This window comes from Flavobacterium cupreum (genome assembly GCF_003996965.1).
In the GTDB taxonomy this organism is placed as follows: domain Bacteria; phylum Bacteroidota; class Bacteroidia; order Flavobacteriales; family Flavobacteriaceae; genus Flavobacterium; species Flavobacterium cupreum.
Window position 1 is genome coordinate 403,701 of record NZ_QWDM01000001.1, and the last position, 57,671, is coordinate 461,371.

46 protein-coding genes (2 of these 46 cut by a window edge) are annotated in these 57,671 nt (G+C 37.4%); 27 read left to right on the forward strand and 19 right to left on the reverse strand.

Translation table 11 applies throughout. The features are described 5' to 3' along the window. Both D0817_RS01650 and D0817_RS01655 read right to left on the reverse strand, forming a co-directional pair. A protein-coding gene (locus D0817_RS01650; protein ID WP_127336644.1) for a SusC/RagA family TonB-linked outer membrane protein crosses the window boundary here: on the reverse strand, positions 1-415 show its start. Its footprint begins 2,690 nt before the window's first position; only the first 415 of its 3,105 coding nucleotides appear in the window; the start codon lies at positions 413-415; its stop codon lies beyond the left edge, outside the window. 36 nt (positions 416-451) lie between these two features. Continuing rightward, positions 452-1,891, reverse strand: coding sequence for a glycoside hydrolase family 28 protein (locus D0817_RS01655; protein WP_127336645.1), 1,440 nt, complete (start codon positions 1,889-1,891; stop codon positions 452-454). A 286-nt stretch (positions 1,892-2,177) separates the two neighbouring features. On the opposite strand from D0817_RS01655, the gene D0817_RS01660 reads away from it, so the two are divergent. Further along, entirely contained in the window at positions 2,178-3,206 is a 1,029-nt protein-coding gene (locus tag D0817_RS01660; protein ID WP_127336646.1) for a LacI family DNA-binding transcriptional regulator, read from the forward strand. An 808-nt stretch (positions 3,207-4,014) separates the two neighbouring features. Here D0817_RS01660 and D0817_RS01665 read toward each other — a convergent pair. The 9 genes from D0817_RS01665 to D0817_RS01705 all read right to left on the reverse strand — a co-directional run bounded on the left by D0817_RS01665 (position 4,015) and on the right by D0817_RS01705 (position 15,248). After that, on the reverse strand, positions 4,015-5,637 hold the full coding sequence (locus D0817_RS01665; RefSeq protein WP_127336647.1) for a UxaA family hydrolase: 1,623 nt from the start codon (positions 5,635-5,637) through the stop codon (positions 4,015-4,017). Positions 5,638-5,665: 28 nt separating this feature from the next. Beyond that, complete coding sequence (locus tag D0817_RS01670) at positions 5,666-7,105, reverse strand: tagaturonate reductase (protein WP_127336648.1); 1,440 nt, start codon at positions 7,103-7,105, stop codon at positions 5,666-5,668. A gap of 212 nt (positions 7,106-7,317) precedes the next feature. Continuing rightward, positions 7,318-7,989, reverse strand: a complete 672-nt coding sequence (locus tag D0817_RS01675; protein WP_127336649.1) for a bifunctional 4-hydroxy-2-oxoglutarate aldolase/2-dehydro-3-deoxy-phosphogluconate aldolase — start codon at positions 7,987-7,989, stop codon at positions 7,318-7,320. A 10-nt stretch (positions 7,990-7,999) separates the two neighbouring features. Next, positions 8,000-9,022 carry a sugar kinase gene (locus D0817_RS01680; protein WP_127336650.1) on the reverse strand — a complete coding sequence of 341 codons (1,023 nt, stop codon included), beginning with the start codon at positions 9,020-9,022 and terminating at the stop codon, positions 8,000-8,002. Positions 9,023-9,249: 227 nt separating this feature from the next. Then, a complete protein-coding gene (gene uxaC / locus D0817_RS01685) occupies positions 9,250-10,656 on the reverse strand; it encodes a glucuronate isomerase (RefSeq protein ID WP_127336651.1) in 1,407 nt (468 codons plus the stop codon). A 24-nt stretch (positions 10,657-10,680) separates the two neighbouring features. Further along, positions 10,681-11,475: a gluconate 5-dehydrogenase gene (locus D0817_RS01690; RefSeq protein ID WP_127336652.1), complete on the reverse strand. Its 795-nt coding sequence runs from the start codon at positions 11,473-11,475 to the stop codon at positions 10,681-10,683. 1 nt (position 11,476) lies between these two features. Further along, positions 11,477-12,316: a 5-dehydro-4-deoxy-D-glucuronate isomerase gene (gene kduI / locus D0817_RS01695; protein WP_127336653.1), complete on the reverse strand. Its 840-nt coding sequence runs from the start codon at positions 12,314-12,316 to the stop codon at positions 11,477-11,479. Positions 12,317-12,414: 98 nt separating this feature from the next. Continuing rightward, entirely contained in the window at positions 12,415-13,731 is a 1,317-nt protein-coding gene (locus D0817_RS01700; RefSeq protein ID WP_127336654.1) for an MFS transporter, read from the reverse strand. Between the two features lie 47 nt (positions 13,732-13,778). Further along, positions 13,779-15,248, reverse strand: coding sequence for an MFS transporter (locus D0817_RS01705; RefSeq protein ID WP_127336655.1), 1,470 nt, complete (start codon positions 15,246-15,248; stop codon positions 13,779-13,781). 427 nt (positions 15,249-15,675) lie between these two features. Here D0817_RS01705 and D0817_RS01710 point away from each other — a divergent pair, with 427 nt between their 5' ends. Further along, entirely contained in the window at positions 15,676-16,614 is a 939-nt protein-coding gene (locus D0817_RS01710) for an alpha/beta hydrolase (RefSeq protein ID WP_238160799.1), read from the forward strand. 91 nt (positions 16,615-16,705) lie between these two features. Here the strand turns inward: D0817_RS01710 and D0817_RS01715 are convergent, their stop codons facing one another. The 3 genes from D0817_RS01715 to D0817_RS01725 all read right to left on the reverse strand — a co-directional run bounded on the left by D0817_RS01715 (position 16,706) and on the right by D0817_RS01725 (position 21,842). Next, the gene (locus tag D0817_RS01715; RefSeq protein ID WP_127336656.1) at positions 16,706-18,073 is read right to left on the reverse strand and encodes a PepSY-associated TM helix domain-containing protein; all 1,368 of its coding nucleotides are present in this window, start codon (positions 18,071-18,073) and stop codon (positions 16,706-16,708) included. A 118-nt stretch (positions 18,074-18,191) separates the two neighbouring features. After that, a complete protein-coding gene (locus D0817_RS01720; protein ID WP_127336657.1) occupies positions 18,192-19,424 on the reverse strand; it encodes a DUF4374 domain-containing protein in 1,233 nt (410 codons plus the stop codon). A 24-nt stretch (positions 19,425-19,448) separates the two neighbouring features. After that, positions 19,449-21,842, reverse strand: a complete 2,394-nt coding sequence (locus D0817_RS01725; RefSeq protein WP_127336658.1) for a TonB-dependent receptor — start codon at positions 21,840-21,842, stop codon at positions 19,449-19,451. A gap of 107 nt (positions 21,843-21,949) precedes the next feature. Here D0817_RS01725 and D0817_RS01730 point away from each other — a divergent pair, with 107 nt between their 5' ends. The 6 genes from D0817_RS01730 (at position 21,950) to D0817_RS01760 (ending at position 27,826) form a co-directional block, all read left to right on the forward strand. Beyond that, positions 21,950-22,984, forward strand: a complete 1,035-nt coding sequence (locus tag D0817_RS01730) for a helix-turn-helix domain-containing protein (RefSeq protein ID WP_127336659.1) — start codon at positions 21,950-21,952, stop codon at positions 22,982-22,984. 588 nt (positions 22,985-23,572) lie between these two features. Next, positions 23,573-23,887, forward strand: coding sequence for a hypothetical protein (locus D0817_RS01735; protein ID WP_127336660.1), 315 nt, complete (start codon positions 23,573-23,575; stop codon positions 23,885-23,887). Positions 23,888-23,910: 23 nt separating this feature from the next. Then, positions 23,911-24,549, forward strand: a complete 639-nt coding sequence (locus D0817_RS01740; protein ID WP_127336661.1) for a 2'-5' RNA ligase family protein — start codon at positions 23,911-23,913, stop codon at positions 24,547-24,549. Positions 24,550-24,979: 430 nt separating this feature from the next. After that, complete coding sequence (locus D0817_RS01745; protein WP_127336662.1) at positions 24,980-25,903, forward strand: helix-turn-helix domain-containing protein; 924 nt, start codon at positions 24,980-24,982, stop codon at positions 25,901-25,903. Positions 25,904-26,134: 231 nt separating this feature from the next. After that, positions 26,135-26,860: an SDR family oxidoreductase gene (locus D0817_RS01755; protein WP_127336663.1), complete on the forward strand. Its 726-nt coding sequence runs from the start codon at positions 26,135-26,137 to the stop codon at positions 26,858-26,860. Positions 26,861-27,061: 201 nt separating this feature from the next. After that, positions 27,062-27,826, forward strand: coding sequence for an SDR family NAD(P)-dependent oxidoreductase (locus D0817_RS01760; RefSeq protein ID WP_127336664.1), 765 nt, complete (start codon positions 27,062-27,064; stop codon positions 27,824-27,826). Positions 27,827-28,095: 269 nt separating this feature from the next. Here the strand turns inward: D0817_RS01760 and D0817_RS01765 are convergent, their stop codons facing one another. The 3 genes from D0817_RS01765 to D0817_RS01775 form a co-directional block, all read right to left on the reverse strand. Continuing rightward, positions 28,096-28,569, reverse strand: coding sequence for a hypothetical protein (locus D0817_RS01765; RefSeq protein ID WP_127336665.1), 474 nt, complete (start codon positions 28,567-28,569; stop codon positions 28,096-28,098). A gap of 88 nt (positions 28,570-28,657) precedes the next feature. Then, a complete protein-coding gene (locus D0817_RS01770; protein ID WP_127336666.1) occupies positions 28,658-29,356 on the reverse strand; it encodes a LytR/AlgR family response regulator transcription factor in 699 nt (232 codons plus the stop codon). Next, positions 29,353-30,393: a sensor histidine kinase gene (locus D0817_RS01775; RefSeq protein ID WP_127336667.1), complete on the reverse strand. Its 1,041-nt coding sequence runs from the start codon at positions 30,391-30,393 to the stop codon at positions 29,353-29,355. Before D0817_RS01775 ends, D0817_RS01770 begins: the two co-directional genes overlap by 4 nt. Positions 30,394-30,558: 165 nt before the next feature. Here D0817_RS01775 and D0817_RS01780 point away from each other — a divergent pair, with 165 nt between their 5' ends. The 4 genes from D0817_RS01780 to D0817_RS01795 all read left to right on the forward strand — a co-directional run bounded on the left by D0817_RS01780 (position 30,559) and on the right by D0817_RS01795 (position 38,152). Then, complete coding sequence (locus D0817_RS01780) at positions 30,559-31,944, forward strand: TolC family protein (protein WP_127336668.1); 1,386 nt, start codon at positions 30,559-30,561, stop codon at positions 31,942-31,944. A 12-nt stretch (positions 31,945-31,956) separates the two neighbouring features. Continuing rightward, complete coding sequence (locus D0817_RS01785; RefSeq protein ID WP_127336669.1) at positions 31,957-35,253, forward strand: efflux RND transporter permease subunit; 3,297 nt, start codon at positions 31,957-31,959, stop codon at positions 35,251-35,253. 73 nt (positions 35,254-35,326) lie between these two features. Beyond that, positions 35,327-36,415 (forward strand): efflux RND transporter periplasmic adaptor subunit, encoded by a 1,089-nt coding sequence (locus tag D0817_RS01790; RefSeq protein WP_127336835.1) that lies wholly within the window; start codon positions 35,327-35,329, stop codon positions 36,413-36,415. A gap of 744 nt (positions 36,416-37,159) precedes the next feature. Beyond that, the gene (locus D0817_RS01795; protein ID WP_127336670.1) at positions 37,160-38,152 is read left to right on the forward strand and encodes a T9SS type A sorting domain-containing protein; all 993 of its coding nucleotides are present in this window, start codon (positions 37,160-37,162) and stop codon (positions 38,150-38,152) included. A gap of 909 nt (positions 38,153-39,061) precedes the next feature. Here the strand turns inward: D0817_RS01795 and D0817_RS01800 are convergent. Beyond that, entirely contained in the window at positions 39,062-39,286 is a 225-nt protein-coding gene (locus D0817_RS01800; protein WP_127336671.1) for a hypothetical protein, read from the reverse strand. A 464-nt stretch (positions 39,287-39,750) separates the two neighbouring features. Between D0817_RS01800 and D0817_RS01805 the strand changes: the two genes are divergently transcribed. From D0817_RS01805 to D0817_RS01850, 10 genes are all read left to right on the forward strand, one after another. Next, on the forward strand, positions 39,751-40,161 hold the full coding sequence (locus D0817_RS01805) for a hypothetical protein (protein ID WP_127336672.1): 411 nt from the start codon (positions 39,751-39,753) through the stop codon (positions 40,159-40,161). Positions 40,162-40,224: 63 nt separating this feature from the next. Further along, positions 40,225-40,650, forward strand: coding sequence for a response regulator (locus D0817_RS01810; protein ID WP_127336673.1), 426 nt, complete (start codon positions 40,225-40,227; stop codon positions 40,648-40,650). A gap of 262 nt (positions 40,651-40,912) precedes the next feature. Further along, the gene (locus tag D0817_RS01815) at positions 40,913-41,506 is read left to right on the forward strand and encodes a TetR/AcrR family transcriptional regulator (protein ID WP_127336674.1); all 594 of its coding nucleotides are present in this window, start codon (positions 40,913-40,915) and stop codon (positions 41,504-41,506) included. Between the two features lie 319 nt (positions 41,507-41,825). Further along, positions 41,826-42,968 (forward strand): efflux RND transporter periplasmic adaptor subunit, encoded by a 1,143-nt coding sequence (locus tag D0817_RS01820; protein ID WP_497756094.1) that lies wholly within the window; start codon positions 41,826-41,828, stop codon positions 42,966-42,968. 11 nt (positions 42,969-42,979) lie between these two features. Continuing rightward, complete coding sequence (locus D0817_RS01825; protein WP_127336676.1) at positions 42,980-46,144, forward strand: efflux RND transporter permease subunit; 3,165 nt, start codon at positions 42,980-42,982, stop codon at positions 46,142-46,144. Positions 46,145-46,275: 131 nt separating this feature from the next. Beyond that, entirely contained in the window at positions 46,276-47,694 is a 1,419-nt protein-coding gene (locus D0817_RS01830) for a TolC family protein (protein ID WP_127336677.1), read from the forward strand. Between the two features lie 548 nt (positions 47,695-48,242). Further along, the gene (locus D0817_RS01835) at positions 48,243-48,623 is read left to right on the forward strand and encodes a DoxX family protein (RefSeq protein WP_127336678.1); all 381 of its coding nucleotides are present in this window, start codon (positions 48,243-48,245) and stop codon (positions 48,621-48,623) included. 11 nt (positions 48,624-48,634) lie between these two features. Further along, the gene (locus tag D0817_RS01840; RefSeq protein WP_127336679.1) at positions 48,635-48,844 is read left to right on the forward strand and encodes a hypothetical protein; all 210 of its coding nucleotides are present in this window, start codon (positions 48,635-48,637) and stop codon (positions 48,842-48,844) included. 68 nt (positions 48,845-48,912) lie between these two features. Continuing rightward, the gene (locus D0817_RS01845) at positions 48,913-49,290 is read left to right on the forward strand and encodes a VOC family protein (protein ID WP_127336680.1); all 378 of its coding nucleotides are present in this window, start codon (positions 48,913-48,915) and stop codon (positions 49,288-49,290) included. Positions 49,291-49,307: 17 nt separating this feature from the next. After that, on the forward strand, positions 49,308-49,814 hold the full coding sequence (locus D0817_RS01850; RefSeq protein WP_127336681.1) for a DinB family protein: 507 nt from the start codon (positions 49,308-49,310) through the stop codon (positions 49,812-49,814). Between the two features lie 219 nt (positions 49,815-50,033). On the opposite strand, the gene D0817_RS01855 is transcribed toward D0817_RS01850, so the two are convergent. Next, positions 50,034-50,195, reverse strand: coding sequence for a DUF1328 family protein (locus D0817_RS01855; RefSeq protein ID WP_095954205.1), 162 nt, complete (start codon positions 50,193-50,195; stop codon positions 50,034-50,036). 398 nt (positions 50,196-50,593) lie between these two features. Between D0817_RS01855 and D0817_RS01860 the strand changes: the two genes are divergently transcribed. From D0817_RS01860 to D0817_RS01880, 5 genes are all read left to right on the forward strand, one after another. Further along, positions 50,594-52,864 carry a glycosyltransferase gene (locus tag D0817_RS01860; protein ID WP_127336682.1) on the forward strand — a complete coding sequence of 757 codons (2,271 nt, stop codon included), beginning with the start codon at positions 50,594-50,596 and terminating at the stop codon, positions 52,862-52,864. 279 nt (positions 52,865-53,143) lie between these two features. Beyond that, on the forward strand, positions 53,144-53,902 hold the full coding sequence (locus D0817_RS01865) for an MlaE family ABC transporter permease (RefSeq protein WP_127336683.1): 759 nt from the start codon (positions 53,144-53,146) through the stop codon (positions 53,900-53,902). A 2-nt stretch (positions 53,903-53,904) separates the two neighbouring features. Then, positions 53,905-54,684: an ABC transporter ATP-binding protein gene (locus tag D0817_RS01870; RefSeq protein WP_127336684.1), complete on the forward strand. Its 780-nt coding sequence runs from the start codon at positions 53,905-53,907 to the stop codon at positions 54,682-54,684. Between the two features lie 24 nt (positions 54,685-54,708). Further along, positions 54,709-55,536, forward strand: a complete 828-nt coding sequence (locus tag D0817_RS01875; RefSeq protein WP_127336685.1) for an MlaD family protein — start codon at positions 54,709-54,711, stop codon at positions 55,534-55,536. 130 nt (positions 55,537-55,666) lie between these two features. Further along, positions 55,667-57,671, forward strand: partial view of an AsmA family protein gene (locus D0817_RS01880; RefSeq protein WP_127336686.1) — the 5' portion only. Its footprint extends 809 nt past the window's final position; 2,005 of the gene's 2,814 nt are visible here — the first part of the coding sequence; its start codon is at positions 55,667-55,669; the stop codon falls past the right edge of the window.

Below are 57,671 nucleotides of genomic sequence, written 5' to 3' on the forward strand. Positions count from 1 at the left end.
TTGCCGCACTAATGGTGCTTACTGAACCTGTTAAGTCTGTCTTTTTTACGGTTCCGTATCCCACAACAACCACTTCATTTAAGGAATTCGACTGCTCTGCAAGGCTCACGTTTACCTTAGATTTCCCGGCTACACTTACTTCCTGTGTCTGAAAACCCAAATAGGTAATAACCAATATGGCTTTGTTATTGCTAACATTCAATTTAAAACTTCCTTCAAAATCTGTTGAAGTTCCGTTTTTAGTTCCTTTTTCCTGAATATTTACTCCCGGAAGTGATAATCCTGTCGCATCTGTAATTTTACCCTCAATCACTGTAGACTGAGCGCTTACGGTGTTACTTAACAGGAAATTCAGGAAAAATAAAAATACCACATTGTATTTTATTTTTTTCTTTGATAGTTCTTTAATGTTCATAGTTTGTTTAATAGTTTGGTTAATTGATAGTTTTTTTTAGTTTTTAATTGATTCTACTTTTTTTCCATTGATATAAGTATTTATAAAGGTTACATTTTTCACATTTTTAAGTGAATAGACTGAATCTGCTTTTTCAATTACGACATCTTTGAACGTAATATTTTCCACTGGGGATGATGCATAACCATCGGCCAGGATTCCATATTTTCCTGCGTTTTTCACTTTGATATTTTCAAGGCTGATATTTCTGATGGCCGGTATAAAATTCCCCTCCTGGCCTCCGTATACATTATAGGTCATGGTGGCTAATAAAACACACTCCTTTACGGTTCCCACTTTGAGATTTCTTACATAGATATCTTCTGTTGTTCCGCCACGTTTCGAATTGGTTTTGATTCGGATCGCCCGGTCAAGATTTGGACTGTCCATAATGCAATTTTCAACGAACACATTATTGACACCTGCAGATATTTCACTACCCATTACGACTCCGCCGTGGCCATCTATCATCTTGCAGTTCTGAACAATGATATTTTTACTTGGAATAGCGACTCTTCTTCCGTCTGCATCCCTTCCGGATTTAATGGCGATACAATCGTCTCCAGTATTAAAGGTGCAGTTCCGGATAATTATATTTTGGGAATATTCAGGATCACAACCGTCATTATTAGGTCCGTGGCTGTTTACGGTTACGCCGTCAATAATCATATTAGTTGATTTTAGGGGATGTATAACCCAAAAAGGCGCATTAATAATGGTAACATCTTTTATCAGGACTGTATTACATTCGAAGAACTGAATAAAACCAGGTCTCAAATAACGTCCTTCCCCAAAAATCCTTTCGGAAACCGGAACACCTTTTTCGGCCATATCAATCAAAACTTCACGGTTTGTCGGATCATTTTGCGACGGAATTCCTTTTTGCCAGCCATAGTTTTTACCTCCTGACCAAATCCACCAGTTCGTACTATTGGCCTGACCGTTAAGAGTACCTTTACCGGTTATCGCAACATTTGTTTTGTTTTTTGCATATATAAGAGGAGAATAATTCATCAGTTCTGTTCCTTCCCATGAAGTATGAACCAAAGGATATTCTTTTGCATCTGTACTGAAAAGAATTTCTGCCTGATCTTCTAAGTGCAGATTCACATTGCTTTCTAAATGTATCGGCCCTATCAGGTATTTCCCGTTTGGAACCAGTACTTTTCCTCCTCCGTTTTTGGTACATTCCTTAATTGCTTTTTCAAAAGCCAGCGTATTAGAAGTTTTGCCGTCTGCTACAGCACCAAAATCTTTTACATTATAAGTCTTATCAGAAAAATGCGTCAAAGGGATGCCTTTAATGACTAAATCCATTTTTTTCCAGGGATCAGCTTCAGAAATACCGGAAACCTGTTTCGCACAAGACAAAAAAAGCAGGGATATCAAACCGAAAACGGCTGTAATTTTTAATGTTATACACTTATTTGTAATCATTTAAAGAAAGTTTTATGATTGGAGGCCAGCAAATGCAACCTTTTATGTAATCGATTACACGAAAGTAAAAAAATAGTTTGATTGCACCAAATTTATTTCGAAAAAATTTATATATTTAATTTTTATTATGAATTATATTTACACTTAATGTAAAAAAAGACATAATTTATTATGATTGTTACATTGCAAACGTTTGAGATATAAATTATGGTAATCGATAACAATTTTTATTTGTTAGATAAAAAAAATGTATTTTTGTCCGGTAATTAACTTGAAAACCTTTTGAATGAGCGAAAAAATAACCATTTATGATATTGCCAAAAAACTGAATATCACTGCCGCTACAGTTTCCAGAGCGTTAAACAACAATCCGAAAATAAAAGAGAGCACGCGTGAGTTAGTGATCAAAACGGCAGCTTCAATGAATTACAAGCAGAACAAACTTGCCCTCGCATTAAAAAGTGGCCGCAGTAATAATATAGGTGTTATTGTTCCCCGTATTGACAGCAATTTCTTTGCGTCTGTAATCAGGGGTATTGAAGAAGAATTACATCCGCATGGCTACCAGGTTATTATTTGCCAGACGCACGAAGATCCGAAAAGAGAAAACGAAAACCTGTATACGCTAATTGACGCTCAGGTAGATGGTATACTAATGTCTGTTACGGACATAACCAACGAAAATACAGGCGCTTTTCATTATGTATTAGAAAAAAATGTACCTCTTATATTTTTTGACAGAAGCAAACATATTGATGGTGTAAGTTCTGTAACTATCAACGACTTTAAAGGCGGTTATATTACCACAAAACATCTTATTGACGAAGGCTGTAAAAGTATCGCTCATTTCTCCGGAGATCAGTCCCTTGAAATTTTTAAAAGCAGGTTTTTGGGTTACAAACAAGCGCTACTGGACAACGGAATAACTTTTAATGAAGAATATGTGATTCGCACCAAAAGTAGTGTAGAGTCCGGGAAAGAGGCTGTGAATGCTCTATTACAACTCAAAACTCCGCCTGATGCTATTTTTTCTTCGAGTGATTTTGCTGCTTTGGGAGCCATTCAGGAATTAAAGGATAAAAACATCAGCATCCCAAAAGAGTTTTGCGTGGCGGGTTTCAGTAACGAGCCGTTTACCAAATTTATGGAATTATCGATTACTTCTGTGGATCAGTCTCCTCTTGAAATGGGAAAAATGTCAGCGCGTGTTTTTCTGGAGCAGGTTGACAAAACGGATACTATTAAAATCGAAAAAAAGGTAGTGCTCGCACCGGAATTACACATTCGTAAATCGTCTTCGAGAAGTACCATTTAAATTGTCTTTTTACCATATAAGTTCATATTAGTTAAGCTGCTGTGATTTTTTTTTTGCCACAGATTAAACGATTGAACAGATTTTTTTTGCCACGACCCGAGCGATAGCGAACAGGCGAAGCAATTTCACGAATTTGCACGAATTTTTTACCATGTAATGATGTAAGTTCATATTAGTTAAGCTGTTGTGATTCTTTTTTTTTGCCACAGATTAAACGATTGAAAAGATTTTTTTGCCACGACCCGAGCGATAGCGAACAGGCGAAGCAATTACACGAATTTGTACGAATATTTTACCATGTAAGTGATGTAAGTTCATATTAGCATTTGTTATCGAGACGCACAGCTGTCGCCTTTTTTTGCCACTGATAGCACGAATTTGCACGAATCTTTACCATATAAGTTATATCAGTTCATATAAGTTTGTTATCGCTCAAGTTCTATTTCGCTTAGACAATATATATGACGTACTGCTGTACGTCTTTTTTTTGCCACGACCCGAGCGATAGCGAACAGGCGAAGCAATTACAGGAATTTGCACGAATATTTACCATGTAAGTGATGTAAGTTCATATTAGCATTTGTTATCGAGACGCACAGCTGTCGCCTTTTTTTGCCACGAATTACACGAATTTACACAAATTATTAGCGTAAAGATTCGTGCTAATTCGTGCAATTCGTGGCAACTCTTTTTTTAATCATTTAAACCATCACAATCTCTAGCTTATATTTTCTTAAATCACTTATATGGTAAAACAAAAAAAAGACGCACAATTGTGCGTCTCTACATTTATATTATGTTGAAAATCTTAAAGTGAAACCCCTCTTTTCCACGGAATAAAATCATTTTGGTTTAAGATTGCTGCTTTGGTTTTAATGGTACCGCTTGCAACCTCAATGATGAATTCCAGCATTTCATCAGCCATTTCGTCTATCGATTTTTCACCTGTGATAATTCCTCCGGTGTCGATATCAATAATATCAGACATCTTTCTGGCTAATTCAGTATTAGACGAAATTTTCACCACCGGTGCGATCGGGTTACCCGTCGGAGTTCCCAAGCCTGTTGTAAACAAAACCATATTGGCTCCCGAACCTACCATTGCGGTCGTACATTCAACATCGTTTCCTGGTGTACAAAGCAGTGTTAATCCTGGTCTTGTGATATATTCCCCATAATCAAAAACACCTGTAATCGGTGAAGTTCCACCTTTTTTAGCAGCTCCCGCAGATTTCATCGCATCCGTAATTAAACCGTCCTTAATGTTTCCCGGAGACGGATTCATATCAAATCCTGAACCGGCATCAACAACTGTTTTTTCGTACCATTGCATTAAATCCAGAAAACGTTTTCCGCCTTCTTCTTCAACACAACGATTGACCAGTTCCTGCTCTACTCCGCATAATTCAGGAAACTCAGAAAGGATTGTTGTTCCGCCCAAAGCGGCCAGTAAATCTGAAGTTACCCCTAATGTCGGGTTGGCTGAAATTCCGGAAAAACCGTCAGATCCGCCACATTCCAGTCCAATGGTTAATTTAGATAATGGTGCCGGTGTTCTCTTTATATCGTTTGCTTTTTTAATCGCTTCGAAGGTATCTTTTACCACACTGCTTAGCATCGTTTCAATAGTTCCTATTTGCTGCTGATCGTAAATCAACACCGGTTTTTTACTGTTTGGATTTATAGCATCTAAAGCATCTTTGAAAATCTGAATCTGAAGATTCTGACAACCTAAACTCAGAACTGTAGCTCCGGCTACATTTGGATTGTTTACGTATCCGGCCAGTAACTTAGCCAGACTGTGCGAATCCTGGCGAATTCCGCCACATCCACCCTGATGCGTGATAAATTTTACTTCGATATTATTGAATAAATTAGCATCATTTGAAGCCGCTTCATTACCTGCACCGCCCGTTTCCGTTTTCACCAAAGAACGAAGCAGTAATTGATAATCGTTTTCCTTTGGCTTCATTAATTCCTTTTCGAAGATATCTTTTAATATTTCGATGTTTCTGTTTTCACAGAAAACCAAAGGGAAAAACAACCATACATTTTCAGTTCCAACCTGTCCGTCTTCTCTGTGGTAGCCCAGAAAAGTCCTGTCTTTCCACTTATCGATATTCGGTTTTGTCCAGCCGATAGTTTCCGTTTTACCGGTCACTTTATCACTTTCGTGTTTTACGTTTACCGTAGAAAGCAATCCGCCTTTTTCGATTCTGGCACTTGATTTTCCAACCAAAACACCGTACATAATAATCCTGTCTCCGATGTCAAAAGGAACCAAAGCAATTTTATGCTTCATTTTTACATCAGTTTCAATTGTAATATCCTCACCTTCAAAGTTAATCACCTCTCCAGCCACCAGATTTACCAAAGCTACCGCTACATTATCAGTAGGGTTAACTTTTATTAATTTTTTTTGCGTTTCCATAACTATTGTATGTGAGTTCCTGAATTTATTATTTTTTAAAATTGGCAAAACCTTGTTCTACACCATTTTCATCAATTTCTTTTAATGCTTTTGCAATAGCTTCCGTCAAAGAAGGAACCGCAGTTAGATCCTCATCCCAGAAACTTTTATTCTGTAATGTAAGTGTCGCTATTTTGTTATAATCCTCTGATTTCCAAACTTCATTGAAAAAAGTAATGATATCATCGCTATCGTTTAAGGGAAGAGTTTCCCCTTTCCAAGTTCCTTTGTAAAAACGAATTAAACAGGCAAATGCAAAGGTCAGATGAACCGGCAATTTTTTATGAATGGCCACATATTCCGTTAAACTTGGCAAAACACGTACTTTGAATTTCGAAATTGAATTTAAAGCAATCGATGACAATAAATGCTTGATAAACGGATTTCTGAAACGGTCCAGAATTTCTTCAGCAAAACTGGTTAATTCAGCTTTGTCCATATTTAGCGTATCATTGATTTCCTCAAAAACAGCTTTGTTTACGAAATCTCCTGTAAAGGCATTATCAACGGTTTCTTTAACGGTTTCATTCCCGTACAGCAATGAAAACGGAACCATAGCCGTGTGTGCACCATTTAGAATCCTTACTTTTCGGGTACGGAACGGCTGCATATCAGCCACTATTTTCACATCTAAATCTGTCTTTTCAAACGGAAGTTTTGCTTTTAGATCATCATCACCTTCAATCACCCACAAAAAGAAGCTTTCGGCACTTACAATCAGATCATCTTTATACGACAACTGACTGTTGTATTCTTCAATCTGATCTTTTGGATAACCCGGAACAATTCTGTCTACTAAAGTATTGTGGAAAGAACAGCTGTTTAAAAGCCAGAAAATAAAATCCTGTCCCAGTTTCCATTCCGTTGCATATTTTAAAATAATTTCTTTTAAAGTATCTGAATTATAATTAATTAACTCACAAGGAATAATCGTTAGCCCCTTAGATACGTCTCCGCTAAAATGCTTAAATCTTTCGTGTAAAAGTACGGTTAATTTCGCTGGAAAAGAAACCGGAGGCTGCATCGTCGGAAGGTCTGACGGAATGTATTCAATACCCGCTTCCGTAGTATTTGATATAATGAAAGCCAGCTCTTCTTCTTTTGCCAAAGCCAGATATTCCTGAAAAGAGGCATAAGGATCAATTGCTTTTACAATATTGGTAATCAGTTCTTTCTCCTGAATTTCCTGTCCTTTCTTCACCCCTTTCATAAACAAAGTGTACAAACCATCCTGGGCATTGATCATATTGACAAGACCTTTATCAATAGGCTGTACTACTGCAATCCCTGCATTGAAACCAGCTTCCTGATTTAGTTTCTGAATGGCATATTCTACGAAAGCCCTTAAGAAATTACCTTCTCCAAATTGTACAATTTTTATTGGAAGTTTAGTCGAAAACTCCGAATTTGATCTGTTTATTTTTTCCATTATAAATTCTTTAAAGCATTATAAATAACCACAGTAAACACTTATTTGGCTTTTGTTTTTTAATTGTAAAAGAAGCATTACACCTGAGTGAGTAAAATAAATTTTGCTGTGAGGAGTGACAAAATATATTTTGCAAGCGCAATGCTCTGTTACAATATCTAAAAACTTTTAAAAAAATTGCAAGCCAAATAAGGAACAGGCATGATTATCCCTTATTTATTTTTAATATTTTTGATGATGTCAAGGACCTGACTGACTCTCATTTTTAAGCCGTCAAAATCATTGGTATCGAGTATTTCTTTTGAAATTAATTGTGACCCCAGACCCACACAAAATGCACCTGCACCAATCCAGGAAGTAAGGCTTTCTACAGTTGGCAAAACACCTCCTGTTGGCATGATACTCGTCCACGGACAAGGGCCTTTCACTGCCTTTATAAACTCCGGGCCATAAATATCCCCGGGAAATAATTTGACAATTTCACAGCCTAATTCTTCCGCTCTGGCAATCTCCGTCAGTGTTCCGCAACCCGGTGACCATAATACTTTACGGCGGTTACAGGCGATTGCAATATCTTCCCTGAAAACCGGAGTTACAATAAAATTGGCTCCCAGCTGCATGTATAAAGACGCAGCAGCAGCATCTGTAACAGAGCCTACTCCCAACATCATTCCCGGTAATTCGGCCAGGGCATATTTATTTAAAGCTCCGAATACTTCGAAAGCAAAATCACCACGGCTTGTAAATTCCATTAATCTTGAACCTCCGTCGTAACAGGCCTTTAGTACTTTTTTGCTCACTTCAATATCAGAATGAAAAAACAACGGAACCATTCCGTTTTCTTTCATTTGCGAAGCCACTTCAATTCTTGAATATTTTGCCATTTTCTATTAATTATCTTGATACCAATCCGGCAGAATCGCCATCAAGCATATTTTCAACTTCTTTTAAGGTCACCAGATTGTAATCTCCTGCAATAGTATGTTTTAAACAACAGGCTGCCACTGCAAAATCTAACGCTCTCTGGCTGTTATTCTGATATTCCAATAAACCATAAATCAATCCGCCCATAAAAGCATCTCCGCTTCCAACGCGATCCACAACTGGTGTAACTTCTTTAACAGCTGCACTATAAATTGCTTTTCCGTCAAACAAAATACCACCAATACGCTGATGTGAGGCACTTACCGAATAACGAAGTGTCGTTGCGGCAATTTTCAGATTTGGAATCAATTCAAACAATTTTGTATATAATGCCGGAAGCGATTTCTCGTCCTGATAATTTGGATTTACCTTCGGAATTCCGAGCATAAAATAAGCTGTATCGATATCACCTAAAATAACATTACTGTATTGCAGCATTTCCGGCATTACTTCACTTGGTGTTTTTCCATACTGCCAAAGTTTTGATCTGTAATTTAAGTCGCAGGAAATTTTAATTCCGAGTTTGTGCGCTGTTTTAATTGCCTCTAAGCAAGCTTCAGCCGCACTTTGAGAAATAGCAGGTGTAATACCGCTCCAGTGAAACCATTCTGCTCCTTCCAGTACTTTTTCCCAGTCAACCTGTCCTTTTTCGATTGTTGACATTGCGCTGTGAGCACGATCGTACACTACATTGCTTCCGCGGGTCCCAGCTCCGGTTTCCAGAAAATAAATCCCTAAACGTTCGCCACCGTAAACAATGTTTTTAGACTCGACATTCATTTTTCGGATTTCCCTTAATGCAGAAACACCGATTTCATTTTCTGGTAATCTGGTAACAAATTCAGCATTCACACCGTAATTGGCCAAAGAAACACAAACGTTAAATTCTCCGCCCCCATACGTAGCACCAAATGCCGTTGATTGCGCAAACCTTAAATGTCTTTCTGTCGATAAACGCAGCATGATTTCGCCAAATGCAACTACTCTACTCATATAGTTTGTTTTTTTACCATTACTAGATTACACCTGAATCTTAACGGTTATTTTACTTTGCCAAAAATTAAAAGGATAAAAGATTAAAAAAATCTGCCTAATCTGCAGGCTTCAAATTCTTCCTTCTATATTCTTCCTTCTATATTCTATATTCTTTATTCTATATTCTTTATTCTATATTCTTTATTCTATATTCTTTATTCTATATTCTTTATTCTATATTCTAATTAAAATTTAAAATATTCCTTCGCATTGTTATACGAAATATCCTGAACCAGTTTACCAATCCATTCCATATCATTCGGAAGCTCCCCTCTTTTAATTTCGTCTCCCAGAAGATTACAAAGAATTCGTCTGAAATATTCGTGTCTCGGGAACGATAAAAAGCTTCTTGAATCGGTCAGCATTCCAACAAAACAGCTGATTAATCCCATATTGGAAAGGGCATTCAATTGTTTGGTCATTCCGTCTTTCTGATCTAAAAACCACCATCCGGATCCGAACTGTACTTTTCCTCTGACACTTCCGTCATTGAAATTACCAATCATGGTAGCCATAACCTCATTGTCAGCCGGATTTAAGTTATAAATGATTGTTTTCGTCAATTTATCTTTACTGTCCAGCGCATTTAAAAATGATGATAATTTTTGCGCCTGCGGGTAATCTCCAATGGAATCCCAGCCGGTATCAGGTCCCAAAATTCGGTGCATACGCGCATTATTGTTGCGCAGTGCCCCTAAGTGAAATTGCTGTACCCAGCCTTTTTCATGATACGTTTCAGATAAAAACAACAATATTGAACTTTGGAATTTTAAAGCTTCTTCGGGAGTTATAATTCTGTTTTCTCTTTTCTTTTTGAAAATTATACTGACTTCAGCTTCCGTAAACTCTTCAAAATAAATCTGATCCAGTCCGTGGTCACTTAACTTACAGCCATTTTGAGCAAAGAATTCTATTCTGTTTTTCAGGGCGCTGCACAAATCCGAATAGGTATGAATCGCGATTCCGGAGACCTCTCCTAAGGTGTCCAGATACCCGTTATAGCCCTCATTTGAAATCAGAATGGCTTTATCAGGCCTGAAAGCAGTGCTCACTTTTGTTCCGAAAGGATTTTGAGCAATTTTCTGGTGATGCTCCAGATTATCGATCGGATCTTCAGTGGTACATACCAGTTCCGCATTTACTTTTCTAAGCAGGTTTTGGGTGCTGTAAGCTGCTGAGTTGATTTTCTCTGAAGTTTCGATATAGATTTTCTCTGCTGATTTTTCATTCAGTAAATCGTAGATATCAAAATAACGTGCCAGTTCCAGGTGCGTCCAGTGATATAACGGATTACGCATCGTGTACGGAACCGTTTTTCCCCAGTTTAGGAATTTGTCCTTATCGGAACCGTTTCCGGTAACAAACTGCTCGTTGATGCCCAAGGTACGCATCGCACGCCACTTGTAATGATCTCCGTTGATCCAGACCTGTGTACTATTGTCAAAGATTTTATCTTCGGCTATAAACTGTGGATTCAGGTGATTGTGGTAATCTATAATAGGCTGATTTTTAGAATAATTGTGATACAACTCTTCAGCATATTTATTTTCCAGTAAAAAGTTATCATTTATGAAGGTCTGATTCGTGCTCATGTCTTTTAAAATATAAGTTGAAAATTATTCTTCGTTTGAAGGTTTTCCAATGGTTGCAAGGATTCCGCCATCCACATATAAAATATGACCGTTGACAAAATCACTGGCTTTCGAAGATAAAAATATCGCTGCTCCGGCCAAATCACCGGGATCTCCCCATTTTGCCGCCGGCGTTCTGCTAATTATAAAATCATTAAACGGATGCCCGTCCACTCTGATAGGCTTGGTTTGTTCTGTCGCAAAATATCCGGGTCCAATTCCGTTGATCTGCACATTGTATTTCGCCCATTCCGTAGCCATGTTTTTCGTCAGCATTTTTAAACCGCCTTTTGCAGCAGCATAAGCTCCTACTGTATTTCGGCCTAATTCGCTCATCATCGAGCAAATGTTTATAATTTTTCCCTGTCTTCTTTCGATCATTCCTTTGGCCACATGCTTCGAAACAATAAAAGGACTCACGAGGTCGATATCGATCACTTCTTTAAAATCGGCTACTTCCATTTCAATCAGCGGAATTCTTTTGATAATTCCGGCGTTGTTAATTAAAATATCAATGGGTCCGACTTCGCTTTGAATTTTTTGAACCGCAGCAATCACTTCCTGCTCATCTGTTACATTAAATCTGTAACCAACCGCCTTGATTCCTTCGTTTTGAAGTTCTTTTACGGCATCATCTATTTTTTGCTGTGAGGAGTTGCCATTAACAACAATTGTTGCTCCTGCCTGCCCCAGCCCTTTTGCCATTGCCATACCCAGTCCGTGAGTACTTCCTGTGATAAGGGCAATTTTTCCGTTTATATCAAATAATGAATTTGTCATCTTATCTTAAATCTGTGATTTTACAAACATCCATATCGCCGTAATCTAAATTCTCCCCTGCCATTCCCCAGATAAAAGTATAATTACTGGTTCCGGAACCGGAATGAATAGACCATGGCGGGGAAATTACCGCCTGATGGTTGTTGATCCAGATATGCCTTGTTTCCTGAGGCTGTCCCATAAAATGGCAAACAGCCTGATTTTCCGGAATGTCCAGATAGAAATAAACTTCCATTCTGCGATCGTGTACGTGTGCCGGCATGGTATTCCAGACACTTCCAGTTCTCAATTCTGTCATTCCCATCTGCAATTGGCAGGTTGTTACGACACTTCCAATAATCATTTGGTTCACTGTACGGTGATTTGCCGTTTCCATCGTACCCAATTCTAATTTATTGGCTTCTGCCAAACTCACTTTTACCGTTGGGTAACTGGTATGTGCGGGTGCGGAATTGATATAAAACTTAGCCGGATTAGTATTGTCGTTACTTTTAAAAATTACTTCCTTGTTACCGCTTCCGATATACAAAGCATCTTTAAAACCAAGTTCAAAAGATTTTCCTTCAACAAGAACAGAACCGCTTCCTCCCACATTAATGATTCCGATTTCTCTTCTTTCTAAAAAATACGGCGCTTTAAGGGGATCTATTGTTTCTAATGTTAAGTCATTTTTTACAGGAACTGCTGAACCGGCAATATATCGGTCATAATGAGAGTAGACTAATACAATTTCATCTTCTTTCATTAAATCATCAATTAAGAACTCGTCTCTTAGTTGTTGTGTATCGTATTTTTTCACCGCTTCGGGGCTTGACGCGTATCTTGAACTATATTTTGTCATAATTTTTAATTTAATGTAATCGATTGCACAAAATTAGATTTTTATCTCTAAATATCAATAAACCTTCTTAAAATTTATTATTTTTTTTTGATTCTAAATTAAAATTCAACCTTTTTCATACGTGGAACTAAAAGATGCATGATACACCAGGCTAATAAGTAAGAAGCGCCACAAATACAAAACATGATAAAATATCCCGTTTCTATTTTTCCTAATTTAGTATAATAGACAAACATATTTTTCTGAACCACCAGAGTCAGCAGGATTCCGCCAAACGCTCCAAACATCCCTCCGATTCCGGTTACGGAAGCCGTAGCTTTTTTCGGGAACATATCGGATACTGTTGTAAAAATATTAGCGCTCCATGCCTGATGTGCCGAAACTGCAAAACCGATTACCAAAATGGCCAGCCACATATTGATTGCGCCTAAATACTGGGAAAATAATACCGGTAAAACTGCAAAGGCATACAACAGCATACTGGTTTTACGGGCTTTGTAAGCAGGCCAGTTGTTGTTGATTAATTGTAACGGAAGCCAGCCTCCGCCGATACTTCCAATACTTCCAATCATGTATACTAAAGCGCAGGGCCAGATGATTTCGGTAGCGGAAAGTTTATATTGTTTCATTAGGAAATCCGGCAACCAGAATAAATAAAACCACCACACCGGGTCTGTCAGTAATTTTCCAATAGCGAAAGCCCATGTCTGGCGAAAAGATAATAATTTCATCCAGGATACTTTTTCCGTATCTTCCAACTCCGTAACATCTGCTTTATCAGATGTGATGTATTCCAGTTCCGCCTGGGACAAACGTTTTTGCTTTTGAGGAACCTCATATAAAAGAAACCATAAACCCACCCAGACAAAACCCACAATTCCCGTTAAAATAAAAGCCCATTGCCAGCCGTAATGCTCTGCAATAAAAGGCACGGTCAACGGAACAATTATAGCTCCAATGTTGCTTCCTGAATTAAATATTCCTGTTGCTAATGCTCTTTCTTTCTGTGGAAACCATTCTGCCGTAGCTTTTATGGCTGCCGGAAAATTTCCGGCTTCGGTAATTCCTAAAAACACGCGCGCGATCAGAAAACCTCCTGTACCAGTTGCCAGCGCATGGCCAATGGCGGCCAGACTCCACAGGCCGGTCGCAATTGCATAGCCCAGTTTTGTACCCAATTTATCTATAATTCCTCCGGCAACGAGCATACCCAGTGCATACGCGATTTTAAAAGCCAGTTCAATATTCGAATAATCAATAACTTCCTGTTCTGGAGTCCAGTGAAAAGCTTCTGCCAGAAAAGGCCTTAAGTAACTAATTACATTTCGATCTAAATAATTTACAGTTGTAGCAAAAAATACTAAACCACATATTGTCCAGCGATATTTTCCGATTGCCGCATTAGCCTGATTCATATTTAAATTGGTTTGGTTGGTTGATTAGTTAGTGGGTCAGGTCTCTTTTAAAGATCTGTAATCGGTCTGTATTTAGGTACCAGTGATTTCATTACGATCCAGCCGGTTAAATAACATACTGCACAAATAGAAAAAATGATAAAATATCCCGATTCGATTCCGTGAAAACCCAGAAAGGACATATTGGTTTCTTTGGCGTGATCAAATAATAATCCGGAACCTTTATTGATTATTGTAGAACCTACACCGCCTGCCAAACCTCCTATTCCGGTAATCGTAGCAATTGCTTTTTTAGGAAACATATCACCAACCGTCGTAAAAATATTAGCCGACCAGGATTGATGTGCTGCCCCTGCAATACCGATGATGATGACCGGGATCCAGTAACTTATATATCCTAAAGGCTGGGCAATTAAGGCTAATAATGGAAAAAAGGCAAAGATCAGCATCGCTCTCATTCTTCCTTCGTACGGATTCATTCCTTTTTTCTCTACAAAATAAGTAGGCAGCCAGCCACCGATAATAGAAAGCAGCGTAATCATGTATAAAACGAATAAAGGTAAAGCCGCTTCAGTAGAATCCATTCCGTAAACAGAACTCAGGTAAGCCGGAGTCCAGAATAAAAAGAACCACCAGACACCGTCTGTCATAAATTTACCAAAGGCAAAAGCCCATGTTTGTTTGTATTTAAAGCAATCTATAAAAGAAACCTTCGTCGAAGTATCAGGTATGTAGCCCACTATTTTAGCGTCGGCAATATCATCCTGCTGAATATATTCTAATTCTTCAGCGCTAACTCTTTTGTGTCTTTCGGGTTTATCATACATAAAAACCCAGAATCCCATCCAGACAAAACCTAAAGCCCCAATAATAATAAAGGCCATTTCCCACCCGAAAGATTTTGCAATAAACGGAATTGAGATTGGAGCTGCCAAAGCACCAACAGTGGCACCGGCATTAAATATGCTCGTAGAAAAAGCCCTGTCTTTTTTGGGAAAATACTCAGCTGTAGTTTTGATGGCTGCCGGAAAATTTCCTGCTTCCCCCACCGCCAGTACAAAACGGGCAAATATGAATAAAGCCACACTTACATTGATTACTAAACCGGTATCTTTTACTAAATGAATCAAATTTTTAGCACCTTCAAAACCTACAAACCAGTTTCCGGTAATAATTCCCGCGGTTGCAATACCACAAAAGGCATGCAGGCAGGCTCCGATGGACCAGATTCCGATGGCCCAGAGAAATCCTTTTTTTGTATCCAGCCAGTCTACAAATCTTCCGGCGAACAACAGCGATACGGCATAGAAAATCGAAAACAATGCGGTAATATTTCCGTAATCATTATTCGTCCAGTGAAACTCAGGTGCAATAAAGTCACTCCAGGTCAGGGAAAGCACTTGTCTGTCGAGGTAATTGATTGTAGTGGCAAAAAACAACAAGGCACAAATACTCCAACGATATTTTCCGACGGAAGCATTTTTCTGGCTGACAGTAACTGAATTGGTCTGGTTCATAGTAAAGGTTTTTGGTGTAATTTTTAATTTTCGGTAAACAGAAATAGCTTCTTGTGGTATTCAGTTCTTTAACACTAAATGCAACAAAAATCAAATAATGTAATCGATTGCACAAATATAGTTTTAAATCTTTATAATCCAAATAAATTGCATAAAAAATTATTTTATTATCATAAATAAACACATCACACAAAAAACAGATTGCTAAATTACATATTAAACAATATATTTGTTAAATGCCAATAGGCAAAAAATATCCGTTTGAGGTAGCAAAATTGTCCAAAAATTTACGATTTTGCATCATTTTCAGCTATTTATTAGTGTAAAAAACACAATTATTAATTTATCGGAATAAAATCAAACAATAAACCTTAAATTTGAATTTTACCATTACAATCAAATTAGATCATACTAAACTTTTATAAAATTGAAAAAATTAAAAACCCTTATCTTAAAAAATGTACTCCTAAATCTCTTTTTATTCGCGGGAATGCTACAGCAGCTTCAGGCGCAAAATCAGGTACTACCTCTTTGGAATAAAATACCGGGAGAAATTAAAGCTGCAGACTATACCGAAAAAGAAACCCTAAAAGACGGGAAAGTACAGAGTACCACTTTAGTGACCACGCCTACCTTAACGGTGTTTTTACCTAAGGATAGCAAGCCCAATCAAACGGCTGTAGTTATATTTCCAGGTGGCGGTTATATGCATCTGGCCATTGACAAGGAAGGGACAAAAGTGGCGGAGTGGTTCAATAGTATCGGAATTGTGGCTTTCGTGCTGAAATACAGATTGCCAAGTGATTTGATTATGAAAGACAAAACCATCGGGCCATTGCAGGACGCGCAGGAATCGGTACGTTACGTAAGACAAAATGCCTCAAAATGGAATATTGATCCGAATAAGGTCGGTGTACTGGGCTTTTCCGCAGGCGGGCACCTGGCAGCTACCTTGTCTACCCATTATGATGATAAAGTATATGAAACGGCCTCAAAGTTAAGTGCTCGTCCCGATTTTTCCCTTTTGATTTATCCCGTTATTTCGATGCAAAATTACATCACGCATAAGGGCTCACAAATTAACTTATTAGGGCAAAATCCTTCTGCTGCATTACTAGATTCTTTTTCGAATGAAAAAAGGGTAACTGCCCAAACTCCTCCGGCATTTCTGATTCATGCTACCGATGATGGAGCTGTTTTACCCGAAAATAGCATTAATTACTACCTGGCCCTTAAAAAAAATAAAGTTACAGCCGAGTTACATTTATATGAAAATGGCGGGCACGGTTTCGGATTGGGCATTGGAGATACCAATAAATACTGGACCAGACAATGTGAAGACTGGCTCAAAAGCAACAAATTCTAAACTTAAATTTTTCGAAATAAAAAAAGGCAAAACCTTACCGGTTTTGCCTTTTTCATTATCAAAAAAAAATCAAAGTAAAACAATCTTACTTTTAAGCTGACAATTCTTTTGCCGCTCTGTTTTTTAGTTTAGAAACAACAACTGCTTTTTCTGTTACTTTAGGTTTATTGTTTGATTTTTTACCAAATTTCTGTTTTCCCCACCAGATTAAAAATCCTGTTATGGGCAAGCTGGCCGAAATTAAACTGGCAAAAAATGCTATAAATTTTCCTGTGAGTCCAAGGACACTTCCGACATGGATATCGTAATTCATCCTGCGGATTTTATCAGGAATATTGGCTTCTGTATACTTTCCTGAGAAAGGCGTTTTTATAGAAATTTCTTTAAGGGTATACTGATCGAAGCTATAACGGTCCATATTATAGAACGTGTTTTTCTGTTTGTATACAAAAGCTCCAATCGCGTCGGAAGGTTTTTCCGGAATGGTTACCAGAATTCCCGAGGCGTCCGGATTTTCTTTTGAAATGTTCTTTAAAACGCGGTCCACTGTTGTGATATGAAATGTTGCCAGATTTGTCGTATCCGATTTTGGCGACTCCCGGCTGTCCGATAAAGTTGCCCCGCCTGATGTCACCCAGTACAGCGATTTACTCCACCAGCCAAAACTCCAGACCAAACCGGTGACGGATATGAAGAGCAGAAAAATCATGCTGTAAAATCCAAGCACGTTGTGCATATCATAGTTGACACGCTTAAAAGTGGCGGACCATTTAATCTTAAAACTTTTATCCCGAATGGACTTAATCCATTTGGTTGGCCACCATAAAACGATACCTGAGATCAGCAGAAATACAAAAATTAAAACTGCTATTCCGACAATGGGTCTTCCGATATCGTACGGAAGCCATAAAGCGCGGTGTCCGTTTAATATAAATCTGAAAAAATCAAGTGAATCACCTCTGGAAAACGATTTCACATTCAATACTTCCCCGGTATACGGATTCATATAAACGCTGGTAAAAATACCGCCTCTTCTTTTTTTGGATTTCTCTTCTTTGCCTTTTCCTTTTCCCCTTTCTCTGCCTTCCTGTTTTTTGGGCTCCGTTTTGGTGACTTCACTTTTATTCCGGTTTTTCTTTTCTTTCGGGCCTTCACCGGCTTTATCTTTTCCTCCTTTTTTCTCCGTAAAATAGCCCACAATTGCAGCTTCGTCTTTGGCTCCAAAGGTTACACTGTTGGCATGTTTGCCTTTCATTTCCCGGTCTGCAATTGCAACGAGTTGTGAAGGCAGCAAAAATGACTGTTTCTGAGGTTTTACAAAACGCCAGTCTTCGATAAAATCTTTAATTTCATTTTCAAAAACATAGATACACCCCGTCAGGCTGACAATAACGACGATAATTCCGGAAGCCAGTCCGAGCCATAAATGCAGCCAGCCATAACCCGTTTGAAGAGTGATTTTTTACTTTTTTTCTTATTTGGGTTTGACGAAGAAGAAAACATATTTAAAAGAGTATAAAAAGATAAACAAAAAAACCGCAGACCCCGAAGCGCCTACGGTTTCAAAAAAAACTAATTTAGTATTTTAATTTCGCGATAGCAGTAATCTGACCGCCTTCTACCTTCATACCTCTTGTGGCAACAGCAGTTGTTCCGTTGATGGTATAAATCCAGTTTCCGTCCGGTGTATTGATTCCAAGTACAGCAGAATTTCCGTCTTCGGTAACAATATTATAACGGCTTGTAGCAGAAGTCAGTGTTGCAGGAACATTCGTAACCCATGTAAAAGTCTGGTTGTACACATCGGCAATAGCCAGTTTTACAGCTCCGCTATTTTTACCCGGATTTCCGTACATTAACAGTAAAACTTTCCCTTTTGAAATATAAGTTGAAGAAGCAATTTTGTAACCTCCTGATTTTTCCTGTACATTAAAGAAATAAGACTGATCGAATTCAGTAGTTCCTTTTTTGATTTTCACTACTGCAGATGGTTTTGTAGAGGTCAACACAGCATTGCTCGTTGCAATAGCCCCTGAGAATCCGTAAGCATCACCATTTTCGTCCTGAATTAATCCGTTTGTAAAATAGGCTCCCAAATAACTCGTACGGTTGTCTTTGATTACTTTTTCTAATTTAAGTTCCGGATAATTGTAAACGGCAACCCACGTACTGTCCGGATTTGCAGTTCCAAAATTATCAACTCCGTCTCCTTTGATACTCATGTAAGGCATGAATACTTTTTCGCCCACCTGAGTGGCCCAGGTAAAGAAAGCTCTTTCTCCGTTTCCTGCTAATTTTTTTGTGTCCTGTTGTGCTTCACCTACGATAAGTGATTTTTCAGTATCAATTTTGTACATCGAAGCAATAGAAGCTGCCCCGCTTCTTGGTACTTTTATAGTAAGGATATCTTTGTTTACTGCTGCAAAAACATGTACTGTTTCGGCCTGAAAGTTCGATGTTTTCACTAATTTACCTTCTTCAGACAAAGCATATGAAGTAACGGCTCCGGGATTTCCCTGTCCGTAAAGCAAACTAAAGAACTTGTTTTGATTGGTAATGTAATAACGGTAAGAACCATCCTGTTCCAATCCGTTACCTGCAGTGGTGATTGAACCCGTAGTAATATCGTCTGCCGTTAGTAAATAATCCGCGATTCCTACTGCTCCGGTTGTTGCCGTGATAATGTATTTAGTTTTTCCGGTTCCTGTGCTGGGTGTCCCGCTGTCCGGTGAGTCTGAATTACTTTCACAAGAGAATGATGTAAACGCTATTAAAGCTGAGAATACGGCTATTTTGCTGATTCTTTTCATAATGATTATTTGTTATATTAAAATTTATTTGTTTGATTTATTGAAATAGTATCTGAATTTTATATTGAAAGCCCTGCTCGGTTTTTGTAAAGAAAAATTATCATAAAGCCTGTTATCCAATGCATTTTTGCATTCCAGAGCGATATTATATTTACCATTTGCCAGCGTGTAGACCACATTAAAGTCATGATTAAACTGCTGCGGAATATCCAGCTTACCATCTTTGATACCGCGGCTTGGCCATGACAAATAGTAGGTATGCACGTATAAAAAGTTGTATCCGACTGTTAGATTATTGCCTTTTTTCAGGAAATCATTAAAAAACACACTGGCATCGGCATTACCAAACAGGAAGGGAATATTGGGAATCCTGTCCTTATAATAAGCTGACACGTAGTTTTGATTTGGCTCATACATCGTCATATTACGAAGATTCTGATACGTCATATTTACGCCGGCAGTAAACCTGTTGCTGTACGAATAACGAACTTCCCCATCTATACCGTAATTGGTTACCCTGCCCTGATTTACACTTCTGGTCTGGATCTGATTGACATCCAGCTCAGGACGAATAAAATCGGTTGCATCCCTGTACAAAAGACTTACATCGAATGTCATTGCATTGACCTTTCTGAAATTAGTCTGATAGCTCAGTCCCAAATTGAAATTATTACTGGTTTCTGGTCTCAGATCGAGGTTCCCTGCGGTATTATTGTTTGGATTTCCGAATACTTCTTCCGGAACCGGTAATCTGTAGCTTTTTTCAAAAGAGCCTTTCACCTGTAAATTTTGTTTGATATAATAACTCGTTGCTGCTCCATAACCCCAAAGGGAGTTTGTATCGACATATTCCTGATAGGCCACATCACCTGTATTTCCCGACGGATTATAACTTCTGGAGTAGGTATTTTTTAAAGAGTATTGTTTGGTGAATAATGAGGTGCTCCATTTTTCATTATAATCAAATTTGTAGCCTGCACCCAAAATGTTCTTTTGTGATTTTTTCGGCTGTTTGTAAACCATTGATTCCGGAACAAGCTCATCGCTTTCCTTACGGTCAAAAGTATTAAAGGTATTATTCAGCATAAACGAATGTCTCGTTCCCAGGCTGTAAGTAGCATTGGCAGTAGCGATTCCGTTATTGTTTTTGAATTTACGTAACGTACGGCTCCGTTCTCCGCCTAAACCGGGAAGTTCTTTATAATCCCCGTACCAGTCGTACCTTCTGAAAACAGTATCTATATTCTGTTCTTCACCAAAATTAAAGTTACCAGTAGCACTAAAATCCAGCCCTTTTGTAAAGAAATTTTTTACCTGATATTTTACGCTTGGCATTAAAATATTGCCTTTGCTGTATATTTTTCCGAACACGCTGGTCATTCTGGCCCCGGTCTGCATGTCTGCTTTGTTCTGGCCTGCCGTAAAACCGAATAACAATTTGTCCGCATATTTTTTACCCGTCACACCAATATTCAGGATTACGGTTTCATTGCGGTATTTATCATGAAATCTTCTCAAACGCGCTTCCGGATAATATTGTCCGGTAAGTTTATCGGATGCCTCCACATTTACCCAGTAATCATTGTCTGAATAATTCTGAAAAGCATTAATTTCCGTTGTAAAACCACTCTTGGCCGTATAACCTGCATTTACTGTTGAACGATGCGTGTTAAAAGACCCAAAAGAATAAGAAGCATCGACATAGGTTCTTGGCTTACTGTTCGTTACAATATTTACTGCACCTCCTAGGGCATCTCCTCCAAGCCAGATGGGTACTACTCCTTTGTACACTTCAACACGTTCTGCAAGATTTACCGGAATATTATTCAGCTGAAAGGAAGATCCGAAATTATCCATTGGAATTCCATCGATAAAAATTTTAATCTGATTTCCCGAGAATCCGTTAATGGAAAGCTCTGATTTCGAACCTACTCCGCCTGCCTCACGAACACGCACTCCCGAAACCCTGTCCAGGGCATGAGAAAGGTCTAATGTCGAATTGTGCAGTTTTTTGGCATCAATTGCGGTGACATGGTAAGCCTGTTTGTTTACTTTTTCCGTTTGCGAACGTCCCAGTACTGTTATGTTTTCCAATTCATTCAATTCGTTCGCTAACTGAACTGAAATATTCGTATCCTGATCGGCAACTTCCATATTTTTTTTCCAGTCAGAAAAACCGACAGCCGTAATTTTAAAAGTATATTTTCCGTGCTTTACATTTTTGAAAATAAACTTCCCATTTTCGTCTGCCATCATGATAAAGTCAGTTTTTTCTATGGCAATTGTGGCGAAAGGAATATTTTGTCCTGAATTTTCAGTTACCTGTCCACTAACCGAAACACCTTGATTTTGCTGGGAAAATGATAAGAACGGGAAGAGAAATAAAATACTTAAAAATAAAAATTTGTGAGTTGTCATATCTTTAATTAGACTAATTATAAATAACTTTGCCGCAAAAGTACCATCAACTTCTCCAAAAAAGTTAGGGAAAAACGGATTATTATTTTGTAAAAACGGATTATATTTTGAAAATAACATCACAACTATCAGCACACGAAAAACCAATTATCAGCATTCAGATTAGCGATTATTATGACCCTAAAAGTTCTTTGACAGAAGAAAATATTCTCATTCAAAAGAAAGGTTCAGAAGAAATTAAAAGCCATATTTTAACTACAGACGGAATGGTTTTAATTGATACCCAGATGTATTTTTCGAAACCTCAGACTGAAGTTTTCGAAATTAACGATGAATGTGTCGTAATGGATTTTATAAGCTGCAACAATGTAGAAACACAAATTGATCAGCTGGAAAGTGAAAAATTCACGAAAGAAAACACCCATAATATTTTCTATGCTACAAAGTACAAGGCTACTTTTAAGATTCCTGCTTTTGAGCAAATCAATTATTTGTCTATTATTTTATCAAAAGCATTTTATTATAATATTATCAATGAAGACTGGGAACTTCATGAAAAATTTTCAAAAAACATTCTCTTAAAAAAATCAGGTTACCTGACTTCCAGATACATTCCGTTTTCGCCTGCCATTCAATGGATCATCTCTGAGATAAAAAACTGCAGGCGCCAGGGAGCTTTAAAAAAGATGTATATCGAAACAAAAATCCGCGAACTCCTGATACATCAGCTCGAAACGCTTATTAATCAGCAGCCTCACCAAAAAGATCTTATTATCGAAGACGATTATTGCAAGCTGCTGGAAGCGAAAGAGATTCTGGAAAAAGATTGTGCCCACGCCCCGACTCTGCCGGAACTTTCAAGAATAATTTCACTAAATGAATTCAAACTTAAAAAAGGTTTCAAGGCTTGTTTCGGAACTACGGTGAAGAGTTATATTATCAAACTGCGAATGGAACGCGCCAAGGAATTATTCCAGAATAAAGCCATAACGGTAAGCGAAGCGGCCTATAAATGCGGCTATAAAGATGTATCTCATTTTTCGGCAGCCTTTAAAAATTTCTACGGCTGTTCTCCGCAAAAATTTAAAATCAACTGGGATGTTATACAATTCTGGATTACCGGACTGCTCTTATTAGCATAAAAAAAGTCTATAGATCCGGCTAACAAATAACCAAATCTACAGACCATAGAAAAATAGACTTTCTTGTATTTTTGCAAATTTAAACAAAGCTACCCACGATCAAATGATGTGTCAATTTTCCTCAACTAAATTGTTTTTCTCCAAAAAAACATTCACACAGAAGCCTCAGTACTGACTGAAAAGGCAAAAAACATAGATCAGCTTCAGCTCCTGTGACGCAAATTTACAAGGTCTTTTATTGAAATAATTACGGCTTTCCACATTCTAACAAAATCTTTTCAATACTTTATAATTTTACAATTGTAGTTTCCTCTAAAAGATCAGGTTAGCACTTTTGCAAAGACAAAAATTTCTCAAATAATTATTAAAAAGACTGAGACCGATACAAAAACCGAAGACCTGAAATTCCAAACCTGAAGCTCCAAACTCCAAACCTGAAACCTGAAACTTCAAACCTGAAACATGAAACGTGAAACATGAAACTCCAAACATGAAACTTTAAACATGAAATTTTAAAAAAACTTTCTTAATCCAGGTTAAATCCAAATCACGTTTAAACCAGTAAATTTGTAAACAAACTACTTGATTATGAAAACACTCGAATTCTTAATACTCGGAAAAAACGAAGCGATTTTAACCATACTGCTAAGACTTGTCAATGCCAATGAAAACTGGAATGCTGTTGGTTTTAGTGACGAAAATGCAGCTCAGGACTATTTCCTGAAAAATAAAATTGACATGGTTTTGCTGAGTTCCGCGATCGAAGATCATGTCGAAAAAGAGTTCACTTCATTTTGTATAGAACATCAGCCCGATGTAGAAGTAATTGAACATTTTGGCGGAGGAAGCGGATTACTGAAATCAGAAATAGAACACCGATTGTATTTAAAAGAAAAAAAATAAATTTGAATAAAAAACAGTTCTAAATGGAAAATAAATATTCAGTTGTAATTCAGCCACGAGAAATAATCGATCCTGTCAGAACCATGAAAGAAGATTTGGGTGAAAAGATTGGTTGGTTTAACAGCAAAAATTCTTTGGCTCACATTACCATTTTTGAATTTACGAGTGAAAAATCTCAGTTAGATAAAACTATACAAAAGCTCTTCAAAGTTTGCGATACATTTACTCCTTTCTATGTTAATCTGGATCATTTTGATTCGTATGATAATGGTGCCTTTTTCATTGGCGTAAATGAAAATCCTAAAATTCCTGCAAAGTCAATAATAAAAAGAACTCCCAAGACATCGACAATTTCAAACATTAAAAAAAGAAAGACAAACGAAGAGTTGAATTTAAAAATTATTATGAAAAAGACTCAGGATTCGGTTGGAATTAAAAACATAAAAAAAAGCACCCAGCCACACGTTTCGATAGCAAGAAAATTGACTCCTGAAAACCTAAAAATAGCTTCAGAGCTTTTTACGATAATTGATATTACCTTTTTATGTAAAGAAATTATTTTAAGAGAATTTGATCCAATAAAAAAGCAGTTTTTTGCAATTGAAACGTTTCCCTTTGGCAGTAATCCGCAACCGGAATTAATTCAGGGGAGTTTGTTTTGAAATTGGATAATTGGATAATTTGAAAATGAGATAATTAGATAATTAGATAATTTGAAACTTCAAACCTCAAACTTGAAACCTGAAACCAGAAACCAGAAACTTGAAACTTGAAACCTGAAACTTGAAACTTGAAACCTAAAAATAGAAGATGGGCGATTTTATTTGCGAAGCTTCAAGTGTGATTTCTTGTACCGCGAAATGACACAAAATTAAGAATACAAAGTTTTACCCCAGACCTCAGGATCGCATATTTACAAAAAATAACAAAAACTTTTGCGAACCTTGCGAAAAACCTTGCGCTCCTTGCGGTTCAATCCACGCAAAGTTTTAAACCTGAAACTTCAAACCTGAAACCTCAAACCTGAAACCTGAAACTTCAAACTTCAAACCCAAAACAAATTTTCGTATATTTGAATTTTACAATTCAGTTATGAAATCACTAGATTCATTTTACCAGGACATTACCGAAGGTTCAGCAGTTGAGCCGAGTTCTTTATTACCCAACGACATTAAAAAGGAAATTGGTCATTTTAATGTGTTTAATATCAAAGAATTATTAGACAGGCTTCAGGGAAAATCCATTATGCCGTATGACCGAAGGGCTTATTATAAAATAAGTCTTATAAAAGGAAAGAACAGGGCTGAATATGCCGACAAAATCATTGAAATAGAGCAACATGCGCTCTTGTTTGCCACTCCAAAAATCCCTTATAATTATCTTCCGCAGGACACCAATCAATCGGGACAGTTTTGCGTGTTTACCGGTGAATTCCTTTCTAAAAACAAAAGCGGAATTGACCTTGATGAACTTCCTATTTTTGCCACAGACGGTTATCCTGTTTTTCAGCTTTCCGATGAGGAAGTTATAGAAGTTGAACTGATATTCAATAAAATACAAAAAGAAATCAATTCAGATTACGTCTACAAATACGATTTGATCCGGAATTATGTTGCCGAATTAATTCACTTCGGACAAAAACTGCAACCCTTAACAGCCTTATATTCGAAACACAATTCTGCGGCAAGGGTTTCTTCTTTATTTGCTGAATTATTAGAACGACAATTTCCAATAGAATCACCGCATCAGCGACTTGTGCTAAGGACAGCCAAGGATTTTGCCGACCGGTTGTCTGTACATGTCAATCATTTAAATAAGGTTTTAAAAGAAAATACGGGAAAAACCACCACGGAACTAATCAGCAGCCGACTGACCAACGAAGCCAAAATCCTTTTAAGACAAACCGACTGGAACATCTCTGAAATTGCGTATTCTTTAGGATTTGAAGAACTCGCACATTTCTCTAATTTCTTTAAAAAGCAAACTTCCTTTACGCCTTTAGCTTTCAGAAGCTAATTTTAATTTGGAGTTTGGAGTTTGGAGTTTGGAGTTTGGAGTTTGGAGTTTGGAGTTTGGAGTTTGGAATTTGGAGTTTGGAATTTGGAATTTGGAATTTGGAATTTGACACTTGAAGTTTGACATTGAAAACTTCCTGATTTGAATTTCGCAAACTTCGGTTTGATATTTACAATTCCGGCATGCTACTTCGCCCCTACCTTTGTCTTATCAATTTAAAAGATCGAAAAGATGAATTTATCAAACAACAAAATTTTAATCACCGGTGGAGCAAGCGGCATCGGGCTTGGGCTTACACAACGATTTATTGAAGAAAACAATACAGTCATTATTTGTGGCAGGAGAGAATCGGTTTTGAATGAAGTTAAGGCTCAGTTTCCATCTGTACTAACTAAAGTATGTGATTTGTCTGTTGAAGCAGAGCGTGTGGCCCTTTACGAATGGATTAAGGAAAACCACAGCGACTTAAATGTGCTCATCAATAATGCGGGAATTCAAAAATGGGTTTCAGTTACGGATCCCGGTTTTTACGAAAGTATGAAGGCTGAAATCAGCACCAATATTGAAGCGCCCCTGCATTTGACTTCCTTATTTGCGAATTTAGAATCACTTACCACAGTGATGAATGTAACTTCAGGGCTGGCCTTTTCACCTTTTGCAAAAATTCCGGTATACTCAGCCACAAAAGCTTTTTTCCGTTCATTTACCCTTTCCCTTCGTCATATCCTGAAATCAAAGAATATTGAAGTGATCGAAATCATTCCGCCTGCACTTAACACGGATCTTGGCGGAGCTGGACTGCACGACGCACATCCGAGCGTAAGCAGTTTTATCGAATCTATTTTTGAGCAATTGAAGGAAGGAAAAGAAGAACTGACCTTCGGAACCAGCGAAACACGACTGAATGCCAGCGCCGAAGATTTGAGAAATCACTTTAACGCCATGCATTCCAATTAAGATAACAATGAGAGGTTTGTTTCTCTCGCAGATTTGGCAGATTCAGGGGATTTTTTAAGATATAATTCTATACTCTATACTCTATATTCTACATTCTATATTCTATACTCTATATTCTTGACTCTATACTCTATATTCTTAACTCTATAATATACCACACTACATTCCAATAAATAATCAAAATTTAAAAACAAATACAAAATGGCAGTAAATACAAAAATCGCACTGGTAACAGGCGGAAGCAGAGGTTTGGGAAAAAATATGGCTTTGGCTATAGCAAAAAAAGGAATCAACGTGATTCTGACGTACAACAGTAAAAAAGAAGAAGCGGAAGATACAGTAAAAGAAATCGAAAGTTTGGGACAAAAAGCCGTTGCCATTCAGTTGAATGTGGCTGAAGCAGGCAGTTTTGATTCTTTCTTTGAAGAAGTGAAAACGGCTTTAAAAAACACTTTTTCTACTGACAAGTTTGATTTTCTGGTAAACAATGCCGGAATTGGAATTCATAAACCTTACATCGAAACTACGGAAGCAGATTTTGATGAATTGAGTAATATTCAGTTGAAAGGACCGTTTTTCCTAACCCAAAAAGCATTAGCCATCATGAATGATGGTGGTGGAATCGTAAACATTTCTACCGGTCTGGCAAGATTTTCATTCCCGGGCTATTCGGCTTATGCTTCTATGAAAGGCGGAATCGAAACGCTGACTAAATATCAGGCAAAAGAATTGGGCGAACGAAAAATAAAAGTCAATGTAGTAGCTCCGGGCGCGATTGAAACTGATTTTGGACACGGAGCCGTGAGAGACAACGAGCAACTCAACCAGCACATCGCTTCTCTAACCGCCTTAGGAAGAGTTGGGCTACCGGATGATATTGGCGGCGTCGTTGCCTTTTTATGCACCGAAGATGCGCGTTGGGTAAATGCACAGCGTATTGAGGTTTCCGGAGGAATAAATTTATAATTTTTAGATGTTAGATGTTAGATGTTAGATGTTAGATGTTAGATATTAGATGTTAGATGTTAGATGTTAGATGTTAGATGTTTAAACCCGACAGGTTTTTCAACCTGTCGGGTTTGATAATCTAAATGTATTTCTGAGTGTTTTAAAACACCAACGTTTAAACCTAAATCTATTATTTCGTATCCTAATTACAAAACAAAACCCGCCAGGTTTTAAAACCTGACGGGTTTGTCATTTTGAATATATTGAGTTAGTAAGAATTCTTATTTTTAATCTTTTTGAATGATGACATCGAAACCTCCGTTTTTATCGAAGACCACATCATAAAATTTGTTTTCCTTTTCTACTCCGACTTCGTAGGTTGTTTTGCTTTTATAGTCGACTACTACTGCGATTTCACGAATGGCCTGTGCTGGATAATTATTTTTCAGGTATTTCTGTGCTTTTAGCGGAAGCTGGCTCAGCGGAATTTGTAATTCATATGCTTTTAAAACGGCCAGATTATCGTAAACGGCCAGTGCTTTTGCAGTACTGGTGGCATTAAACTTCGCTTCATACCTGATTTCATCATTGTCGTCTCCCACATATTCTATCGACCAGACCGGAACTTTGCCCGGATATTCTTTTTCAAAAGTAAACCTGACTTTTTCAGGTGGAGTAATTACCCCTGTTGGCATGATTCCGTTTTGCGCCATCCCGAAACTGCTGCAAAAAAGGCTAAAAGCAAAAATTAAGTTTTTCATGATTTCAAATTTTAAATTAAATCCCTTTTTAAATGCGTACTAAAACTACTACTTTTAAATGAATTTAAAATGAATTTTGTAAAACTTTTTATTTTTTTAACCGCTCCGATAATTCTCGTTTATAGGTAATTCCGATCGGTAATTTCTCTTTTTTTATAATAACAAAATCCTTTTCGGTAGCTTCGATTTTATCCAGGGCTACGATATAGGATTTGTGAATTCGCATAAAGGTTTTCTCGGGCAGGCATTTCTCCAGTTCACTTGTTGTAATTGAAGCCAGATAGGTTCTTTTGGTCGTGTACAATTTCACATAATTTCCAAAACTCTGTGCAAACAACAGCTGGTCTAATTCTAAATCTACCAAATAGCCATCCACTTTTACACTGACCGAATTGACCACCACTTCGTCTTCCTTTGCTTTTACATTTTCAGTGGCAAAAAACCGATCAATAGCCTTTAGGAATCTGGGAAAGTAAATAGGTTTCAACAAATAGTCAATCACACCGTAATCATAACTTTCGAGTGCAAATTCAGAATAGGCAGTCGTTAATATCGTTTTAGGATGCACGGGAAGAATCTTTAGCAGTTCCATACCCGAAATCTCCGGCATGTTGATATCCAGAAACATCAGATCGACTTTGTTTTCGCGAAGGTAATTCATGGCTTCAATGCCATTATACCCCTGAAAGACAAGCTCCAAATTTGGATTTTGCTTGATATAATTGGCCAGCACATAATGCGCTGCCGGTTCATCATCCACAATAATACATTTTTTGGATTCTATCATTCTACAAACTTTTTCAGTTGTAATTTCAGGTCAACGATATACGTATTTTTATTGTCCTGAATATTCAGTTTATAGTCCTTTCCATAAATCAGGTTCAGACGCTCGATTGTATTTTTCAAACCTATTTTCGTTGAAACGACATCGGTTTTTTTCGTTGGAATAGAATTGACTACATGCAGGTGCAACAAGCCGTTTTCGACCGTAACAATAATGCGCACAAAACATTTTTCGATGGCGCAGGTTCCGTGTTTAAAGGCATTTTCAATAAAGGCAATCAACAGCATTGGTGATACTTTATAGGCGTTTTCGTTGTCAATTTTACAGTCATAGGTGATATCACAACGGTATCCTACCCTTTCTTTTTCAAGCTGTACATAACTGTTTATAAATTCCAGTTCGTCTTCTAAAGATACGCATTGTTTATTATTACTTTCGAGCTGATAGCGCATTAGCTGTGAAACTTTCATAATCAGGTCCGGCGTTCTGTCCGGAAATTCAAGACTGATTCCGTATAAGGTATTGAAGGTATTGAATAGAAAATGCGGATTCAGCTGCCCTTTCAGTGAATTGAGCTGCATCTGGTTGAACAACAACGTTTCATCGGTTTGTTTTCTGTGAATCCTGTAGAACTTGAAAACAATAATCGGGCTCAGTATACAAACCAGTGTTCCTAAAACGCTGGCGAGCTGGTAGACATAACTTCTCTGATGTGAATTCTGGTACAAACGGCAATTGCTGAACATATCCAGCATGGTTATTTCGTATAAGACAATTGAAAACACAAACACCCCAAAAAGCGTCAGTAAGATGTAGCTTACGGGTCTTCTGGTTTTGAAAAGTATGGGCAATAGTAAAAAACGGTTGAACTGGGCATGCATGTATAAAATAAAATAGAAAAACACACCCATTGAAATGGAAGTAAAAGAACTAAATAACATCCAGTCATTTTTTAACGTATAGATCGTAAATGAAAAGGCAACAACGGCAATTTCCTGCCACCATTTGTTATCCAATATGTTATCAAATTTTTTATTCATTTTTTAAACTTAAAATAGTTTACAAATTAACCACAAATTTTTATTTTATTTTTTTAATAAATGACCAATTCAATTGGTCATTTATAATCGCAGTACATCATTTAAGATGACAAAAATCATTTCAAGTAAAATAATTTTGTTTCATAATTTGATACCACGAATTTTATGTACTTCAAAAAAATTACTTTATTATTTTTCTTGATTTTTGCCGCTCTTGGTTATTCACAAACCCTGTCTTTAAAAGAAGCTATAAAAACGGGACTTGAAAACTACGGTTCAATCAAAGCAAAAAACAACTACACCAATGCTTCGCGGGAGACGCTCAAACAATCGAAACGCGATTATTTACCCAACCTGAACCTCTCTGCCCAACAGGATTACGGAACCATCAACGGACAAAACGGTGCTTTGTATGGTTTCAACGGATTAGGAACGGCTTCTTCAGGACCGGCTTTACCGGATCAAAACTGGAATTCGGCTTTTGGGGCACTTTACTTAGTCAATATGAACTGGGATTTTTTCACTTTCGGAAAAGCAAAAGAAAAAATCAATCTGGCTAAAATAGACGTCCGAACCAAAGAAACGGATCTAAAGCAGGAAATGTTTCAACAGGAAATCAGGATTTCTGCTGCTTACCTTAATTTACTCGCAAGTCAGCGTTTATTAATTTCACAGCAAAAGAATTTAAGCCGTGCTGAAGTTTTCAAAAGAACCGCTGCTGCAAGGGTAAAAAACGGATTATTAGCCGGAGTCGATTCTACTTTAGCGACAGCCGAAGTTTCGAAAGCCAAAATTGCGCTGAACCTGGCAAGGAATTTCGTAAAGGAACAGAACAATAAATTAGTCGATCTGATGGGTGTTGCCCCTCAGGATTTTGCTGCCGATACGCTTTTTGTCAACAATATTCCGAAAGCATTATTACTGGCTGAAAAAACGACTGATAGCCTTCATCCGTTACTGCAATTATACAAAACCCGAATTGATTACAGCAATCAGCAGGCAAAATTATACAAACGCTTTTATTACCCGACCATGACGGCTTTTGGTGTTCTGCAGACAAGAGCTTCAGGATTTCAGTCTGATTATATTACCGATCAGACGGCTTTTACCAGAAATTACTGGGATGGTGTAAATCCGGACCGCACCAATTATCTGGTTGGAATCGGAATCAGCTGGAACCTGACGACCCCGTTCCGAATGAGTAAACAGGTAAGCGCCCAGAAATTTGTTTCGCAGGCGTTACAGGAAGAATACAACCAGGCCGACCGTGAACTGAAATCGCAAATGAATTTTGCCGATGATAAGATCAAAATTACGCTGGACAATTATGCCGAAGCACCAATTCAGGTGGATGCGGCGAAAAAAGCCTACCTGCAAAAATCGACTTTATACAAAAACGGATTAACGGATCTTACCGATTTAACACAAATCATGTATACGCTAAACCGTGCCGAAATTGATCGTGATATTACGAACAACAATGTGTGGCAATCGTATTTGCTGAAAGTGGCCGCCACAGGCAATTTTGACTTATTTATAAATGAATTTTAATTATAGATCGTAATGAATTTAATACGTTTCGCACTCCGCAAACCCATCTCCATCCTGGTAATGGTTGCTGGTTTATTTTTCTTCGGAATTGGCGCCATCCAGGACATTAAGGTAGATATTCTTCCTAAAATGAACCTGCCGGTAATTTATATTGCGCATCCTTTCGGAGGGTATACCCCGGACCAGATGGAAGCTTATTTTGCTAAAACATATGTCAATATTTTACCTTTTGCCAATGGTGTAAAATCGGTAGAGACCAAAAATATTCAGGGGTTAATGATCATGAAATTAACCTACTATGAAAACACCAACATGGCGCAGGCAGCAGCCGAGCTGAGTTCCCTTTCAAACAGGATTCAGGCGGCATTTCCTCCGGGAACACAGCCTCCGTTTATCATTCGTTTTGATGCTTCTTCCTTACCGATCGGACAATTGGTTCTGAGCAGTAAGATCAGATCGAATAATGAATTACAGGATTTAGCCAACGTTTACGTTCGTGCTTCGTTTACTTCGATTCCCGGTTTATTATCGCCGGCACCTTTCGGAGGAAGCCCGAGAACTATTGAGGTTAACGTAGATCCCGATTTATTGCGTTCGCACAATATGACTCCGGATCAGATAGTTGAGGCAATCCGTATCAACAACCAGACAGCTCCTTCGGGGAATGTGAGAATGGGCGATGTCAATTATATTACGCCAACCAACAATACGATTAAAGAAGTTAAGGATTTCGAACAGATTCCATTGTTTAAAGGCGGCGTTCAAAACCTGAAATTAGGCGATGTTGCGACTGTGAAAGATGGTGCCGATATTACGGCCGGTTATGCTTTGGTAAATGGAAAACGTTCGGTGTATATCAGTATCGCGAAAGCGGGAGATGCTTCGACCTGGGATGTGGTTCAGAAATTGAAAGCGGAATTGCCTAAAATTCAGAGTACATTACCGGAAGACGTAAAACTATCTTACGAATTTGACCAGTCGGTTTATGTAATCAATTCGGTTAAAAGTTTGATTACAGAAGGAATCATCGGAGCCGTTTTAACCGGTTTAATGGTATTACTTTTCCTTGGCGACAGACGTGCGGCTTTGATTGTAATCTTAACCATTCCGATTTCGATTATTTCGGGAGTTTTATTCCTGAAATTATTCGGACAAACGATCAACTTAATGTCTTTAAGCGGACTGGCGCTGGCCATTGGTATTTTGGTGGATGAAAGTACGGTTACTATTGAAAACATTCACCAGCATCTCGACATGGGCAAACCCAAGGCACTCGCTATTTGGGACGCCTGTCAGGAAATTGCTTTGCCTAAATTACTGATCCTGCTTTGTATCCTGGCCGTTTTTGCCCCTGCCTTTACCATGGTGGGTATTCCCGGAGCGTTGTTTTTGCCTTTGGCGATGGCAATTGGATTCTCGATGGTCATTTCGTTTTTATTGTCGCAGACTTTTGTTCCTGTAATGGCGAACTGGCTGATGAAAGCGCATCCGAAACACGAACATGCACCGAATATTACAGATGATGAAGCCGAATTTAACGATAGCGGAATTACCCCGCAATCGGAGAAAGATCTGATCACACAGAAAAAAGGATATGTAGAAAGAGATGACAGTAATAACAACGGAAAAATTGGCGCTTTCGAACGCTTCAAAATTCGTTTCATGAGAACGTTGGATCGTTTGTTCCCTTATAAAAAAATAACCGCTCTGGTCTATCTTATCGGAATTACGGTACTGGCCGTGGTCTTTATTTCTTTTATCGGAAAAGATGTTTTTCCGAAAGTAAATTCAAGCCAGTTTCAGTTAAGAATGCGTGCTCCCGACGGAACCCGTCTGGAACGCACCGAAGAGAAAGCCATTATTGTACTGAAGGAATTGCAAAAAATGGTGGGCAAGGAACATATCGGTATCTCTTCTGTTTATGTGGGGCAACACCCGTCTTTATTCTCGATCAACCCGATTTATTTGTTCATGGCAGGTTCGCATGAAGCTGTATTTCAGGTAAGCTTAAAAGAATACCACACCGATATGGATGACTTTAAGGATGACTTCAGAGCCCGAATTAAAAAAGTCCTTCCGGATGTAAAACTTTCTTTTGAGCCTATCGAACTGACCGATAAAGTGTTGAGCCAGGGTTCCCCTACTCCAATCGAAGTCCGTATTGCCGGAAAAGACAAAAAACGTAATGAATTGTACGCCAATCAGATTGTAGAAAAGCTGAAAAAATTCGCTTATTTCAGAGATGTGCAAATTGGTCAGCCAATTCACTATCCGGCCATGAATATTGATATTGACAGAACCCGTGCTGCTGAATTGGGGGTGGATATGAATGACATTTCAAGATCACTGGTCGCTTCAACGTCATCCTCCAGATATACCGAGAAAAATACCTGGGTCGACGAAAGAGCCGGATTATCGTACAACGTTCAGGTGCAGGTACCTTTGAACAAAATGAAAAGCAAAACCGATATCGGAGAAATTCCGGTATTGAAAAACTCGCTTCGTCCTGTTTTAAGTGACGTTGCCAAAATTACACCCGGATTTGTAAGTGGTGAAAATGACAATTTAGGGGCCATGCCATACATTACCGTTACAGCCAACATTAGCCAGACCGATTTAGGGACGGCAGTAAAAGATGTGGATGCAACAATAAACTCATTGGGGGAATTACCGAGGGGGTTATTCATCACTCCAATTGGAATGAGTAAGGTATTGGTAGAAACATTAAGCAGTTTACAGGTAGGATTATTGGTTGCCATATTTGTAATCTTCTTAATGCTGGCCGCTAATTTTCAATCGTTCAAAGTGTCGCTGGTAATCTTAACCACAGTTCCGGCGGTTGTTTTAGGAGCGTTATTGATGCTGACGCTGACAGGTTCAACCTTAAACTTACAATCGTATATGGGTATCATTATGTCGGTTGGGGTTTCTATTGCCAATGCCGTTTTACTGGTCACCAATGCAGAACAATTGCGAAAACGAAACGGAAATGCCTTAGAATCGGCTCGTGAAGCAGCAGCATTGCGTCTTCGTCCGATTATCATGACCTCTGTAGCGATGATTGCAGGGATGTTGCCAATGGCTATCGGACACGGAGAAGGTGGCGATCAGGTTTCACCATTGGGTAGAGCCGTTATTGGCGGATTATTATTCTCTACCTTTGCGGTATTATTAATCCTCCCGCTTATCTTTGCCTGGGCACAGGAACACACCACAACACAGTCGGTTTCCCTGGATCCGGAAGACGAAGAAAGCATCCATTATATCTCATCCTTAAAATCAGAAAATGAAATCACCACTAAAAAATAATTTGTTGAAAACAAATACCAATAAATTAAAAGGTGATCACATTAATGACCTTTCTAAAATAACTTTTCCATTTATGAAAAATAAAATTATACAATCGACCGCATTATTTTTTACAGCTGTATTTTTTCTGGCCAGTTGTAATTCAAAGAAAGAAGAAACGGTTACTCCGGAACTGGAGCCTAAAACAGAAACTTTCCTTTTACTAAAAGAAAAGCTAACAACAGAATTGCGTTTACCGGCCGAATTAACCGGTTTTCAACAAGTAGATTTATATGCCAAAGTAAGCAGTTTCGTAAAACTTTTGAAAGTAGACATTGGTACCCAAGTAAAAAAAGGACAGCTTCTGATTGTTCTGGAAGCGCCTGAAATCAGTTCACAACTGGCAGCAGCCGAATCGAGATTAAAATCGATGGAAGCCATTTACACGACCAGCAAAAGTACCTACAACCGTTTGTACGAAACAAGCAAAGTGGAAGGAACGATTTCTAAAAACGATTTAGAAATGGCCAGTGGAAAGAAAAACTCCGATTACGCCCAATATCAGGCAGCAGTAGCAGCACACAAGGAAGTATCGATCATGAGAGGTTATCTTGAAATCCGTGCGCCTTTTGATGGTGTTGTGGCAGCAAGAAACGTGAATTTAGGAACCTATGTCGGTCCTTCAGGAAAAGGCTCTGATCTACCTTTACTGACCATTCAGCAACAAGACAAATTACGTCTGGCCGTTTCGGTTCCGGAATTGTACACGGGTTATTTGCATAATGGTGACGAAATGAGTTTTAATGTGAAATCGCTACCGGAAACATTTAAAGCAACGATCACCAGAATGTCCGGCGCTTTAGATTTGAAACTGCGTTCGGAGCGTGTAGAAATGGACGTTCACAATACTACTAAAAACTTATTACCGGGAATGGTAGCCGAAGTGCTTTTACCCCTGAACGCGAAAGACAGCACTTTTGTAATCCCGAAAACAGCATTGGTAAATTCTGCCGAAGGTATTTTTGTAATCAAAGTGGTGAATCATAAAGCCACACGTATTGATGTAAAAAGAGGAAGGGAAATTGACGATAAAATTGAAATATTCGGCGATCTGAATCCGCAGGATAAACTGGTAAAAATTGCCAGCGAAGAAACTAAGGAAGGCGACATTATAAACGAATAACCTGCGTTTAAGTCTTCATTTTAGTGATTACCAAAAACTGTACGCAATCAAATGCGGCATTTTAGGTCAGTGATGATTTAAAATGTAAATTTAAATTTACCTAAGGGACAGCATCAACCAAAAGTGCTGTCCTTTTTTTTTGGGGGAGCGGGTTTCGCAGAGATTCACAAAGTTACACGGAGATTCGCAAAGTTTTAATCCTACATTGTCACCCTAAGCGAAGTCGAAAGACTATGAAAATGAGTTTGGAAAAATCACGCAAAGACGCAAAGGCGCAAAGTTTAAAGTTATTTCTCGATCCCTAATCGCTACCCTGAGCGAAGTCGAAGGCCTATGAAAATGAGTTTGGAAAAATCACGCAAAGACGCAAAGGCGCAAAGTTTAAAGTTATTTCTCAATCCCTAATTGTCACCCTGAGCGAAGTCGAAGGCTTATGAAAATCTTAGCTTTATTAAATCACTTCAATAGTCACCTGCTTTAGCTGGAGGAATTTAAAAATGTTGAGGCTTTTGGATTTATTTTGAAAATTTCTTTAGTGGTTATTTCCTGCAATAGAATCTTGTTTTTTAATGCTTTTCCTATAAATTATATTTTATTCTGAGAATGAAAAAAAAATCTAAATGGGTATCTTTTAAAAGACATCGCATTGTAAGGGAACTTTGTATAAATTGTCTAATTAACATTTTTTTATAATGTTAAAATTTCTAAATTGCGGTACAAAATTTAATCCTAAAAAACATTTCTATGAAAATGAAAATTACTCTTTCTACATTTCTATTACTGGCAATTTCAGCAGTACAATCGCAGAACATTACAATTCCGGATGCAAAATTCAAAGCCTTTTTAGTTGGAAAAACTGAGATTAACACAGATGGTGATACTGAAATAAGTAAAACCGAAGCAGAAGCTTTTACAGGTTACATGGATTGCAGCTGGTTATCGATCAAAAATTTATCAGGAATTGAAGCTTTTGTAAACCTTACTGGTTTAAATGCGAATTATAACGATTTAATTACATTAGATCTAAGCAGTAATACCAAACTTGATGGATTATATGTTGTTGGAAATGATTTGACAGCGTTGAATACATCAGCACTGGTAGATCTAGAAACGTTGGAGTGCGGTACTAATAAGATCCCATCATTAAACCTGGCTAACAATACGAAACTGGAAAGATTAAGAACAGGATCAAACCTGCTTACTGCATTAGACTTAACTAAAAATCTGGTGCTATACGACCTTGGTTGCGAGAATAATAAAATTGTGGATATCGACATTAGTTTAAATGTGAAGCTAACTTCTATTGATTGCAGAGCTAATAAACTTAGGTCTTTGAACTTGGACAACGGAAAAACACTTTTCTTTAATTTAATGAAATCAAGTGGAAACCCGGATTTAAGCTGTATACAAGTTGATGATCTTAATAGTGTTCGAACTACAACATGGGTTTATGACAAAACAGTAAATTTCAGTATTGATTGTAAATATAATTTGGGTCTGAATGATGTTGTTTTAAATAATACCATTAAAGTTTATCCAAATCCTGCAAGTCATACGGTTTCTATTAGTTCTCCGGATCCTATTGATGCCGTAAAAATTTATTCTTCTACGGGTGCTTTGGTAAAAACTATAGCAAATCCTACTCAGGTAGAAGTATCCAACTGGTCAAAAGGGGTTTACTTTTTTGTTTTCCAGGTAGGAGATCAATATTTAAACAAAGAAATTATTGTAAAATAATTCATAGTGCCTATAGCTGCATTTTAAAGTAATCTTAAAATGCAGATTACAATTTACCTGAAAGGGCGATACTTTAGATGTATCGCCCTTTTTTTATGAAAGGCATCGAGGAGATTCCCGAAGTCCTTTAGAGCTTACACATAGATTCGCAAAATAGCGCGGAGATTCACGAAGTTTCTGTGCCTTTTTTTAATGGCTGTGACTAAATCATGCCAAGGCAAAAAGTCGCAAAGCTTTAGGTTATTTCTCAACCTCGGATTGTCACCCTGAGCGAAGTTGAAGGCTTATGGAAACAAAAAATAAACAAACATGTGGAAAAATTTTAGAAAATCACGCAAAGGCGCAAAGCCGCAAAGTGTTAAGCTTATTCCTCAAATCACAATTGTCACCCTGAGCGAAGTCGAAGGCTTATGGCAACAAAATAATCCCGCAAAAAACACAAAGTTTTTATTGTCAATGTTTGTCATTTCGACGAAGGAGAAATTTTCGCAAGTGGCTCGAAAAAGATTGGATTCTCATTGCGGAGTTACTAGTACAGTTTTTTCTAACATATAAATGATAAAAGAAAATTAAGTTTTATCCCTTTTTAAGTTTCAAGAGGTTGAATAGCCTCCAGCTTTAGCTGGATGGATTTTGTATAGTGGTAATAGGCTTTAGCCAAATGCGCGTATTTTGGCTAAAGCCTTTTATTAATTCGTTATAAACCTCCAGCTAAAGCTGGAGGCTATTAAAAAAATGATACTGTTTAAAATGATTTTCTAAAACATTTATTTAATAGATATTTCCTCCGCTGTGCATTCTATAATAAAAAACAAATATATCATTTGCCAAAAAACATCGACCATATTAAAGATCGACCATATTAAAGATCGAGGTTTCTATTTTTAAAAATAATACCAACGAAAAACTTTATTCCGCCTCCAAATAGGGATTTAGAATTTCGGCTAATTCGTTCAGCCAGTAAAAGTTATTTTCTACACCGTTTTGGGGAGTTTCCTTTTCCCGCATCACTCCTAAGGCCAGTGTATAATTTACCTGTCTAATTACCTTAGCCATATCCTCCGGGGCTATGGTGTGGTTAAAAAAATCAATTAGCCTTGCTTCGGCTTCTTTTGAAAAAGTGTTTGTACTCATATCTTCCATTTTTAGTGAATATAAAACCTGTTACAGGTAATTTTAATACGTTCTTAATGTGAAGATTTAAGAGCTGCAAACATAAGAATAAACTTTTATACTTTAAAGATTTTTCTTACTTTTTTTTTCTGTCGCAATGTTACAAAAAAGAAACTATAAAAAAGGAACATAAATCAATTTGAATTTTAATCAGATGATAGAAATCGTGACAAAATTATTTTTATTTTGACTTTGTCACAAAAACCGTTTCAAAATTTTTGTTTCTTTTTTTTGAAACAGAAATTTTGAAACGAAAATGGTTGCAAATTTATTATTTATATTAGTTTGTCACAGCTTCAAAAGTTCGGTTTTGGAATAAATTGATAATCGTTAACGACGCAAAAACACTCCTTATTTTTTCAATCTTTTTCATAACTTCGCTTTAACTCTAGTAATGTACTACCTTACTTAAAAATCAAAACCAAATGATCAGAATTGAATTTGAAGAGCCTAATGTAGAAGTTTGCAATTGCTGCAATAATGAAATTATTAGACTCACTCGATTTGTTTTTAAAGATGAAGATGCATTTGCAGTTTATTATTTAAAATTTACGAAAGGGCATGACGATAAATTTGTAACCGGAATAATTAGTATTGGTGACTGGGGAACAGATTATCCTAAAAATAGATTTGCATTTCCATTTAGAATCTGGACCAATGAAAATAATTATCAGGTAGGTTTAATGGATAAAGATGAATCAGAGTGGCAGCAAGATTTACTTGGAACTATTTTAGACAGGAAAGATGCATTAAATCATCCTTGGATTAAGGAAGTATTCCACATTACAGATCATATTGTAGATGAAGATAAAGTGTTGATTGAGTATTTTAATTAATAAAGCCCAAATTATAAAAATTGCGCACTCAATTAAATAAACTACCTTCACCAAAAACACCAAATGAACAAAGGCGGGCCGATTATTATTATAGAAGACGATTTAGATGATCAGGAAATTTTAACTGATATTTTTAAAGATCTTAATTATAGGAATGAAATCATCTTTTTTGCTGAAGGCGAAAAGGCTTTAGAATACTTAACCTCTACAGATATTGAGCCTTTTATTATTTTCTCTGATATCAATATGCCCAAGTTAAGCGGTATGGAATTAAGGGCAAAAATTCATGAAAATGAAGATTTAAGGCTAAAATCCATTCCGTATTTATTCTTTTCTACTAGTGCAGAACAAAAACATGTTATAGATGCTTACTCAAAGTCTATTCAGGGCTTTTTTGTTAAACCTTCGGACTATAAAGAAATAAAGGAAACAATAAAAACAATTGTAAGCTACTGGGAAACGTGTGTTTCTCCCAACTATGTTAAGTAGATAAACTTCTTTTGTAACTTTTTAATCAATTAAGATGCCTTAAAGATCACATTCAGGACATGAATTTGTGCTGAAATTTACATTTCAATTGCTTTTCCATAAAACATTATTTTTGAGACAAACTCCTATTTATAAGGATTTCCCAACTTTTTTGCCTTAATCTATACCACAATAAGAAAATATTATAATGAAATTATATGATTATCAGAAAAACTGCCATACATTTGCCTAACGGTGTTAAACAATTTAATACTTAATCAAAATGGCAAGTAAAGATCGAATTTTAAGACAAAAAGAAGAAACAAGAAGTAACATTCTTGATGCTGCTTATGCTATCGTTAAAGAAGAAGGATGGCAAGGTCTGAGTATGCGAAAGATCGCTGATAAGATTGAATACACTGCTCCTATCATCTACGAATACTTTTCTAACAAGGATGCTATTTTACGGGAATTAACCGGCAAAGGTTTTATGAAATTGGGCAGGGAACTTGAAAGTGCCAAAGCTAAATTTGAAAAACCCGAAGAGCAGATAGAAGCTATGTGGATGGCTTACTGGGATTTTGCGTTTACAGATACCGAAATGTATCAGGTCATGTTTGGGGTTCAAATGAACTGTTGTTCGGAACAATGTGATGCCTCTAAAACACCTTACAAATTATTTACTTCTGTAATTGCTGAAATTATGAAAAGCAGTAGTCCAACGGAAGAGGTTATCAAACAAAAATATTTTACTTTCTTTTCTGTGATTCATGGTTTGATTGCCATTAACATCATTAATAAAAGTGATATCATGGCAACCATAAATGCCCAAATCTTAAAAGATGCGATTGGTGGCATTATAAAATCAATACAATAAAAAAAATTTCATTTTTACTTAACAGTGATAAATGATTTAATAGGTAATTTAGCAGAAGCTATTTTTTTACTACTTTACTTAACAGTGTTAGAAAATTTAATAAAGTAATATAGGGCCTTTTTTTTCTGCATTACTTAACAGTGATAAATAATTTAATACCAATTATGAGATAGATTTGGCAAACAGGAATATATGAAATTTTACACCTATTTACTTAACGATGTTAGAAAATTTAATACCCTTAAAAATGAATTCAGATAATACCCAAAATAAATTTTTAAAAAACGAGAATGTCCAACAAATTAAAACCAATATTAAAATGAAAAATGTAATTATAACCAGCTTTATACTGGCACTGGTACTGAGTAGTTGTGCTGATAAATCCCAGGCACCAGCTGCTGCACCGGCACCGCTTTTACCGGTTTCGGTAATCACAAGTGCCAACACAACTACAGATGCTGAATACCCTGCTGCTATACAAGGAACTGTAGATGTAGAAATCCGTCCACAGGTAAGTGGAAATTTAGACCGCGTTCTGGTAGATGAAGGAGCATATGTTTCTAAAGGTCAGACTTTATTCAAAATAAACGAACGTCCTTTCCGTGAGCAGTTAAACAATGCTTTGGCCAGTCTTCACGCTTACGAAGCTGCTTTGATCAACGCTCAGTTAGAGGTAGATAAATTGACTCCTTTGGTACAAAATAAAGTAGTTTCCGACTATCAGCTGAAAACAGCGAAAGCATCTCAGAAAATTGCTGCTGCCAACATCGAACAGGCAAAAGCAATGGTAGCATCTGCTAAAATCAATTTAGGTTATACAAATGTGACGGCTCCGGTAAGTGGTTATATCGGAAGATTGCCTAAAAAACAAGGAAGCCTCGTTTCTGCCACAGATGTTGAAGCTTTAACAACGCTTTCTGATGTACATGAAGTTTTTGCTTATTTCTCTTTAAGTGAAACGGATTTCATCAACTTTAAATCCCAATATGCAGGAAACAGCATTGGAGACAAAATCAAAAAATTACCTCCGGTTTCTTTAATATTAGCCGATAACAATGCCTACCCGCAAACGGGAAAAATTGACATGGTGGATGGTCAGTTTGATAAAACTACCGGTGCTATTACCTTAAGAGCTACTTTCCCAAATGCAAACGGAACGCTACGTTCCGGAAACACAGGCAAGATTCGTTTAGGACTTCAGCATGACGATGCTATTTTGGTTCCGCAGTCGGCTACGATTGAAATGCAGGATAAAGTTTTCGTCTTTACTGTAGGAACTGACAATAAAGTAACCAAAATGCCAATTACCGTAATCGGTAAAAGCGGTACCAACTATCTTATTAAGGATGGTGTAAAATCGGGTGACCAGATTGTATTGAGCGGTATCGACAAACTTCAGGAAGGTCAGTTGATTCAGCCTGAGAAATCTGCCAAGGTTGCACAAATAACTAACAAAAAATAATTTTTACGAAAATGTTCAAAATATTTATACAAAGACCCGTACTGGCAACCGTTATCTCCATTTTACTGGTGATCCTGGGAGTACTTGGACTTACAAAGTTGCCTTTACAACAGTTTCCTGATATTGCGCCGCCATCGGTTTTGGTAACGGCGGTTTATCCGGGAGCGAACGCAGAAACGGTTTTACGTTCTGTAGCCCCTTCTCTGGAAGAATCTATAAACGGGGTTGAAAACATGACTTACATGAGTTCAACAGCCAGTAATGACGGTACTTTAGCAATTACAGTTTTCTTTAAACTGGGTACAGATGCAGATCAGGCTGCTGTAAACGTTCAGAACAGGGTCGCACAGGCTACCAGCCAGCTGCCTTCAGAGGTGGTACAGCAAGGTGTAATCACGGCAAAACAACAAAACAGTTTTATTATGGCAATCGGTATGTATACCGAAGACGAAGCCAAATACGACCAGACTTTTGTTGCCAATTATGCCCAAATTAATATTATTCCTGAAATCAAACGTATTCCGGGTGTAGGTTCGGCTGCTATTTTTGGTGGTACAAAAGATTACTCCATGCGTGTCTGGTTAAACCCTACACAAATGTCGACTCATAATGTTACGCCAAATGAAGTGATGGCCGCTATTCAGGACAAAAGTTTAGAGGCTGCTCCGGGTAAATTTGGAGAAAGAAGTAAAGAAGTTTTCGAATATGTGATTAAATACAAAGGAAAACTAACCAAACCGGAAGATTACCAAAACATTGCCATTCGTTCTAATGCTGATGGTTCTGTACTTCGCTTAAAAGATGTGGCGCGAGTGGAACTTGGTGCTTACTCTTACAACAGTTTAACACGTCTTAATGGTAAAAAAGGAGTTGTAATTGGTATTATTCAATTGGCAGGTTCTAACTCTAATGATATTCAGGTTGCGATCAACAAATTGATGGTTAAAGCCTCAAAAGATTTTCCTTCGGGAATAAAACACAATATTTTCTATAGTACAAAAGTTTCGTTAGATCAGTCTATCGAGCAGGTAGAACATACTTTGATTGAAGCTTTTATACTGGTATTTATTGTGGTATTTATTTTCCTTCAGGACTTTAGATCAACATTAATCCCGGCGATTGCTGTTCCCGTAGCAATTTTAGGAACGTTCTTTTTCATGCAGTTATTCGGATTCTCGATTAACCTTCTGACACTTTTCGCTTTAATCCTGGCGATTGGTATTGTGGTTGATGATGCGATTGTCGTCGTCGAGGCCGTGCATGCGAAAATGGAGCATAAACATCTGTCTCCAAAAGCAGCAACTCATGAAGCAATGCACGAAATTACGGGTGCTATTATCTCGATTACGCTGGTAATGGCTGCTGTATTCCTGCCGGTAGGTTTTATGGAAGGTTCAACGGGTGTATTCTACCGCCAGTTTGCTTTCACAATGGCAATTGCAATTGTAATTTCAGCTGTAAATGCCCTTACTTTAAGCCCTGCCCTTGCCGCTTTATTCCTAAAAGACAATCACGCGGCACACGATGGAGAAACGCCATATGTTAAACAAGGATTTAAAGAAAAATTCTTTACCGGATTTAACAACAGTTTCAATGCTCTAACCAACCGTTATGTGGGCGGGTTAAAATTCTTAATCCGCAACAAATGGGTGAGTTTAGGAGGTTTGGCTTTAATTACTTTCGCTACGGTTGTAATGGTTAAAACAACTCCTGCCGGATTTATTCCAACGGAAGATCAGGGATTTATTGCGATTGCGGTGAATACGCCTTCAGGAACATCACTTGATGGAACCCAGAAAGTAATGACGCAGGCAGAAAATACGTTAAGAGGTCTTGATGCTTCAAGATTTGTAACGGCAATATCCGGTTTCAACTTATTGACGAACTCTACTAGTCCTTCTTCAGCAGTTGTTTTCGTATTGCTGAAACCAAATGAAGAGCGCGGAGATATCAAAAATATCGACGAAATCATGAATCAGGTTCGTGGCAAATTAGGCGCGATTTCAGGAGGAAGTTTCTTCGTATTCAGTTTCCCAACCGTTCCGGGTTTTAGTAATGTTGAAGCTTTGGATTTAGTATTACAGGATAAAACCGGTGGTAAACTGGATAAGTTTAGCGGAATCTCACAAACGTTCATTGGAGAATTAATGAAACGTCCGGAAATTGCCGTAGCCTTTACGAGTTTCAAAGCCGATTATCCACAATTACAATTGGATATCAACGATGAGAAAGCCGATCAGCTGGGCGTAAAAGTCAAAGATATACTGCAGACGATGCAGGCTTATTTTGGTAGTGCACAAGCCTCTGACTTTAACCGATTTGGTAAATATTACCGAGTGGTGGTTCAGGCCGATATTGCCGACAGAGCAGATCCGTCCGCTATTGACCGTGTGTTTGTCAAAAACAAAAACGGTGAAATGGTTCCGATCAATACTTTGGTAAAACTAACGCGTATTTATGGTTCGGAAACAGCTTCAAGATATAACCTGTTCAACTCTATTTCGATCAATGCGATTCCAAAACCTGGATTCAGTTCGGGAGATGCCATCAAAGCAATTGAAGAAGTGGCAGCACAGCAATTACCTGCAGGGTACAGTTATGAGTTCTCAGGACAAACCCGTGAAGAAATTTCTTCCGGAGGACAGTCGGCAACTATTTTCTTATTGTGTCTGATATTCATCTATTTCTTACTTGCTGCACAATATGAAAGTTACATTTTGCCTCTGGCCGTAATTTTATCCATCCCTGCAGGTATTTTTGGAGTATTCGTAGCGATTGGTTTAACCGGAATCGAAAATAACATTTACGTACAGGTTGCACTGGTCATGCTTATCGGACTGCTCGCTAAGAATGCGATTCTGATCGTCGAGTTCGCGGTACAAAAAAGAAAATCAGGTCAGGCATTGGTCAAAGCTTCCATAGACGCCGCCAAACTGCGTTTACGTCCGATTATCATGACATCATTAGCTTTCGTTGTTGGATTGATTCCGATGATGAGTGCCAAAGGTCCATCGGCTCAGGGTAACCACTCAATAAGTATTGGTGCCGCCGGAGGTATGATTTCGGGAGTAATTCTGGGATTGTTTATCATCCCTGTTTTATTCATCGTATTCCAGTATTTACAAGAAAAAGTTACCGGAAAACCGATAGCTGTAATTCATAACGAAGAAAAATAAAAAATGGAAAATTATATAACGACAATACTGGTGACCATTATTACGGGCATCGCTTACATATCCTATAAAATTTCAAGAGATCTTGACACCAGAAAAGATACTTGTAAAGAAATTTAATGACAACATATAAAATGAAAAAGTATATAACCAAAATCGTGATGGTCGCTTTCCTGATCGTTACAGTAATATCCTGTAAGGTTTCGAAGGATATTGAAACTCCAAAAGATGCATTTCCTGAAAATTTCAGGAATGCATCGGTTTCAAACGATACAACAAGTATCGGTGATGTGGAGTGGAAAAATTTCTTTACGGAAAAAGATATTATCGAATTAATCGATAGTGCCGTAACCCGAAATAATGATTTACAAATCGCTGTTAAAAACATCGAAATTGCCCAGTATAGATTCACACAATCGAAATGGAACAATGTTCCACAGGTAAATTTATCCGTAACAGCAAGTACCAGTAATCCGTCTGACAACAGTTTTACAGGAAAAAACCTGAGTCAGGCTTTAGGCCAGAAACACATTGACGATTATTCTGCCGGAGCAACACTTTCCTGGGAAGCTGATATCTGGGGTAAAATCCGTAGTCAGAAAAAAGGGGCTTTTGCCAGTTACCTGCAATCAGAAGAAGTTAAAAAAGCATTGCAGACTACTATTGTAGCCAATGTTTCTAAAGGATATTACAATCTTTTGATGCTGGATGCCCAATTGGAAATCGCTAAGAAAAATGTCCAATTGAATGACAGTACCACCAATATCATCAAATTAAAATACGATGCCGGACAGGTTACTTCACTGGCTATTCAACAATCGGAAGCACAGAAGTTAAGTGCCGCGCAGCTGGTTCCTTTATTGGAACAAAATATTGCGATTCAGGAAAATGCACTCAGTGTATTGACAGGGTCTTTTCCGAATGCTAAAAGAAGAAGTATTCTTTTACGTTCAATTGAAGTAAAAAACAATACCGCAGTCGGAATTCCTTCTTCACTTGTAAGCAGAAGACCGGATGTAAAAAGTGCCGAATTAGCTTTAAAAATAGCCAATGCCAATGTTGGAATTACAAAAGCAGATTTGTACCCATCCCTTAAAATTACGGCTCAGGGCGGCGTGAATTCTTTCGAAACCAGTAACTGGTTCAACATTCCGGCTTCTTTATTTGGAACTGTTGCAGGAGGTTTAACCCAGCCTTTACTCAATAACAAAAGAGTAAGAACACAATACAATATTGCAAAAGCCGAAAGGGAAAAAGCGGTTTTGAGTTTCAGACAAGCTGTTCTCGTAGCTGTCAGCGAAGTATCTGATGCTTTGGTGAAAGTGGAGAAACTGGAACAACAAAAAACTTTTCTTGAGGAACGTGTCAAAACATTACAACTGGCTATCAAAAATTCGAATCTGTTATTCAAAAACGGAATGGCTGAATATTTGGAAGTCATCACGGCACAGGCTAATTTATTGCAAAGTGAATTAGAACTGGCTAACTTAAAAAGAGAACAATTAGCTGCCAATACCGAGTTATATCGCGCATTGGGCGGAGGTTGGAGATAATACCCGTTTTTTAATTATTTATTTGAGTGACGCTGCAGGATTTCGGTTCTGCAGCGTTTTTTTTTTGTTTTGCCACTAAGGCGCTAAGGCGCAAAGTTTTTTGAACGCGGATGACGCGGATTCGCATGCGAAAACACGGATTGTCGCGGATTTTTTTGTTTTTATGTCTCATTTTATGTCCTCCTGAGCGAAGTCGAAGGATCGCAAAGATTGGCCATTCAGTTTGTAGAGCTTCTTTGCGGTGACTTCGACTCCGCTCAGTCTGACAAACAGTCTGGCTACTTTACTTAAAAAAGTTTCACGCAGATTTTACAGATTTAAGCAAATTCCAAATTAATCTTTCTATCATCTTTATTCTATTTTTTTTATTCTATTTTTTTTATTCTATTCTCTTACTTCTTGCCTCTTTCTTCTATACTCCTCATCAAACTAAAATCAAACATCTGTCCCAAATGCCCCTAAAATAGTCGCAAATATGTATTCGAAAAAAGAATAACAATAGTAGATTTGTATTAAATATTTAACTTAACTATTTAAAAAACAAACCAATGAACAAAGCAAAAATTATTTTCTGGATTACCACTATTATTATTTTTCTATTTGAAGGCGTTATGCCGGCCCTTACTTCCCAGTCCGAACTGGCAAAAGAAGGGATCAGGCATTTAGGCTATCCGGAATATTTCGGTAATGCTTTGGTGGTTTTTAAAGTGTTGGGTGTTTTGGCCCTGGTTATTCCGCAAGTGCCAAACAGAATCAAGGAATGGGCTTACGCCGGTTTTACTTTCGACTTTTTGTTTGCTTCCATAAGCCACTTTGCCGTTGACGGATTCGGATTTCAGTCCTTTTTCCCATTAATCATTCTGGTTATCCTGCTGATTTCTTATTTCTATTATCATAAAATTGAGCGACATAAAAATATCGCGTTATAAACTTCCAGACAATGATCGAAGTTTTTAAAACAAATGTTCAGGAAACGGAGCAGTCAAAAATGATTGTGATGAAACTTCTTGAACACTTTCCAAACAGCGTCATTAATTTTGACCTTGAGGATTGTGATAAAATTTTGAGAATTCATGCAGCCTCGATTTCGAACAAAAGAATAATTGAAGTTCTTAACTTGCATGGATATCAGTGTGAAGTATTGTTATAACCTACCAAATCGTGCTTTTAAACACTCATTTAAAACGTTACCTGTTGTTAATCCTTAATGCTATAACTATGAAATTACCTGTCGGACATCAGACCATCATGCCTTATTTAATTTTAGAGGGCGCCTTACAATTTATAGATTTTACCAAAAATGTTTTTAATGCCGAATCATCCGGTCAGCAGTCGCTTCGTGACGACGGAACTGTTATGCATGCCGAAATACGTATTGACGGAAGCACGATCATGGTTACAGACGCCTCTGAGGATTGGAAAAAACAAACCGCAAACGTATTTGTATACGTCCCGGATGCCGATGCAACTTTTGAAAAAGCAGTACAAGCCGGTGCAACAGTTCTTATGCCGCCAGGTGACCAGAATTATGGCAGGGCCTGTGGCGTAACGGATCCGTTTGGGAATGTCTGGTGGATTACAGCTGTAAAAAAATAATTTCTAAATCAACCAAAATGAAAACGGAAATTCAAAAAAATATAATCGAAACCTTTAAGGAATTAAACCAAAAGCTCGCCTCTTTTTCTGAAACAGAATTAAATACGATCCCGTTTGAAGGAAGCTGGACAGCGGGGCAAGTTATACAGCATTTGATTATGGGATGTTCCGGATTTCCGGAAATGTGTGCGGGAAAGACTGAAAAAACGTCCAGAAAGCCAGACGAAAAAGTAAAAGAGATAGAAGCGCTCTTCTTAAATTACGACATAAAAATGAAATCCCCGGACTACATCATTCCTCCAAATACAGAATACAACAAAAATTCACTAACACTATCCTTATTAAAAATAGAAAAAGAATTATTGACTGTTTCCGAAAAGTATGATTTAACCTTAACCGCCCTGGATTCGGAAGTTCCCGGATTCGGAAAATTTACCCTGTACGAATGGGTAAGCTTTGCGCTCATTCACATCAAAAGACATTTAAGTCAGCTTCAGGAAATTTCGAAGATGGTGATAGTATGAGAGGGGAGTTTAGTCTCAGTTTTTAGTCACAGTAACAGTTTTCGGTAAAATTATCTCATTATCAAATTATCAAATTATCAAATTATCTCATTATCAAATTATCTCATTATCAAATTGTCTAATTATCTAATTCTCCAATTCTCCCATTTTTACAAAAAATTAAAAGCGTCGTAAGTAGAACTCACGACGCTTTTAATTTATAAGATTAATGACTTATCACTAAACTTTTGTTCTTCCGCTTATTAATGAAATAATGAATAAAACTAAAAATATGAAGAATAAAACTTTCGCAATACTAGCTGCTCCGGCGGCAATTCCACCAAAGCCGAATATTCCGGCTATTATAGCAAGAATAATAAAAATGACTGTCCAACGTAACATATGATTTGTTTTTTTAGTTTATAAAATGACTTATGAGGTCTGATTTGTTATATCAAATTTCATTTTAAAAAACAGCTTCGTTTAACTCAATCCGTTTTTTTATTATCGCAATCAAGTATAAAACACAATAATTCTTAAAATTCAGCAGGATTATCAGAATTACCTCTTTTGCCTTACAGAATTCCCATGTAAATGCTTTAGAGTTAATTTTTTAGTGGATTGGATTAATCGTGGGTTTGCCTTAGTTCTAATTTTATCCTTACAAAATTACAAGCCACAAAAATGGAATTGGCTATAAAACAATACGTTAAAAGTAACAGCTGTTTTAGAACCGATCCCAAGAATGGGGTGACTCTGAACCTTTAAAGATTTATTAAACGAATTAAAAAATAATCCCAATGAAAGCAATATCAACTAAATCAAAAATAGTTTTTCTATCTACTTTCCCACCAAGACAATGTGGAATAGCTACTTATACGCAGGATACAATCAAAGGAATTACCGATGTTTTTGGCAAATCGGTTACTTGTGAAATTTGTGAACTGGTCGAAAATCCAAATACAAAATCAAAACAGGCATTTACTTTAAACACAAAAAACAGAGAAGAATATACTTCAGTTGCTCAGAAAATCAATAAGGACGACAGTGTAAAACTAGTTCACATTCAGCATGAGTTTGGTTTGTTCGGCGGAAATTACGGCGATCACTTGCTGGACTTTCTTAACGAGATCAAAAAACCTGTAACCTATACTTTTCACAGTGTGATCCCGAATCCAAACGATGAATTGAAAACTTTCGTAAAGCTGCTTTTGAGTTACAGCAATTCTGTTTTTGTAATGACCAATCAATCTGAAGAAATACTGATTAGAGATTACGACATTGCAAAAGATATCATTACTTGTGTACCTCACGGAACTCACGTGGTTGTTTATGAACCTCCTTATATAGCAAAAGAAAAATTCAATATTCAGGACAGACTGGTACTTTCCACTTTTGGCCTTTTGGGTGAAGGGAAGAATATTGAAACAGGCTTAAAAGCATTACCGAAAATTATAGAAAACACACCAAATGCGCTATACCTAATCATTGGAAAAACGCATCCTAACAATGTTATCAACGGAGTTGACACCTACAGAAATAAATTAGAGGAAATGGTCGCTGATCTACACTTACAGGATCATGTGAGATTTATAAACGAATACCTGGATACAGACCAGCTTTTAGAATACCTGAAAGCAACTGACATTTATATGTTTACGTCTAAAGATCCGAATCAGGCCGTAAGCGGAACATTTTCATACGCCATGAGTTGTGCCTGTCCGATTGTAGCATCAAAGATTCCGCATACCAAAGAGGTTCTGACTGCTGACTCCGGAATTTTGGTTGACATCGGAGATGAAGATCAATTTGCTGAAGCAGCTATTAAATTACTTTCTGATGAAAACCTAAGAGAAGAAATGGGAAAAAGCTCCTTTAGAAAAACAAGAGCTTCTTCCTGGGAAAATGTAGGGATCATCCACATGAATACTTATAAAAAACTAATGGATAAAACGTATGAGATCAAATACAGTTATCCTTCCATTCAATTGGCTCACATCAAAAAAATGACTACGGAGCTGGGAATGATCCAGTTCAGTAAAATTTCTGTTCCTGATCTTTCTTCCGGTTACACGCTGGATGATAATGCACGCGCACTGGTAGCCCTTTGTATGCATTATAAACTAACCCAAGACAAGGACGATTTACCATACATACTGATTTACCTGGATTTCATTGAGCGTTGCCAGAAACCAAAAGGCAACTTCATGAATTATGTAGATCAGTACAACAGGGAACATATCGAGCAAAATGCCGAAGTAAATCTGGAAGATTCTAATACGCGTGCCATTTGGGCATTGGGTACAGTGGTTTCACATTCTGACATTCTGCCGGAATCCATTACCAAAAAAGCTTCAAAATGTTTATTAAATTCCTTAAAATGGGCCGAAACTATTCAGTCGCCACGTTCGATTGGTTTTGCCACAAAAGGATTGTATTTATATCATAGCACCGTTCCTAATTTATATGTTGCTGCAATTATCAATAAATTGAATGCGAAACTGCTTTCCAATTATGAACTTTGTGCTACAAAAGACTGGAAATGGTTTGAAAATTATTTGACGTATGGTAACGGAATCCTGCCGGAATCGATGCTGTATGCTTATTTGGTGACGAATAAACCGATTTACAAAAAAGTGGCATTGGAATCTCTTGATTTCCTATCCTCCAAAATGTTTTACGACGACAGTTTCAGGGTAATTTCAAACAACGGATGGTACCACAAAGGTTCAGAACCGGAACAATATGGAGAACAGCCAATTGATGTATCGTATACGATCCAGACTTTAAATTCATTCTATAATGCTTTTAAAACTCCGGAATACAAACAGCAGATGAAAACGGCTTTTAACTGGTTCTTAGGAAAAAATCACCTCAACCAGATTATGTACAACCCGGTTAGCGGAGGCGGATATGACGGTCTTGAAAAAGACAATGTAAACCTGAACCAGGGTGCAGAATCAACAGTTTGTTTTCTGACGGCCCGATTAATCATGGAAAACCTTAAATTATCCGACAGTAAAGTAATCCCGTTAATGAAAGCGAAATCAAATATCGCCATTAACTCCTAAAAATATATTTAACTATACTTTTAACTAAAGAAACACATCAGTGTTATTACGCTTAAAATCCCTTTTTATAAAAGGGATTTTTTGTTTTTACCAAAATTCGGGTTAACGTTAACTTATTAAAATTATTGTACCGTTATGTTAATTATATAAACATCGAAAAAAGTTGTGTAAGAATTTTTGTTAACTAATAAGGTAATTTTATTGATAATAATAAAGGAAAATACAGATATGTTAAAATATTAATTTTCAAAAACTTAAACTAACTAAAACAGCAGTATTTTGATTCTCACTTTAAAAAATACATTCGAAGAGATAGGTAATGCAACATTGTTTGCAAAGCAGTTTTTTAAGGAAGTTTTTGTACCTCCTTATGAGGCAAAACAATTCGTGAAGCAATGCTATATTATAGGATATAAATCATTACCGCTGGTTGCTATAACCGGTTTTATTATGGGCCTGGTGCTTACACTGCAATCAAGACCAACTCTGGTAAAATTCGGAGCCGAATCCTGGCTGCCCGGGATGGTTGCACTTTCGCTAATCCGTGAAATTGCTCCTGTAATTACAGCCTTAATCTGTGCCGGTAAAATATCGTCGGGGATTGGTGCTGAACTAGGTTCCATGAAAGTAACAGAGCAAATTGATGCGATGGAAGTTTCGGCTATCAATCCGTACAATTATCTTGTGGTAACGCGCATTTTAGCGTGTACTTTAATGGTTCCGATATTGGTCTTTTTTGCTGATGCGATCGGAATTGTTGGCGGATACATTGGTATCAATATTCACGGTGATGTAAATTTTTACCGTTATCTGACACAAATTCTGCAGTCACTGGAATTTCTGGATTTATTTCCGGCCACCATAAAGACCTTTTTCTTTGGCTTTTTTATTGGAATGATTGGATGTTATAAAGGATTTAATGCGTCCAACGGAACCGAAAGTGTTGGAAAAGCAGCAAACTCTGCCGTGGTAACGGCTTCACTGGCCATTTTTATAATTGATATGGTAGCTGTTCAAATAACCGACTTATTTTTTTAAAGATGATTAAGGAAGAAAAAAATACAGAGAAAGAACCAAAGGCAAAAAGCAAAACTCCCATAATCGAGATTAAAAATTTGCACAAAACATTTGGCAAAAATAATAAAATTTTAAAAGGGGTTAACCTTACCGTAAATCAGGGCGAAGACCTGGTGATTCTGGGGCGTTCAGGTTCCGGAAAATCAGTAACCATCAAATGTATCGTTGGTTTAATTGAACCCGATAAAGGCGAAATTAAGGTATTTGATGAAAATGTGCTCAACCTGAGTAAAAGCGACCTGAATGAAATCAGGGTAAGAATTGGATTTTTATTTCAAAGTGGCGCATTGTACGATTCAATGTCGGTTCGCGAAAATTTAGCTTTTACGCTAAGAAAACACAAAAGGGATTTAGCGCCGGAGGAAATTGAAGCAGAAGTGGTAGAAGCCCTGGATAATGTAGGTCTAAGTGATGCCATCAATAAAATGCCCTCTGAATTGTCAGGCGGAATGCAAAAAAGAATTGGCCTGGCCAGGACTTTAATTCTTAAGCCTGAAATTATTTTATATGACGAGCCTACAACAGGACTGGATACGATAACATCAAGAGAAATCAGTGAACTGATCTTAGATATAAAACACAAACGAAAAACAACATCAATCATTATTACACACGATATGGCCTGTGCCAAACTTACTGCAGACCGCATTATGGTTTTAAAAGACGGTGTAATACATGCTGAAGGAACTTACGAAGAACTGGAGAAAAGCGAAGACGAATGGGTGCGCTCTTTTTTTGAATAAAATTTAAAAATAAAAATAGAAATCATGGATAAGCAATCTGGATATACTTGGAAATTGGGAATGTTTGTAACAGTAGGATTGTTGCTTTTTATAATAGCAATTTATTTTATCGGAAAACAAAAAAATCTTTTTGGATCAACATTTCATATCACATCACAATTTAAAACGGTCAGCGGTTTAGAGGTAGGAAATAATGTCCGTTTTTCAGGAATTAATATCGGAACAGTCGAAGAAATCAGGTTAATAAACGATTCTTCGGTCGTGGTATCAATGGTGATCAAAGATGACGTTCGCGAATTTATTAAAACTGATGCCCGTGCCAGTATTGGTTCAGACGGTTTAATGGGTGATAAAGTCCTGACAATTTCTCCGGGTGTTAAATCTACTAAAGTAGTTGAAAATAATGGTGCCATTGCCTCTCTCAACGGAATTGAGATGCAGGATTTAATGAAAAGCGTTAAAAAAAGTGTTGATAATGCTGCTGTCATCACCGATGAGCTTGCAATTTTCAGCCATAGTATGAATAACGGAAACGGAGCTTTGGCACGATTGGTCCGTGACGATAAAATGGCCAACAGCGTTTCTAAAACACTTACTAATCTTGAAAGCGGAACCAAAGGTTTTAGTGAAAATATGGAAGCAGCAAAAAGCAATTTCCTGCTTAGAGGCTACTACAAGAAAAAAGCTAAACAAAAAGAGAAAAAAGAGGAAGAAATAAAAGAGAAAAAAGAAGAACAACAGGAAAAAGCTCAAAAAGAAAAAGAGAAAAAGGAGAAAGAGCAAAAAGAAAAAGAGGAAAAGCAAAAAGAAGAGGACGCTAAAAAAGCAGAAGCTCTAAAAGAGAAAAAATAACTGCTTGTAAAATGTTTATTTGTGAAATGTAAAATGTATCCGAACTTTACTTTTTCCCGCCTTTTTTAAATTAAACCTTCGATTTTGAATACCTCTTCATTCTGAATATGAATTTTTAAATCAATTGTATATGCCATTTTCATTCAAACATACCGCCCTTAAGTTTTTAAAAATAACAGGAATAGTAATAGCAGGAATTCTGCTGCTACTATTCCTGATTCCGCTTTTATTTCCCGGAAAAGTTGCTTCCGAAGTCAAGAAGATTGCCAATGAACGTTTGGATACCAGACTCGATTTTACGAAATCAAGGCTTTCTTTTTTTACGCATTTCCCATCTTTAACCGTCTCCTTAGATGATTTATCGATGACCGGCTCTGCCCCTTTCGGCAATGATACTTTATTAAAAGCCGAACAGGTCGCTTTCGGAATCAACCTTAAAAGATTGATTTTCGACAACGAAGTAAAAATCAATAAATTATATGTATCCAAAGCCTTCATAAATGTAATGGTCAACCAGAAAGGACAGGCCAACTACAACATTTATATCGCTCCTGAAGATAAAAAAAATCAAAAGGACGATGCCGAAGAAGGAACTGCAATCAAACTGGAACGAATTGACCTTGAAGACTGTCACATCAAGTACAACGATCGCTCCGCCAAAATTCTGATCGATGCGAAGGGTTTTAATTATGTTGGAAAAGGGAATTTAAGCGAAGATATTTTTGATTTAAATACAGATGCAAAAATTGACAGTGTTGATTTTTATTACAACAGAACCGCTTACCTCAGAAAAAAAGAAGTCCGCGCTGATTTAATTACCCGGATCAATACACATGCACTTTCGTTTATTCTTCAGAAAAACGAATTAAGAATCAATAAACTGCCCCTACAATTTACCGGTTTGTTTACCATTTTACGAGATGGCTATAAAATCGATATTAAGGCAGCATCCGAAAAAACGACCTTAAAAGATTTATTTTCGGTCATGCCACCGGAATATTTAACCTGGATGAATGAAACCGAGATCTCCGGAAACAGTGATTTGCTTTTTACTTTTAAAGGAGATTATAACGTCGCCAAAAAGCTAAAACCGGACCTGGCTTTTAATATTAAAATAAATAAAGGCGCCATCAATTATCAAAATGCACCTGCTCCCCTGACGGATTTTCAGATGAACCTGAATGCCATCATGCCTTCCCTTGATATCGAAAAACTGCTCATTAACTTAAATACCCTTAAGTTTAAAGTAGGCGAAAAAGATTATTTCACCGCTTACCTGCACAGCAAAGGCTTTACCGAAATGGATGTCAATGCCAGTGTAAAAGGCGCATTGGACCTGGCTACGGTCGATGCCGCACTGGGCCTGACTTCACTTGAACTAAAAGGAATATTAAAAACCAATATTCAGGCAAGGGGAACTTTCAGCACCTCAAAAAAATTATTCCCGAAAACTATTGGCGGAATTTCACTGCGAAACGGCTGGCTTAAAACAGAATCCTATCCAAATCCGATTACCGATATCACTTTCGTCGCAAATGTGCTCAACAAGGCCGGGACATTTAAGGATCTGATCGTTTCTGTCGCCCCTGCTTCTTTTGCTTTTGAAGGGAATCCTGTGTATGTAAATGCGACACTTTCCGACTTTAGTGATTTGGCTTATAATGCCAAAATAAAAGGGGAACTGAATGTAGGACGCATCTATAAAGTTTTCTCTCAGAAGGGTGTTGACATCACCGGCTATGCAAAAGCGGACTTATCCTTAAAAGGAAAACAAAGTTATGCGACGACCGGACAATATGATAAATTAGACAATAAAGGAACCATAATCCTTAAAAACATCAAAGCCACCTCTGAGCTTTTCCCAAAAGCATTTTTTATCAAACAGGGGAATTTTCGTTTTCAAAATGAGAAAATGTGGTTTGAAAAATTTGATGCTTCTTATGGAAAATCGGATTTTGCCATTAACGGATATCTGCTGAATACCATTAATTACTTCCTGGAATCAAACGGAACACTGAGCGGGGATTTTAATATGAAATCCAGACTGATCAATGTCGATGAATTTATGGCGCTGGAGAAAGGAGAAAATAAGGATCGCAATATCGAAGTGGAGTATGCCAAAGAAGATCACCCGA

What these genes read in the sequence shown, in the direction of transcription:
- D0817_RS01815 (WP_127336674.1), top strand. Translation starts at nt 40,913, where the DNA reads ATGGCAAGTAAAGATCGAATTTTAAGACAAAAAGAAGAAACAAGAAGT.
- D0817_RS01805 (WP_127336672.1), top strand. Translation starts at nt 39,751, where the DNA reads ATGATCAGAATTGAATTTGAAGAGCCTAATGTAGAAGTTTGCAATTGC.
- D0817_RS01775 (WP_127336667.1), bottom strand. Translation starts at nt 30,393, where the DNA reads ATGAATAAAAAATTTGATAACATATTGGATAACAAATGGTGGCAGGAA.
- D0817_RS01800 (WP_127336671.1), bottom strand. Translation starts at nt 39,286, where the DNA reads ATGAGTACAAACACTTTTTCAAAAGAAGCCGAAGCAAGGCTAATTGAT.
- D0817_RS01700 (WP_127336654.1), bottom strand. Translation starts at nt 13,731, where the DNA reads ATGAATCAGGCTAATGCGGCAATCGGAAAATATCGCTGGACAATATGT.
- uxaC (WP_127336651.1), bottom strand. Translation starts at nt 10,656, where the DNA reads ATGAGCACGAATCAGACCTTCATAAATGATAACTTTTTACTGGAAAAT.
- D0817_RS01745 (WP_127336662.1), top strand. Translation starts at nt 24,980, where the DNA reads ATGAAATCACTAGATTCATTTTACCAGGACATTACCGAAGGTTCAGCA.
- D0817_RS01755 (WP_127336663.1), top strand. Translation starts at nt 26,135, where the DNA reads ATGAATTTATCAAACAACAAAATTTTAATCACCGGTGGAGCAAGCGGC.
- D0817_RS01825 (WP_127336676.1), top strand. Translation starts at nt 42,980, where the DNA reads ATGTTCAAAATATTTATACAAAGACCCGTACTGGCAACCGTTATCTCC.
- D0817_RS01780 (WP_127336668.1), top strand. Translation starts at nt 30,559, where the DNA reads ATGTACTTCAAAAAAATTACTTTATTATTTTTCTTGATTTTTGCCGCT.
- D0817_RS01725 (WP_127336658.1), bottom strand. Translation starts at nt 21,842, where the DNA reads ATGACAACTCACAAATTTTTATTTTTAAGTATTTTATTTCTCTTCCCG.
- D0817_RS01770 (WP_127336666.1), bottom strand. Translation starts at nt 29,356, where the DNA reads ATGATAGAATCCAAAAAATGTATTATTGTGGATGATGAACCGGCAGCG.
- D0817_RS01740 (WP_127336661.1), top strand. Translation starts at nt 23,911, where the DNA reads ATGGAAAATAAATATTCAGTTGTAATTCAGCCACGAGAAATAATCGAT.
- D0817_RS01830 (WP_127336677.1), top strand. Translation starts at nt 46,276, where the DNA reads ATGAAAAAGTATATAACCAAAATCGTGATGGTCGCTTTCCTGATCGTT.
- D0817_RS01680 (WP_127336650.1), bottom strand. Translation starts at nt 9,022, where the DNA reads ATGAGTAGAGTAGTTGCATTTGGCGAAATCATGCTGCGTTTATCGACA.
- D0817_RS01675 (WP_127336649.1), bottom strand. Translation starts at nt 7,989, where the DNA reads ATGGCAAAATATTCAAGAATTGAAGTGGCTTCGCAAATGAAAGAAAAC.
- D0817_RS01690 (WP_127336652.1), bottom strand. Translation starts at nt 11,475, where the DNA reads ATGACAAATTCATTATTTGATATAAACGGAAAAATTGCCCTTATCACA.
- D0817_RS01760 (WP_127336664.1), top strand. Translation starts at nt 27,062, where the DNA reads ATGGCAGTAAATACAAAAATCGCACTGGTAACAGGCGGAAGCAGAGGT.
- D0817_RS01735 (WP_127336660.1), top strand. Translation starts at nt 23,573, where the DNA reads ATGAAAACACTCGAATTCTTAATACTCGGAAAAAACGAAGCGATTTTA.
- D0817_RS01795 (WP_127336670.1), top strand. Translation starts at nt 37,160, where the DNA reads ATGAAAATGAAAATTACTCTTTCTACATTTCTATTACTGGCAATTTCA.
- D0817_RS01705 (WP_127336655.1), bottom strand. Translation starts at nt 15,248, where the DNA reads ATGAACCAGACCAATTCAGTTACTGTCAGCCAGAAAAATGCTTCCGTC.
- D0817_RS01875 (WP_127336685.1), top strand. Translation starts at nt 54,709, where the DNA reads ATGGATAAGCAATCTGGATATACTTGGAAATTGGGAATGTTTGTAACA.
- D0817_RS01870 (WP_127336684.1), top strand. Translation starts at nt 53,905, where the DNA reads ATGATTAAGGAAGAAAAAAATACAGAGAAAGAACCAAAGGCAAAAAGC.
- D0817_RS01655 (WP_127336645.1), bottom strand. Translation starts at nt 1,891, where the DNA reads ATGATTACAAATAAGTGTATAACATTAAAAATTACAGCCGTTTTCGGT.
- D0817_RS01850 (WP_127336681.1), top strand. Translation starts at nt 49,308, where the DNA reads ATGAAAACGGAAATTCAAAAAAATATAATCGAAACCTTTAAGGAATTA.
- D0817_RS01660 (WP_127336646.1), top strand. Translation starts at nt 2,178, where the DNA reads ATGAGCGAAAAAATAACCATTTATGATATTGCCAAAAAACTGAATATC.
- D0817_RS01845 (WP_127336680.1), top strand. Translation starts at nt 48,913, where the DNA reads ATGAAATTACCTGTCGGACATCAGACCATCATGCCTTATTTAATTTTA.
- D0817_RS01665 (WP_127336647.1), bottom strand. Translation starts at nt 5,637, where the DNA reads ATGGAAACGCAAAAAAAATTAATAAAAGTTAACCCTACTGATAATGTA.
- kduI (WP_127336653.1), bottom strand. Translation starts at nt 12,316, where the DNA reads ATGACAAAATATAGTTCAAGATACGCGTCAAGCCCCGAAGCGGTGAAA.
- D0817_RS01790 (WP_127336835.1), top strand. Translation starts at nt 35,327, where the DNA reads ATGAAAAATAAAATTATACAATCGACCGCATTATTTTTTACAGCTGTA.
- D0817_RS01785 (WP_127336669.1), top strand. Translation starts at nt 31,957, where the DNA reads ATGAATTTAATACGTTTCGCACTCCGCAAACCCATCTCCATCCTGGTA.
- D0817_RS01820 (WP_497756094.1), top strand. Translation starts at nt 41,826, where the DNA reads ATGAAAAATGTAATTATAACCAGCTTTATACTGGCACTGGTACTGAGT.
- D0817_RS01860 (WP_127336682.1), top strand. Translation starts at nt 50,594, where the DNA reads ATGAAAGCAATATCAACTAAATCAAAAATAGTTTTTCTATCTACTTTC.
- D0817_RS01840 (WP_127336679.1), top strand. Translation starts at nt 48,635, where the DNA reads ATGATCGAAGTTTTTAAAACAAATGTTCAGGAAACGGAGCAGTCAAAA.
- D0817_RS01835 (WP_127336678.1), top strand. Translation starts at nt 48,243, where the DNA reads ATGAACAAAGCAAAAATTATTTTCTGGATTACCACTATTATTATTTTT.
- D0817_RS01670 (WP_127336648.1), bottom strand. Translation starts at nt 7,105, where the DNA reads ATGGAAAAAATAAACAGATCAAATTCGGAGTTTTCGACTAAACTTCCA.
- D0817_RS01765 (WP_127336665.1), bottom strand. Translation starts at nt 28,569, where the DNA reads ATGAAAAACTTAATTTTTGCTTTTAGCCTTTTTTGCAGCAGTTTCGGG.
- D0817_RS01810 (WP_127336673.1), top strand. Translation starts at nt 40,225, where the DNA reads ATGAACAAAGGCGGGCCGATTATTATTATAGAAGACGATTTAGATGAT.
- D0817_RS01720 (WP_127336657.1), bottom strand. Translation starts at nt 19,424, where the DNA reads ATGAAAAGAATCAGCAAAATAGCCGTATTCTCAGCTTTAATAGCGTTT.
- D0817_RS01855 (WP_095954205.1), bottom strand. Translation starts at nt 50,195, where the DNA reads ATGTTACGTTGGACAGTCATTTTTATTATTCTTGCTATAATAGCCGGA.